Origin of the sequence: Thermogemmatispora tikiterensis (assembly GCF_003268475.1) — a bacterium.
Taxonomy (GTDB): Bacteria; Chloroflexota; Ktedonobacteria; order Ktedonobacterales; family Ktedonobacteraceae; genus Thermogemmatispora; species Thermogemmatispora tikiterensis.
In genome coordinates this window covers 1062603-1119741 of the sequence record NZ_MCIF01000002.1, presented here as the reverse complement: position 1 = coordinate 1119741, position 57139 = coordinate 1062603, and the positions used below count along the sequence as shown (strand labels likewise).

General features: G+C 61.5%; 47 protein-coding genes and 2 pseudogenes. 11 read left to right on the top strand and 38 right to left on the bottom strand.

The window, feature by feature from the left end:
• Positions 1-101 precede the first annotated feature (101 nt).
• Positions 102-2246 (top strand): heavy metal translocating P-type ATPase, encoded by a 2145-nt coding sequence (locus A4R35_RS04630; RefSeq protein ID WP_112426991.1) that lies wholly within the window; start codon positions 102-104, stop codon positions 2244-2246.
• Here A4R35_RS04630 and A4R35_RS04625 read toward each other — a convergent pair.
• The 16 genes from A4R35_RS04625 to A4R35_RS04545 form a co-directional block, all read right to left on the bottom strand.
• A complete protein-coding gene (locus A4R35_RS04625; protein ID WP_189361331.1) occupies positions 2187-3461 on the bottom strand; it encodes an amidohydrolase family protein in 1275 nt (424 codons plus the stop codon). The genes A4R35_RS04630 and A4R35_RS04625 overlap by 60 nt on opposite strands.
• Positions 3451-4467, bottom strand: a complete 1017-nt coding sequence (dpsA, locus tag A4R35_RS04620) for a dipicolinate synthase subunit DpsA (protein WP_189361329.1) — start codon at positions 4465-4467, stop codon at positions 3451-3453. The genes A4R35_RS04625 and dpsA overlap by 11 nt, the downstream gene beginning before the upstream one ends.
• A 108-nt stretch (positions 4468-4575) precedes the next feature.
• Positions 4576-5670: an NAD/NADP octopine/nopaline dehydrogenase family protein gene (locus tag A4R35_RS04615; protein WP_189361327.1), complete on the bottom strand. Its 1095-nt coding sequence runs from the start codon at positions 5668-5670 to the stop codon at positions 4576-4578.
• A 138-nt stretch (positions 5671-5808) separates the two neighbouring features.
• Entirely contained in the window at positions 5809-6969 is a 1161-nt protein-coding gene (locus tag A4R35_RS04610) for a mandelate racemase/muconate lactonizing enzyme family protein (protein WP_223258198.1), read from the bottom strand.
• Positions 6970-6985: 16 nt separating this feature from the next.
• On the bottom strand, positions 6986-8101 hold the full coding sequence (locus tag A4R35_RS04605; RefSeq protein ID WP_112426982.1) for a M24 family metallopeptidase: 1116 nt from the start codon (positions 8099-8101) through the stop codon (positions 6986-6988).
• Positions 8102-8440: 339 nt separating this feature from the next.
• A complete protein-coding gene (locus A4R35_RS04600; protein ID WP_112426980.1) occupies positions 8441-8809 on the bottom strand; it encodes a VOC family protein in 369 nt (122 codons plus the stop codon).
• A complete protein-coding gene (locus A4R35_RS04595) occupies positions 8809-9060 on the bottom strand; it encodes a 2-hydroxymuconate tautomerase (RefSeq protein ID WP_112426978.1) in 252 nt (83 codons plus the stop codon). The genes A4R35_RS04600 and A4R35_RS04595 overlap by 1 nt, the downstream gene beginning before the upstream one ends.
• Complete coding sequence (locus tag A4R35_RS04590; RefSeq protein ID WP_112426976.1) at positions 9048-9887, bottom strand: FadR/GntR family transcriptional regulator; 840 nt, start codon at positions 9885-9887, stop codon at positions 9048-9050. Before A4R35_RS04590 ends, A4R35_RS04595 begins: the two co-directional genes overlap by 13 nt.
• 178 nt (positions 9888-10065) lie before the next feature.
• Positions 10066-10329 (bottom strand): DUF2118 domain-containing protein, encoded by a 264-nt coding sequence (locus A4R35_RS04580; protein WP_112426972.1) that lies wholly within the window; start codon positions 10327-10329, stop codon positions 10066-10068.
• Positions 10330-10404: 75 nt separating this feature from the next.
• A complete protein-coding gene (locus tag A4R35_RS04575; protein WP_112426970.1) occupies positions 10405-11433 on the bottom strand; it encodes an alpha-ketoacid dehydrogenase subunit beta in 1029 nt (342 codons plus the stop codon).
• Positions 11430-12416, bottom strand: coding sequence for a thiamine pyrophosphate-dependent dehydrogenase E1 component subunit alpha (locus A4R35_RS04570; RefSeq protein WP_112434002.1), 987 nt, complete (start codon positions 12414-12416; stop codon positions 11430-11432). The genes A4R35_RS04575 and A4R35_RS04570 overlap by 4 nt, the downstream gene beginning before the upstream one ends.
• Positions 12417-12521: 105 nt before the next feature.
• On the bottom strand, positions 12522-13304 hold the full coding sequence (locus A4R35_RS04565; RefSeq protein WP_112426968.1) for an SDR family NAD(P)-dependent oxidoreductase: 783 nt from the start codon (positions 13302-13304) through the stop codon (positions 12522-12524).
• A 124-nt stretch (positions 13305-13428) separates the two neighbouring features.
• A complete protein-coding gene (locus tag A4R35_RS04560) occupies positions 13429-16125 on the bottom strand; it encodes an ATP-binding cassette domain-containing protein (protein ID WP_189361325.1) in 2697 nt (898 codons plus the stop codon).
• 10 nt (positions 16126-16135) lie between these two features.
• The gene (locus A4R35_RS04555) at positions 16136-17329 is read right to left on the bottom strand and encodes an ABC transporter permease (RefSeq protein ID WP_112426964.1); all 1194 of its coding nucleotides are present in this window, start codon (positions 17327-17329) and stop codon (positions 16136-16138) included.
• A 147-nt stretch (positions 17330-17476) separates the two neighbouring features.
• The gene (locus A4R35_RS04550) at positions 17477-18496 is read right to left on the bottom strand and encodes a BMP family protein (protein WP_112426962.1); all 1020 of its coding nucleotides are present in this window, start codon (positions 18494-18496) and stop codon (positions 17477-17479) included.
• A gap of 116 nt (positions 18497-18612) precedes the next feature.
• Positions 18613-19464: a TIM barrel protein gene (locus tag A4R35_RS04545; RefSeq protein ID WP_112426960.1), complete on the bottom strand. Its 852-nt coding sequence runs from the start codon at positions 19462-19464 to the stop codon at positions 18613-18615.
• Between the two features lie 381 nt (positions 19465-19845).
• Here A4R35_RS04545 and A4R35_RS04540 point away from each other — a divergent pair, with 381 nt between their 5' ends.
• The 3 genes from A4R35_RS04540 (at position 19846) to A4R35_RS04530 (ending at position 23532) form a co-directional block, all read left to right on the top strand.
• Positions 19846-20490 carry a cysteine hydrolase family protein gene (locus tag A4R35_RS04540; RefSeq protein WP_112426958.1) on the top strand — a complete coding sequence of 215 codons (645 nt, stop codon included), beginning with the start codon at positions 19846-19848 and terminating at the stop codon, positions 20488-20490.
• A 119-nt stretch (positions 20491-20609) separates the two neighbouring features.
• A complete protein-coding gene (locus A4R35_RS04535; protein ID WP_112426956.1) occupies positions 20610-21965 on the top strand; it encodes a dihydroorotase in 1356 nt (451 codons plus the stop codon).
• A 133-nt stretch (positions 21966-22098) separates the two neighbouring features.
• Complete coding sequence (locus tag A4R35_RS04530) at positions 22099-23532, top strand: amidohydrolase family protein (protein WP_112426954.1); 1434 nt, start codon at positions 22099-22101, stop codon at positions 23530-23532.
• Here the strand turns inward: A4R35_RS04530 and A4R35_RS04525 are convergent.
• The 13 genes from A4R35_RS04525 to A4R35_RS04465 form a co-directional block, all read right to left on the bottom strand.
• On the bottom strand, positions 23523-24701 hold the full coding sequence (locus A4R35_RS04525) for an ABC transporter ATP-binding protein (RefSeq protein WP_112426951.1): 1179 nt from the start codon (positions 24699-24701) through the stop codon (positions 23523-23525). The two genes, A4R35_RS04530 and A4R35_RS04525, sit on opposite strands and share 10 nt — an antisense overlap.
• Positions 24698-25915, bottom strand: coding sequence for an ABC transporter ATP-binding protein (locus A4R35_RS04520; RefSeq protein WP_317615964.1), 1218 nt, complete (start codon positions 25913-25915; stop codon positions 24698-24700). The genes A4R35_RS04525 and A4R35_RS04520 overlap by 4 nt, the downstream gene beginning before the upstream one ends.
• Positions 25915-26913, bottom strand: coding sequence for an ABC transporter permease (locus A4R35_RS04515; RefSeq protein WP_112426949.1), 999 nt, complete (start codon positions 26911-26913; stop codon positions 25915-25917). Before A4R35_RS04515 ends, A4R35_RS04520 begins: the two co-directional genes overlap by 1 nt.
• Before the next feature lie 5 nt (positions 26914-26918).
• Positions 26919-27920, bottom strand: coding sequence for an ABC transporter permease (locus tag A4R35_RS04510; protein WP_112426947.1), 1002 nt, complete (start codon positions 27918-27920; stop codon positions 26919-26921).
• A gap of 281 nt (positions 27921-28201) precedes the next feature.
• The gene (locus tag A4R35_RS04505; RefSeq protein ID WP_112426945.1) at positions 28202-29884 is read right to left on the bottom strand and encodes an ABC transporter substrate-binding protein; all 1683 of its coding nucleotides are present in this window, start codon (positions 29882-29884) and stop codon (positions 28202-28204) included.
• Positions 29885-31085: 1201 nt separating this feature from the next.
• Positions 31086-31256 carry a hypothetical protein gene (locus A4R35_RS24170; RefSeq protein WP_170293441.1) on the bottom strand — a complete coding sequence of 57 codons (171 nt, stop codon included), beginning with the start codon at positions 31254-31256 and terminating at the stop codon, positions 31086-31088.
• A gap of 248 nt (positions 31257-31504) precedes the next feature.
• Entirely contained in the window at positions 31505-31819 is a 315-nt protein-coding gene (locus A4R35_RS04495; protein WP_112426941.1) for an L-rhamnose mutarotase, read from the bottom strand.
• A 108-nt stretch (positions 31820-31927) separates the two neighbouring features.
• Entirely contained in the window at positions 31928-33490 is a 1563-nt protein-coding gene (locus tag A4R35_RS04490; protein WP_112426939.1) for an o-succinylbenzoate--CoA ligase, read from the bottom strand.
• A gap of 38 nt (positions 33491-33528) precedes the next feature.
• Positions 33529-34635: an o-succinylbenzoate synthase gene (gene menC, locus A4R35_RS04485; RefSeq protein ID WP_112426937.1), complete on the bottom strand. Its 1107-nt coding sequence runs from the start codon at positions 34633-34635 to the stop codon at positions 33529-33531.
• A 33-nt stretch (positions 34636-34668) separates the two neighbouring features.
• Positions 34669-35487: a 1,4-dihydroxy-2-naphthoyl-CoA synthase gene (gene menB / locus A4R35_RS04480; RefSeq protein WP_112426935.1), complete on the bottom strand. Its 819-nt coding sequence runs from the start codon at positions 35485-35487 to the stop codon at positions 34669-34671.
• A gap of 36 nt (positions 35488-35523) precedes the next feature.
• Positions 35524-36414, bottom strand: a complete 891-nt coding sequence (gene menH, locus A4R35_RS04475) for a 2-succinyl-6-hydroxy-2,4-cyclohexadiene-1-carboxylate synthase (RefSeq protein WP_112426933.1) — start codon at positions 36412-36414, stop codon at positions 35524-35526.
• On the bottom strand, positions 36414-38255 hold the full coding sequence (gene menD, locus A4R35_RS04470; protein ID WP_112426931.1) for a 2-succinyl-5-enolpyruvyl-6-hydroxy-3-cyclohexene-1-carboxylic-acid synthase: 1842 nt from the start codon (positions 38253-38255) through the stop codon (positions 36414-36416). The genes menH and menD overlap by 1 nt, the downstream gene beginning before the upstream one ends.
• A complete protein-coding gene (locus tag A4R35_RS04465; protein ID WP_189361323.1) occupies positions 38236-39492 on the bottom strand; it encodes an isochorismate synthase in 1257 nt (418 codons plus the stop codon). The genes menD and A4R35_RS04465 overlap by 20 nt, the downstream gene beginning before the upstream one ends.
• A gap of 807 nt (positions 39493-40299) precedes the next feature.
• Between A4R35_RS04465 and A4R35_RS04460 the strand changes: the two genes are divergently transcribed.
• Complete coding sequence (locus tag A4R35_RS04460) at positions 40300-41115, top strand: class I SAM-dependent methyltransferase (protein WP_189361321.1); 816 nt, start codon at positions 40300-40302, stop codon at positions 41113-41115.
• 190 nt (positions 41116-41305) lie between these two features.
• Entirely contained in the window at positions 41306-42733 is a 1428-nt protein-coding gene (locus A4R35_RS04455) for a mercuric reductase (RefSeq protein WP_112426925.1), read from the top strand.
• Positions 42734-42828: 95 nt separating this feature from the next.
• Here the strand turns inward: A4R35_RS04455 and A4R35_RS04450 are convergent.
• Positions 42829-43323: pseudogene (locus A4R35_RS04450) on the bottom strand (VWA domain-containing protein); the annotation flags it as partial.
• Between the two features lie 94 nt (positions 43324-43417).
• Here A4R35_RS04450 and A4R35_RS04445 point away from each other — a divergent pair.
• Entirely contained in the window at positions 43418-43972 is a 555-nt protein-coding gene (locus A4R35_RS04445; protein ID WP_223258195.1) for a hypothetical protein, read from the top strand.
• A gap of 216 nt (positions 43973-44188) precedes the next feature.
• Here the strand turns inward: A4R35_RS04445 and A4R35_RS25235 are convergent, their stop codons facing one another.
• Positions 44189-44446, bottom strand: a complete 258-nt coding sequence (locus A4R35_RS25235) for an SWIM zinc finger family protein (RefSeq protein ID WP_112426919.1) — start codon at positions 44444-44446, stop codon at positions 44189-44191.
• Positions 44447-44757: 311 nt separating this feature from the next.
• On the opposite strand from A4R35_RS25235, the gene A4R35_RS04435 reads away from it, so the two are divergent.
• A complete protein-coding gene (locus A4R35_RS04435) occupies positions 44758-45159 on the top strand; it encodes an Hsp20/alpha crystallin family protein (protein WP_189361319.1) in 402 nt (133 codons plus the stop codon).
• A 235-nt stretch (positions 45160-45394) separates the two neighbouring features.
• The gene (locus A4R35_RS04430) at positions 45395-46276 is read left to right on the top strand and encodes a class I SAM-dependent methyltransferase (RefSeq protein WP_112426915.1); all 882 of its coding nucleotides are present in this window, start codon (positions 45395-45397) and stop codon (positions 46274-46276) included.
• Between the two features lie 136 nt (positions 46277-46412).
• Here the strand turns inward: A4R35_RS04430 and A4R35_RS04425 are convergent, their stop codons facing one another.
• From A4R35_RS04425 to A4R35_RS04400, 7 genes and pseudogenes are all read right to left on the bottom strand, one after another.
• The gene (locus A4R35_RS04425; protein ID WP_112426913.1) at positions 46413-46958 is read right to left on the bottom strand and encodes a phosphoribosyltransferase; all 546 of its coding nucleotides are present in this window, start codon (positions 46956-46958) and stop codon (positions 46413-46415) included.
• A 239-nt stretch (positions 46959-47197) separates the two neighbouring features.
• On the bottom strand, positions 47198-47917 hold the full coding sequence (locus tag A4R35_RS04420; RefSeq protein ID WP_189361317.1) for an ABC transporter ATP-binding protein: 720 nt from the start codon (positions 47915-47917) through the stop codon (positions 47198-47200).
• A gap of 72 nt (positions 47918-47989) precedes the next feature.
• Positions 47990-48181 (bottom strand): ABC transporter ATP-binding protein C-terminal domain-containing protein, encoded by a 192-nt coding sequence (locus A4R35_RS25450; RefSeq protein ID WP_449649512.1) that lies wholly within the window; start codon positions 48179-48181, stop codon positions 47990-47992.
• 108 nt (positions 48182-48289) lie between these two features.
• A pseudogene (locus A4R35_RS04415) lies at positions 48290-48871 on the bottom strand (ABC transporter ATP-binding protein); the annotation flags it as partial.
• Between the two features lie 88 nt (positions 48872-48959).
• On the bottom strand, positions 48960-50957 hold the full coding sequence (locus A4R35_RS04410) for an ABC transporter permease subunit (protein WP_112426909.1): 1998 nt from the start codon (positions 50955-50957) through the stop codon (positions 48960-48962).
• 46 nt (positions 50958-51003) lie between these two features.
• Positions 51004-51957, bottom strand: a complete 954-nt coding sequence (locus A4R35_RS04405) for a branched-chain amino acid ABC transporter permease (RefSeq protein WP_112426907.1) — start codon at positions 51955-51957, stop codon at positions 51004-51006.
• Between the two features lie 360 nt (positions 51958-52317).
• A complete protein-coding gene (locus tag A4R35_RS04400) occupies positions 52318-53640 on the bottom strand; it encodes a branched-chain amino acid ABC transporter substrate-binding protein (protein ID WP_112426905.1) in 1323 nt (440 codons plus the stop codon).
• Between the two features lie 562 nt (positions 53641-54202).
• Here A4R35_RS04400 and A4R35_RS04395 point away from each other — a divergent pair.
• On the top strand, positions 54203-55267 hold the full coding sequence (locus A4R35_RS04395) for a sugar phosphate isomerase/epimerase family protein (RefSeq protein WP_223258194.1): 1065 nt from the start codon (positions 54203-54205) through the stop codon (positions 55265-55267).
• A gap of 201 nt (positions 55268-55468) precedes the next feature.
• Positions 55469-57016, top strand: a complete 1548-nt coding sequence (gene xylB, locus A4R35_RS04390; protein ID WP_112426903.1) for a xylulokinase — start codon at positions 55469-55471, stop codon at positions 57014-57016.
• Positions 57017-57139 lie beyond the last annotated feature (123 nt).

Below are 57139 nucleotides of genomic sequence, written 5' to 3'. Positions count from 1 at the left end.
GGAACCCTGCAGCAAGCCTTGCATAGCTTGCTCAGACTGTGCTTCTATAGAAGAAAAGACGAACGAGAGAGCAGCTCTCAAAGGACGGGAGGAGACAGACGATGGAACCATCAGGACAGCACCGGCTTGAACTCCTGGTGACAGGCATGGATTGCCCCGAGTGCGCCGGACATGTGCGCCAGGCGCTGGAGGCACTGCCGGGAGTGCGCGAGGTAACCGTCCTGCTGACCGCCGAAAAAGCGCTGCTGACGATCGACCCCAAGCGCGTGGATCTGCCCACCCTCTGTCGGGCTGTTAAGCAGGCCGGCTACCAGGCCAGTCCCCTGGTTCAGCAGCAGCAGCGGCAAGAACGTCTCGCCTCCGACCGATCTCAGCGACGCCTGACACGCACCCTCTTCACGCTCTACGGTCTCCTCTTCGGGGCTGTCCTCTTGTTGATCATCGCTGGCGAGTGGCTGGGCCTGCTAGAGCGGATCACCGATCGCCTGCCCTGGCCTCTTGGAGTCGGCCTGACCCTGCTCGCCGGTGCCCCTATCTTCTGGGACGTCCTGCAGGCGGCCCGGCGCGGGCGCGTCATCTCGCACACGCTGATGTCGCTCGGCGTCGTCGCAGCCCTGCTCATCGGCCAATGGCCAACGGCTGCCGTCGTTATCTTCTTCATGCACGTCGGCAGATATAGCGAGCGCCTGACCAGCGAGCGCTCACGCCAGGCCCTGAAACAACTGGCCGCCCTGGCTCCCCAGAGCGCGCGCGTCCTCCGTGGAGAGGAAGAAAAAGAGGTCCCCATCGAAGAGGTAGCGCCGGGTGAGATCGTCGTTGTCCGACCCGGGGAGGCCATACCTGTCGACGGCCAGGTCGTTGCTGGCCATGCCACGGTCAACCAGGCCGCCATCACGGGCGAAGCCCTCCCACTGGAAGCCGCCCCGGGCAGCCAGGTCTTTGCCGCGACCCTGGTCCAAGGGGGGAGCCTGCGCATTCGGGCCGCGCGCGCTGGCAGCAATACCACCTTTGCACGCATCGTGGCGCTGGTCGAGGAGGCCGAGGCCCAACGCGCCCCCGTGCAGCGTCTGGCCGATCGCTTCTCGACCTGGCTCCTGCCGATAGTGCTGGCCGTGGCCGTGCTCACCCTGCTGCTGAGGCGCGACCCGCTGGCCGCCGCAGCGGTGCTCGTCGTGGCCTGTTCCTGCTCGCTGGCGCTGGCGACCCCGATCGCCATGCTGGCCTCAATCGCCGCCGCCGCCTCGCACGGGCTGCTGATCAAAGGCGGCGCCCATCTGGAGCGCCTGGCTCGGGCAGACGTCCTGCTCATCGATAAGACGGGAACGATCACCAGCGGCCAGCTGCAGATCTGCGATGCCCTCCCGTTAGGCGAGGTAACGCGCCAGGAGCTGCTACGGCTGGCCGCCAGCGCCGAACGCTACTCGGAGCATCCGCTGGCCGAAGCCGTACGCCAGGCGGCACGCGCCGAAGGTCTGACTGTGAGCGATCCCGAGACCTTTGAGGTCCTGCCAGGACGGGGCATACGAGCCACGATCGAGGGCCGCAAGGTGAGCGTGGGCAATGCTTTCCTGCTGCCGGAGGGCCAGCAGCTTCCTCAAGCCCAGGCGCTGGCCGCGGCGGGCAAAAGCCTGCTCTTTGTGGCTTGCCAGGAGCAGCTGATTGGCCTCCTGGCCGCCAGCGATACGCTGCGTCCCGAGGTAGCGGAGGCCCTGGCCCAACTGCGCGCCCTCGGCTTCACCTCAATTGAACTGCTGACCGGCGATCATGAGGAGGCTGCCGCCAGCCTGGCGAAACCGCTGGGGATCAACTATCGGGCCCGCCTGCTGCCCGAGGACAAAATCGCCATCGTCAAAGCCTATCAGGCGCAAGGACACGGCGTCGTTATGGTGGGCGACGGCATCAATGATGCGCCAGCCCTGGCCCAGGCCGACGTGGGCATCGCCCTGGGCGTGGTAGGCACCGATGCCGCCCTGGAAGCGGCCCATGTGGCCCTGCTGCGCGAAGACTGGCGCCTGCTACCGGCGCTGATACAGATCGCCAGGCGCACCATGCGGGTCGTACGGCTCAACCTGGCCTTCACGCTGCTCTACAACCTGCTCGGTCTGAGCCTGGCCTCCTTGGGCCTGCTGCCGCCCGTCGTAGCCGCGGCGGCGCAGTCACTGCCTGATCTGGGCATCCTGGCTAACTCAACACGCCTCCTGCGTCAGCGGATTGTCGTCCATTCCCAGGCCAGCCCCGGAAGCTGACCAGACAAGGCGTCCGCGCTTGATGACGTAGAGACGTGCGGGCAGATCCGACAGAATATCCTCGCGGCGCTGGCAGTCGAGCACCACCAGATCAGCGGGTTGTCCGACACCCAACCCGGCGCGCCGGCCCAGGGCCGCCGCTGCCTGCGTCGTAATGCTTTCGAGCAGCCAGCGCTGTTCCTCGGGGCTGCCCATCTGAGCCACATAGCCAAGCAACTGCGCCATCTGAAGCAAATCGGGGGAACCAAAGGGGTTAAACATATCTTTAATGTTGTCCGAGCTGCAAAAGACCGTCACTCCCGCCGCCAGCAGCTCCTTCACACGCGTGATCCCGCGGCGAATCGGCTGACGATCGCGGCGGCCCTGGAGATAGAGATTGGTCGCCGGCAGAGTCGCCACCGCAATGCGGGCCTGTGCCACCCGCTCGATGGTGCGCGCCGCCGTCGCATCGTCAACCGCCGCCAACGAACAACAGTGGCCGGCGATCACCCGTCCCTCGTAGCCCTCCTGCAGCGTGCGCTCCGCCAGATAGGGCAGAACAAAATCGGCAGGCGACTCCGACTCATCGATATGCAGGTCCAGAGGGCGACCAGAGCGCAGCGCCAGGCGAAAGACCTCATCGATCAGCCCGCGCTGATCCTCTTCGACGAGCGGCGTTCCTCCAACGGCATCAGCCCCCTCCTCCAGGGCCGCCGCCAACAGCTCCCGCCCGCGTCGCCCCCGCTCTCCAAGCAGACGATTGGGCAAGGCCACAATCTCGATATCCAGCAGCGAGCGCAACTGCTCGCGCACCCGCAACAGCGCATGCAGGCCGCGCAGCTCGATCTGCGGATCGACATTCACATGCGTCCGCAGCGTCGTCGTCCCGCAGCGCAAGGCCCACAGCGCCGTTGCCGTCGCTCGCTCCACAATATCCTCCTCGCTGACGCTCGCCGACAGCTCCAGGTTACAGCGGATCGCCTCCGCCAGCGTCCCCGAGCGGTTGAGCAGGCGGTCGCGCGTCAGGGCCTTATCGAGATGAATATGGCCCTCGACCAGCCCCGGCAACACCAGGCGTCCAGCCACATCGAGGACAGGTATGCCGCTCTCGGCGACCGTCAGGTCGGGGGCCAGAGCCGCAATCTGACCGGAGCGGATCAAAATATCCACAGGGGCCGGCCAGGTAGTCTGGTCGAGAGCCAGCCGCGCCTGACGCAACAGCAGATCAGCAGTCATGGCCACCACCATTGTTACTGGCGGAGCGGCTACCAGTACCCTGACCGCTGCCGCCACTGGCCCCGGACTGCTCGCCGCGCAAGGTCGGCAGGGCCGCCAGAATCAGCTTGCGCAATCCTTGCCACTGACTACGCCCGGCGGTGCGTGGCGCCCGGCTGCCAAGACCACGCCCCAGCAGCGCCTTGATGCCTAACTCGCGCGCAGCCTCGAAATCAGTGCCGCCGGGGGCCGCAGCAATATCCAGCACAAAGACATCGCCTCGCATCTGCTCCAGCACCGCGCGCGTCAGCACCAAAGCCGGCACCGTGTTGAAGACCATATCGCAGTCGGCCACCGCCGTCGCCAGCTCCTCCAGCGAAAGAGGGCGCGCCCCCAGCTCCCAGGCCCGAGCGCGCTGCACCGGATTGCGCGCCGCCACCCGCACATGCGCCCCCATATTGAGCAAGAGCCGCGTCAAGGTAAAGCCGATGCGCCCGAAACCGACCACCAGCACCTGAGCATCGTGAATAGAGACCTCCGTATTGGCGATGGTCAGGCCGATCGCGCCCTCTGCGATCGTCGGCGCCCGCAGGATCATCAGCTCATCGTCATCGCCATACTCCTGGATGCGCAGGCCACGCTCTTGCGCCAACGTCCTCAACTGCGGTGTACTGGTGCCGATCAGCAAAAGCGCCCCCGGTTTGACCCCGGCCAGAGCCGCCGCATCCAGAAAAAGTGGCTCCGGCCACTGAGGTGCGTAGAGGCTGCCATCCGGGGCGATCACCGGCACCGGAGCGATGATGACATCACTCCCAGCAATGGCCTCCGCCAGCGTCTGGCATTGGGGCCGGCCCATAATCTCCGCCGCCGCCGGCGGACAGCCGCAGGCGCGCACCGCGGCCCCCTCGGCCAGCAATCCTTTCAACACTTCCAGCTCGCGCCCGTCGCCTCCAATCACAGCCACCTGCAGCCCGCTCAGCATAGCTTGCTCTCCGCGTCTCTCATCACCTGCTGCTGTTCCCATCATCAAATGCTCCATAATGAGACAATAACCCGTTCAGCTTCGCACTGGCTCAAAATCCGGGAACCCGGGGCTGGGACCAATCCCACTCTGATCCCCGTCTGTCCTACCTCCTCAACGCAGCACAGCGAGCGCCGCCTCGCGCTCGGGCGGCAAACCCAGACGCGCCAGCGTCCAGCCCTCGGCCCGGTAATCGCGACGGCTGATGCAAGAGGCCAGCGTAATCAAGGCATCCATCACTGGAGTCGCTACTCCCAGGGCCCGGCCCAGCTCACTCATCGGCACCAGACCAAAGGGAATATCCTCGTGCAGATAGCGGCTGTCCAGATTGGCGGGCGCCTTGATAAATTGATTCGGAGCGCTTTCGCGCAACATCCGCAGGAAGGAGCCGCTCGCCCCAGCCTCCGGCGAGGTCGAGCCTAGATCGGCAAAAAGCTGGGGAAAAGGCTCCAGGCTCAAGCCCCAGGCCGCCGCCACAGCCAGACGCTCTCTGTCAAGATCGGCCATCACCTGAGCCACCGCCGGCGTCCCGGCGTCATAGTAGTAACGGAAATCCCCGCCGCTATGCTCGATCCAGGCGGCGCTCAGCACCATACCCGGCGGATGCAGCACCGCGTTGACATTGCTCAGAGCCGTCACCAGCACATGCTCCACCGGTCGCAGCGACGGATAGAAACGACTAAGCAATGGCCAGAGCCTCTCAGCAGCCGAAGCCGGCAGGACGGCCAGACGCACATGCTGCACCAGCGACGAAATGTAGACCTCTCCCTCGCCCTGCTTCCGGCAGATATAGGTCAGCGTGTTGGTCTCAGCGATAGGCGGCGGAGAGGCGCAGCCGGCCTCGATCAGCAGCCGACGGAAAGCCAGGCTGCCCCCCGTGTTGCCAGGATTGAGCAGCACGGGCGGCCCGCTAGGCTGGGCCAACAGCGGAGCGAGCGCCCGCGCCAGATCGGCGAAGGCCGTGGCCGGCACGCAGAGCATCACCAGCTCAGCCCCTGCCAGCGCCTCGGCCAGATCGTTGGTCAGACACGCCACCGCAGCCAGACCCTCACCAGCAACACCGCTGTAAGCAATACCGCCGCGCTCGCGCGCTATCCGCAGCGTCGCCGGTGAGCGGCTGTAAAGATGGACCTGCTCACCAAGAGCGCTGAGATGAGCGGCGGCGGCGAAGCCCCCATTGCCCCCTCCGAGCACTGCAATCGTTGCCATCCTCAACGCGCTCCTTTCTGATCGATCGTCCCCCTCCATATCTCCAACTGGGCCGGTGCGCTCCAGAGGCAACCGGCCCAGCCTGGCGATCACGCACAGCCTTGGGTCCGGCCTGACAACTCTGCCAAGCAAAGAAGCTCAGAGCGCCACAGCATATTTGGCCAGCTTACGCTCATCAACCTGCACGCCCAGCCCCGGCCTCTGCGGAACCAGCACCGCGCCGTTCTCGTACGCAAACGGCTCGCTGATAATATCGTCGAGATAGTAGACGCCGGCGATCTGCCCCTCCAGGGCCTCCGCCGGACGGCTCACCGGGCAGACGCTGGCCAGCTCGGCGATGCGCGTCGCCGCGCCCAGGTGCAGATTGGCGGCGTTGCCTACGCCCATCTCAATCGAGCCACCGATATCGCAGCGCAGGCCAACCGCCTCAGCGACCGTCGCCACCTCGCGCGCGCGGAAGAGGCCGCCCGGCTTGGTAACGTAGAGCGAGATCAGCTCAGCAGCCTGCAGTGCATGGATGTGCAGAATGTCCTGCGGCGTCCAGGCGCTCTCATCGGCCATCACCGGCACCGCCACCTGACGCGCAATCAACGCCAGCGCCTCGACATCGGCCACCGGCTGCTCGGTGAAAGCCAGATCGTAGGACTGCATCGCGCGCGTCACCCGGACCGCCTCGCTGACCGAGCGGTAGCCCTCGTTGGCATCGACACGAATCTGAACCCCAGGTCCCAGGGCCTCGCGCAGCAGGCGCACCAGCTCGATATCGCGCTCGGGATCAAGACCCGTCTTGGCCTTAATGGTACCCGCACCCTCGGCCACCGCGCGCTCGGCCTCGGCTACCGCCTGACGGTTCTCCATAATCCCCAGACTGTGAGCAATCGGCAGACGATCGCGATAGGCCCCGCCGAGCAACTGGTAGACCGGCACTCCCAGCGCCTGGCCGGCCAGATCATAGAGCGCCATATCGACCGCCGCCTTCGCATAGGGATGCCCCTTGACCACTCGATCCATCGCCGCATGCAACGGGCCGATCTCTAGCGGTGAGTGGCCGACGATGACCGGAAACAGGTAGTCGGCGATCATGTGGTGCACCGTCCGCGGTGTCTCGCCGAAGTAGCTCATATGAGCGCCGCCCCAGGTAGCAATAGCTGGCGCCTCACCCCAGCCGATCAGGCCCTCGTCGGTCTCCAGGCGCAGCAGCAGATGGCTCCCGATCGGCGTCTCCATCTTGCTCGCCCAGTTATGAACCCGGCGCGGCGGCAAGGTCACCAGATAACAGCGATAACCTGTAATCTTCACCGGCCTGCTCGTCCTTTCAAGCGGGGATTACGAACAGCTCCGAAGCGTCATACTGATCCGTAATCAGCTCGTAGCCGTCCTCGGTCACGATCAGCTCATCCTCGTACTGCACGCCCCAACGGTCGGGATACCAGCAGAGCGGCTCGATACAGAGCACCATGCCCGGCTGCAAGGTGATATCGGTATAGGGGCCAAGATACGGCTCCTCGTGGAGGGTCAGGCCCAGGCCATGCCCGAGAAACTTGATCGGGGGCAGCCCCCAGCGCTCCATCTGGGCCGCGTAGCGCTGGTAGAGGGCGCGCGTACTCTGGCCGGGACGAATACCATCAAGGGCGGCCTTGCGCGCCTCCACCATGTGGGACCAGGTGCGCAGCTGCTCCTCGCTGGCCTTCCCGACGACGGCGGTCCGCGCCACATCCGAATAGTAGAGCTGGCCGGTGCCGATCACATCGATGCGCACCAGATCGCCATAGCGCAGAGGACGGCGCGTCGGGGCCGCATTGGCCAGGCCGCTGCGCTCTCCAGCGCCAACCACCAGCATCGTCAGACGATCGCCGCCGTTGGCCAGATAGGCATCGGTAATCAGCTGGCCTAGCTCCATCTCAGTCATACCCGCGCGGACTTGCTCGAAAGCCTGACGAGCCGCCCGCTCCGCCGCCTTCCCAACGGCGCGCAACTTTGCCAGCTCCCCCGGCGTCTTGATCATGCGCAGCTCGCTCAGCAGCATATCACAGGCCACGAAGGTCGCTCGTGGCAGGGCCTCGCGCAGCGTCTCGTAGCTCTTCTGCGAAATGGCGGTGTATTCAAGACCGATGCGCCCCTGGGCCAGACCAGCGGCACGCAGGCGCTCAGCTAACAGGCGCGTCGGATCTTCGGTAAATTCGTTATAAGCAATGACCGAAGGAATCGAGGCCGTGCCCCTGACGAAACTCTCCTCGATGTCGACCACAATGATTTCAGCTTCGCCCTGCAGCGGTACCAGGCAATAGACCAGGCGATGGCGTACGATGGTCTGTGATGGAACCACCACATCAGCGGTGTAGGCGATGTTCTCGGGCGAGGCGATGACCAGCGCGTCTAGCCCCCGTTCCTGCATGGCGACGCGCTGTCTGGCAATAATCTCGCTGGACATAAAGCTGTTCCTCAATAGGCTGCACCTCGCTGTTTCCCTTGCGTAGAGGCGACACTGCCCCCCAGGATCGGCGACGTGCGTGGTTGTGCAGTTTGCCTGTTTCTTATCTTAAAACCTGTTATGTTGCTGATATGCTACAGCAACTCATTGGTTGCTCTCCCGGCAGCCAGCGGCCCGGCCTGGGAACGGAAAAGCCTCCCGGGCCAGGAAGCCAATTGTCTGCCCATCAGGTTGCCCGCCAGTACAGGCTGACCGAATGATAGGAGCCATGCCACACACCGCCGCTAGCGTCGGGCGTCGCGGTCGGCGTGTAGTCTGGTCGAGTCTGCTGATAGCGGCCTAATCGTGACACTCAATCCGCACACCGTCGGGATCGAGAAAATAGAGCGAAGTCCCGTAAGCGGTTGGCTTCGGCCCATCGACAATCGTCACCCCGGCGATACGCAGGTCTCGCTCAAGCTGAGCGATATTCTCGACACGAAAGGCCACATGCTCCAGGCTTTGGCCTGCCTTCTGGCGGAGGCGCTTCCCTTCCTCGGTCAGCTCGGTCAGGCCCAGGCCCTCGTGCATGACCACCAGTGGGCGCCCATCGCGGAAAGTCGTGCGCTCGCGTACATGGAAGCCAAGCACCTCCACATAGAAGCGCTCAGCGCGGGCCAGATCGTTGGTCTGTAACAAGAGATGGGAGACCCCGCGGATCGTCGCCATTAGCCTCCTCCTTCCTCCTGCGTAGATGGCGCGTTGCCACCACCGCCAGGAAGATCGCTGACCGAGTCGCGTTCAGTCCCCAGGCGCCCAGCCAGGGCCCAGTTTTCCGGTGCGACCTCGTGCAAAATGACATGCAGATGATCAGGGCGTGCCCCAGCATACTCGACCATTGCTTCCGTGACCGCCTTCACCAAGGCCCGCTTCTGCTCAGGCGTGCGCCCAGGGTACATCTCGATGATCACGACTGGCATGGCTCTCGCCCCCCTGTGGTCGGAACAGGCTCAGGCACCGTCGACTTCGACTGAGGCCGAGGCCCTTCCCGGTCCTGATGATGCGCGCTACCAGCCTGAGTCTGCCGTCGCGGTGACTCGACATCCTTCAGAACGCTCTCAAAGTGCTCGTGGAGCGCAGCCTGAGCCGCCAGAGGATCGCGCTCCTCGATGGCCCGAATGATGCACTCGTGGTCGTGCAGCGAGCGTTGAAGACGATCGGGCAGACTGAAGACGACCAGCCGATCGTTATCGAGCACAGCGTTGAGCGACAGTAGCAGCTGAATGAGGATCGGATTCTCGCTTGCCTTGACAATGGCGCTGTGAAACTCGCTATCGAGAGCTGAAACCTCATCGATCTGGCCATGCTCGCCGGCGCTGCGCATCCTCTCCAGAATTTTGCGTAATCGCATTACCAGCATCGGACGAGACCGCTGCGCGGCCAGAGCGGCGGCTTTGCTCTCCAGTGCCTCACGTACCTGGAGCAGATGAATCAGGTCCTGACGATGGGCAATGTACCAGGCACTCCACATGGCGGACACGCTGTGTTGAGGCACCTCCGCGGTCACGTAGCTGCCACTGCCGTGGCGCACCTCGATAAGACCGATGGCCTCCAGGGTGCTGATAGCTTCGCGCACCATTGTGCGACTGACCCCGAGCAACTCGGCCAGCTTGCGCTCACTGGGCAGGCGGTCGCCAGGGGCAAAGTGACCGCTCTCAATCAATTGTCGTAGCTGCTCTGCTGCACTGCTACGCGCAGTGGAAAGATGAAGTGGCCTGATAGCCGCTTCCGCTTCAGTTTTGCTCATCTCTGAGATTCCTCTATCTGTGTAGTCTCATATGCGGTTATACTCCTTAGCAGATATATCTTAATATGCTTCCCCGCAACACGTACAGACTCTGGCGGGCGCTCCTTGCTCCCCATCTCGAAGCGCTCGCCGGCAGTGGCCTCTCCCCCGAGAGCGGGCCGAGCGGACTCGCGCGCCATCAGCGGAGCTGAGCGGCCTCCTCTGGACTACTGGCCAGAAGCAGCAGCGGCGTGCCCACCGGGACCGTCTCCCCATCGGCCACCAGGACGCGGGCCACGACGCCACTAAAAGGCGACGTCAGCTCGACAGAGGTCTTTTCCGTCTCCACGATTGCCAGCACATCCCCTTTCTGTACCGTATCGCCCTCGCCGACCATCCACTCGACAATGGTCCCCTCTTCCATCGTCAGGCCCCACTTCGGCATGGCAATGGTTTCTGCCATAGCGGCTGACTCCTTTCTGCCTTGCCCATCCATCGCGGTCCCCGGGGCCGCCAGGCACGGGGACCACACCGGTCATCAGCCACCTGGTGCGGCGCGCACTGCGTTGTACAGCACCTCGCGCACCCCGGCGGCGATGCGCTCCTCATCGGGAATGACAAACTGCTCCAGCTCAGGAGCGTAGGGCATGGGTGTATTCGTACCACAGACGCGCTTGATCGGCGCCTTCAGCAGCGGGAAAAACTCCTCAGCTGCGATAGCGGCGATCTCCGCGCAGAAGCCGTTGCGGCGTGGGGCCTCCTGAGCGATCACCAGGCGCCCAGTCTTCTCCAGAGAACGACGCAGACCATCGCGGTCGAAAGGCACCAGCGTGCGCGGGTCCCATACCTCGACTGAGATGCCCTCGCGGGCCAGCATCTCAGCCGCCTTCAGCGCGCGCGGCAGCATATACAGATAAGCCACGAGCGTCACATCGCTTCCCTCGCGAGCCACGCGGCCCTCCCCCAGCGGAATGCAGTAGTCATCTGCCGGTACCGCGCCACGGCTGTTGTAGAGCAGCTTATGCTCGAAAAAGAGCACTGGATCGGGGTCGCGGATGGCGCTCTTGAGCAAGCCCTTGGCATCGGCGGGCGTTGAGGCAGTCACGACCTTCAGTCCTGGTGTGGCCGTGAACCAGGCTTCCAGGCTCTGCGAGTGCTGGGCTGCTGTTGCGCCCGCTGTACCTGTCACCATACGGATCACCAGCGGCGCGCTGGTGCGTCCGCCGGTCATGTAGCGAAACTTGGCGGCCTGGTTGACAATCTGATCCATTGCCAGCGTGGCGAAATCGCTGAACATGATTTCCGCCACCGTTGGCACGCCGAGGAGCGCCGCGCCGAGCGCTGCCCCGATGACGGCCTCCTCGGAGATCGGCGTATCGAGTACACGCTCCTCCCCAAAGCGCTGGAGCAGACCCTGGGTCACGCCGAAGACACCTCCTGGCTCGCCGATATCCTCGCCGAGCAGCAGCAGCGACGGATCGCGCTCCATCTCCTCGGCCAGCGCCTCGCGGATGGCCTGCGCGTAGGTCAGACGGCGCTCCTTCTCGGCCCTGGACGTCGCAGTCATAGTAAGGCCCTCCCCCCATAGCTTTCAACAAAGACATCCTCCAGCGCCTCCTCGGGCGCCGGATGCGGCGAGGCCTTGGCGAAGGCCACGGCCTCCTCTAGCTCCTGCTCAACTGCCTCATCAAGCGCCTGCAGCTCCTCCTCGGTGCAGATTGCCCCGGCCAGCAGCAAGCGGCGATAGTTCTTGATGGGATCGGCCTCCAGCCAGAAAGCCACCTCCTCAGCAGGGCGGTACTGGCCCATGTCCCCTTCGTAGTGACCACGGTGGCGATAGGTCTTGCACTCGACCAGGGTTGGCCCATGCCCCTTGCGCGCCTCCTCGGCGGCCTTGCTGACCACGCGATAGACATCCAGCACATCGTTGCCATCGGCGATCAGACCGGGGACAGCGTAGGAGCTGGCGCGCGTGGCGATATCACGGATCGTCTGATGCTTGTGCTGTGGTGTAAACTCGCCGTAGAGGTTGTTCTCGCAGATGAAGATCACCGGTAGGCGCCAGAGAGCGGCCAGGTTGAGCGACTCATGAAAGGCTCCTTGATTGGAAGCCCCATCGCCAAAGAAGGTCACCGCTACCCCATCGGCGCGCCGCGCCCGCGGATCGTCGGGATGGTGAACGGCGATCTGGCGCGCCTGCTTGAGGGCCAGCCCGGCCCCCACGGCGATCGGAATGCCGCCCCCGACGATGCCATTAGCGCCGATGATCCCCAGCTCGATATTGGCGATATGCAACGAGCCGCCTTTCGCACGGTTGTATCCATCGCGACGGGCGAACAACTCGGCGTACATGTAGCGTGGATCGCCCCCACGTGCCAAAATATGGCCATGTCCACGGTGAGTGCTGGTAATGTAGTCGTGCGGACCAAGAGCCGCGCAGGCCCCCACAGCTACCGCTTCCTGGCCAATGTAGGGGTGCAGGAAGCCGGGGATGTAGCCCAGGCTACGCAGCTCTGCCGCCCGCTCCTCAAAGCGGCGGATCAGCACCATCTTGCGATACAGTTCCTTGAGAAAAGCAGGCGTATAGCTGGCCAACGATTGCACGCTCTCTGCTCCTTCCTTACCTGGCCCGAGACAGACGGGATCAGGCCGCTGTCAGGCCATATAGAGGCCGCCATCGACATGGATCGCCTGACCGGTGATGTAGCTGCCGTCGGGTCCACACAGAAACGCTACTACGCCGGCGATATCCTCCGGCCTGCCCAGCCGCCCCAAAGGAATGTCTCGCGGGCGCTCGCTCAGAAACTGGCCTGGCTCTTTCCCTTCGCGCACCGCCACCGCCCGATCGACCTCCTCCAGCATGGCGGTCATAATATTGCCCGGGCAGAGGGCATTGACGCAGATGTTGTAGCCAGCCAGCTCTACTGCTAATGAGCGTGTCAAGCCCAGCACGCCCGTCTTAGAGGCACAGTAGGCATAGTCGCGCCCAAAAGCCACCTTGCTCATCATCGAAGCCTGGTTCACAATACGCCCCCAGCGCTGGGCAATCATATCGGGTACCACTGCCCGAGCGCAGAGCAACTGACCAGTCAGATTGACAGCCAGGCTCAGATACCAATCCTGCAAGGAAGACTCCAGGAGAGGAGTATCGCGGAAGATCCCGGCGTTATTGATGAGGATCGTGATCGGTCCCAGCCGCGCGCGGACCTGCTGCACTCCCTCATTCACGCTCTCCTCCCGGCTCACATCCAGCCGTATCGGCAGCGCCTCGCCGCCAGCGGCCCGAATCTCCTCTGCCACAGCGGCGGTACCCTGCTCATCGATATCAGCCACGGCCACTCGTGCCCCCTCACGGGCCAGGCGCAGCGCGATCGCGCGTCCCATCCCGCGCCCGGCGCCCGTCACCAAAGCGGTATGTCCCTCCAGCGTCAACGTCATTGTTTTCCCCCTTTGCGAATGTATCCCGCAGCGCTACGTACAGTCTACTCAGCCAGAGAGTTCTGTGGTCCAGGCCAGTGTCTCGTGGCCAGACCGAAAGCCTGGCCCTGGCCTCCAATGCCGGCTAAGTCACCGGCCAGTCGCCGCTGACCAGCCGCTGCGATTGTGGCTGTAGCTGCGGCACCTGCTCTGGGCGTGTGCCCGCCATCAGCAGACCTAGATGCGTCAGATCGACTGCTGCTGCTGGCAGTGTTTCCAGAATACGCCCCTCGTAGATCACACTGATGCGGTCACTCAGAGCCAGAATCTCGTCGAGATCAGAGGAGATCAGCAGCACCGCGCAGCCGCGATCGCGGGCCTCAACAATGCGCCGATGGACATAGGCGATGGCGCCTACGTCCAGGCCGCGCGTTGGCTGCATGGCGATCAGTAAGCGTGGCTCGCGGCCCAAGGCGCGGGCCAGCACGGCCTTCTGCTGATTGCCACCTGACAGATGGCGCATGGGGATCAGCGGACCCGGCGCCCGCACATCGAAAGCCGCCATCAGCTGCCGTGCCCGAGATACTACTGCCCTGAAACGACGCCAGCCGTAGCGAGCGTAGGGCGGGTGGTCAAAGACATCCAGCACCATATTCTCGGCCACCGTCAAATCCAGAATCAGACCCTGCCGATGGCGATCCTCGGGAATATGGGCCAGGGCCAGATCCAGACGCGCCGCCGTATCGAGCATCGTAATATCGCGCCCCTCGAAAAGGATACGGCCCGCCTCAACGCGGAGCAGGCCCATCAGGACCTCCAGTAGCTCGCTCTGCCCATTGCCATCAACGCCAGCCAGACCGTGGATCTCTCCGGAACGTAACTCCAGCGAAATGCCACGCAAGGCCGCCTGCCCGTTGGCTCCACGCGCCTGCACCTGCTCCAGGCGCAAGCAGACCTCACCTGGCCTGGCCGCCTCCTTCATCACCGTTAGTGCGACTGCCCGCCCCACCATCAGACGGGCCAGCTCGGCTGGCGTCGCCTGCCGCGTCTCCAGCGTGCGCACCACACGCCCCAGGCGCATCACCGTCACCCGATCGCTGATGGCCATCACCTCTTTCAGCTTGTGGCTGATAAAGATGATGGTCACGCCCTCGGCGCGCAACCGGCGCAAGAGGGCAAACAATTCCTCGCTCTCCTGGGGCGTCAGCACCGCCGTAGGCTCATCGAGGATCAGCAGACGCGCCCCCCGATAGAGCGCCTTCATGATCTCGACCTTCTGCTGCTGCCCGAGCGTCAGATTCTGCACGCGCTCATAGGGTGAGGCTTCCAGCCCGAGACTCTGAGCGAGCTGAGCAATACGCTGCTCGGCCTGGCGCAGGTCAAGCAAGGGCGCCCGCTCCGGCCTCGTGCCCAACACAATGTTTTCCAGGATTGAAAGCGCGGGAATCAGCATGAAATGCTGATGCACCATGCCGATACCAAGCTGCATGGCCTCGCGCGGCGTCCTGATCTGCGCGCGCCTCCCCTCAACCAGGATCTGGCCCTCATCAGGGCGATAGAGGCCGTAGACAATATTCATCAGCGTCGTCTTACCAGCGCCGTTCTCCCCAAGCAGGGCATGGATCTCTCCCCGGCGAATGGCCAGCGTCACATGATCGTTTGCCACTACTCCCGGAAAGCGCTTCACAATCTGACGCAGCTCCAGCACCGTTCCCGCTGTTGCTGGAGTCGTCTCCTCTGTCGCCTTCTCTTCGCTGGCAGTGGCATCCTTGAGAAAGGAGCGCGCCCCCTCGTTCCCATAGGGCTGGCCACTGGCCGCCGGGCCGTGTGCATTGCGCATCAGCAACATCAGCGCCAGGAGCGTGATCACGTAAGGAAGCGTCTCCAGCAGTTGGTAAGGCACATTGACACCGTAGGCTTGCAGGCGAATCTGCAAGGCATCGCCAAAGCCGAAGAGCAGCACCCCCAACAGAATGCCCAGAGGATGCCAGCGCCCGAAGACGATCGCCGCAAAGGCCACATAGCCGCGCCCGGCAGTCATATTCTCCTGAAAAGCATTGACACCGCTGGCACTCACCAGGGCCGCGCCGCCAGCGCCAGCCAAAGCCCCGCAGACCAGCAAGGCCAGATAGCGTACGCGCTGTACCTCGATGCCGACCGTGGTCGCCGCCAGCGGCTTCTCGCCGACTGCGCGCAGGGCCAGGCCCCAGGTGGTGCGATACAGAACAAACCAGGTCACCGGCACCAGGGCCAGGGCGATATAGACCAGGGCATTCAACTGAAAGAAGGCTGGCCCGATGTAGGGAAGCGAGCTGAGCAGCGGAAATGAAAGCGTCCCAAACCCGGGAGCTGAAGGGAACTGCGACACGTTGCCGAAGCGCAGGCGAAACACATAGGCCGTAGCCGCCATTGCGAAGAGATTGAGACCGACCGCGCTCACGATCTGATCGACGCGGAGCGTCACCGAGAACCAGGCATGCACCAGAGCGATCAGCATCCCAACCACCATTGCCAGCAGCAGGCCGACCCAGGGACTATGCCCGGCCAGCGCACCCATATAGGCCGCCAGGGCCCCGCAGAGCATGATAGCCTCCAGTGCCAGATTCAGCACTCCCGCCAGCTCGTTGAACAGCCCGCCCAGCGCAGCCAGCAACAGCGGTGTCATAGCCACCAGCGAAGCCACCACGAAATCAGGCGAAGTGAGGAGCGCAATCAGACCACTGACTCCCTGGCCATTGCCGGATCGACGGCCCGTCGCCAGATTGAGAATCATCAGACAGACCAGCAGCAGCACGATGGCCAGGACGACCCAGAGCCACTGTCGCGACTGTTGCTTGCGCATAGGCACTCCCTCACTCTGCAACAAAGGTCTCAGGCTCAAGACCACTCGTCGGCGGCTGCCCACCCGCTCCCGCTCCAGTGGCCCTGGCAGATGGGCCGCTCCCATCGGTCTCCTGGCCACCGCTCTGGCGCCGGCGCACCAGGTCGAGAATGACCGGCGACGAAACGGCCAGTACAGCCAGAATCGCCAGGGTCCGGACAATGTCCGCTAGCTGTGATGGCAGCTGGGCGATGGCCTCCATAGCCGAAGCACCGTTGGCTAAAGCTCCGAAAAAGAGGGCTGCCAGCCCCACGCCACCGGGGCTCAAGCCACCGAGCAGCGCGACAGCGATGGCGTCGTAGCCCGTATTAGGAGCGAAGCCAGTGATCAGCTGGTAGCGATAGCCCAGGATCTCGATTGCCCCGGCCAGGCCGGCCAGCGCCCCGCTGATGAAGAAGGAGAGCAGGTAGACGCGATCAACATGCACCCCAGCGTGACGGGCCGCCTCGCGGTTCAGACCCACCAGTCGCATGCGGTAGCCCCAGGTCGTGTAGCGCAGCAAGACAAAGATCACCACCAGAGCCAGCAGCGCCAGGAAGAAGCCGGCGTTTAGATCGCTGCCTTGCACCAGAATGGGGAAGGTGGCATTCTGCTGGACCGGGAATGAGGTCGGAGCAGCCGTGAAACCCGGAGCGTGGATTGGGCCGGAGATCATATAGTCAATGAAATAGATCGCAATGTAGTTGAGCAGGATGCTCGTAATGACCTCATTGATGCCGAGGCGGATCTTCAGCAAGGCCGCGGGCGCAGCCCACAGCCCTCCAGCCACGAATCCGGCGGCGGTCGCCAATACCAGATGTAACCAACCTGGCAGACCAGTGAACTTGCCGCCAACAATCACTGCCGCCAGCGCGCCCAGGTATTCCTGACCCACGCCGCCGATATTGAAGGCCCCGGCTCGGAAAGCTACCGCGATCCCCAGGCCAATCAGCAGCAGCGGCGTGGCCTCATTGAGCGTCTCAGCGAACTGGGGCAGCGTCCCGAAAGCCCCTTGAAAGAGACCCGAGTAGGCATCAAGCGGACTGAAGCCGCTGATGAGCATCACCACCGCCCCGAGCAGCAGCGCCAGGCCAATGGCCAGCAGCGGTAGCACGAGCGAGAGCCACCAGCGCCTCAAGCGTCCGAAGCCGAAGCGCGCACCTGTCACAACACGCATCATAGCCATAGCCAATTGCTCCAGAAGAGCGAGAGGGGCGAGGAAGGGAACAAACTGGTGCCCGTAAGAGCCGCAGCCCTGGCCTCCCTCGTTCTCTCGCTCCGCTGCTCATACTGGAGGAGCGTCGAAAGTGCGAGACACGTCAGACAGCCCGGCCTAGGCAGAGGCTGGCAAACCGATATTCAACTTCCCGGCCAGATACTGCTGAACCGCTGCCTCCACGCGGGTGCGTACATCCTGGGGCACCCAGTCGCCCCACTGTCCCAGATGCTGCACCTGCTCCTTGAAGCCGAATTGATAGGTTGTATTGCCCTTCAGCTGACCCTCCTTAAAGAGCTTGGCGATCTGCAGATAAAGGCCCGGCACCTCCTGCACGCCACTCGTCACAATCGTATTGGGGGCCAGCGAATAGGCGTCCGTCGACCAGCCGGCGATGACCTTCACACCCTTTTGCTGAGCCAGCTTGATGGCCGGCCCATCAAAAGCATTGCCCATAATCGTGAGTACATCCACGCCACGATCAAGCTGAGCCTGTGTCACCTGCTGACCCTTGACCACATCATCGTAAGAGCCAACAAAGGCCACACTGACGCTGGCCTGCGGGTTAACCGCAGCCACGCCCTTCTTAAAGGTGTCGATATCGGCAGTCACCTGGGGCGCATCGACTGCGGCCACAATGCCAATCTTATTGTTCTTTGTCACCAGACCGGCGGCCATGCCAGTAAAATAGCCCAGCTCGCCATAGCGGAATTCCGTTCCGCTCAGATTAGCCAGCGACCCCTGACCGTTGATGATCACAAAATGTGTATTGGGGAACTCCGGAGCCACGGCCTTCACCGAGTCAGCGTACTCGAAGCCGTGAGCGAAGATCAGATTATAGCCCTGGCGCGCGTACTGACGCAGCACGTTCGCCTGTTCTGCCTGTGAGACGTTCTCAGAATAGGCGAACGACCAGCCAAGCTGCTCCTTAATCAGCTGCACACCTTTGAGCGCGTCCTCATTCCAGCTGTGATCATTGACCGGACCACTGGTGACCATCGCCACCCGGATCGGCTGCGAACTACCAGAGCTGCCCGAAGAAGAGGAAGTTCCCTGGTTGCCACAGGCGCTGAGCAGAAGCAAGAAGAGGAGAAATAAAGGTATCCCGAAGAGCCGAAGCCGAGAGCCTTTCAGCATAGCCAGCCAACCTTTCGCTCCATGAGCTGGAGCCAGCGACTTCTGACAGGACGAACCGAACGGAACGGAATGCACGGACAACAACAGCAGGCGAGAGCGCACGATGACCGTGCCAGCTAGCGCCGCTCAGCGTCAGAATCAGGATCGGGGAAGGGGAAAATAGCGCGAATGGCTGCCAATACCTCCGCGGTTGAACTGTGCCCCGGCACGCACTCGAAACCGACCTGGCCATCATAGCCAAGAGCGAGCATCTCATGGTAGATCCTGGCGATATTGATCTCTCCCGTCCCTGGGGCACCACGCTCGGGAACATCGGCGATGTGGATCGCGCCGACCAGATCAATCGTCGCTCGCAGGTTATTGATCAGGTTCCCTTCGTTGATCTGCTGGTGGAAAAGGTCAAAAACCAGCCTCAGCCGGGGTGAATTGAGACGCTGGACCAGACGAGCAGCATCGAGGACACTGCGCAGCAAATAGCCGTGAACGTGCAGCTTGCTGAGCGGCTCGATCAAGAGCGTCACCTCCAGCCCCGAGCTATCGACCAGCTCCACCAGGCGCCAGAGTCCTTCCTCTAGTGCCTGCCAGCGCTCAGCCTCGCTCAAAGGCCGAGCCGGAGGCACCACCTGCCCCCCAGGACCGACCTCATCGCTCTGAACAAAGAGGGCTCGAATGCCGCACCGCGCAGCCATCTCCAGCGATTCGCGGAACTGGTCGAGGACGCGGGCATGGTCGGCAACGTTGCTGAGTGAGCCGCGTCGCGAGCCGAAGACCGAGTTGATAAAGATCCCCTGGTCGGCAGCCACCTGGGCCAGATGGTCAATATCCTTGTCGATCCAGTCCCAGAAATCAACACCAGCAAAACCCGCACGCGCCGCCTCTTTGAGGCGCTCCTCAATCGGTAACTCTCGCCAGAGAAACTGATACTGCGGCGCATCCGCTATCGCTTCGATCATGGCAATATACTGCATCGTGCCATCCTCTCGCTGGCGACCCTTGCTTGCGCCGGGCTTCCATCGATGTGGTATAGTGATTATACCACTCCTGGCAGCGATCAACCCGGCCCCCAACTGGGGAGGACAGAGGTGGGCGCTCTCTTCTCCGCTGCCAATGTGGTATAATCACTATACCACTTTTTGCGGAACCCGTCAAGCCTCTCGCCGCTCCCGTGGTCGGGGGGACCCTGGGAGAGAAGGAAGCAGAGCGGCTTGTCGTAGAGCAAGGTCGGTCTGTGCCAGCCGCTTGCCCTGGCCAGCCCAACTGATCAGATCAGCAGAGGGAGCGGCCCGGTCCTCGGACAGGTGGATCTGGCGCAGTGCAGTCACAAGCAACCAGGAAAGAGAGGGAGCGAGATGAACTTCCAGATCGACCCTCGCGAAACTGCCCTACTCGTCATTGACGTCCAAAACGCCTTCTGTCATCCACAGGGAACACTGGGTCTCAGCGGGGTTGACACCAGGCCGCTGGCGGCCATTATCCCTCACATTCGCCGTCTGGTGGAGATGTGCAAAGCCTGTGGCATCCCCGACATCTGGACCATCCAGCATCACTTCCCCGAGGATCACACGCGGGCGCTGCATCGTATCACTCCGCACACCCAGAAGCGGGCCCGCATCGCCTGCCAGCCCGGTACCTGGGATGCCGAGATCGTCGCCGAACTGCAGCCCCTCATCGACGAGCGTAGCCATCTCATCGAAAAGCACAAATTCAGCGCCTTTTACGGCACGCGGCTAGAGGTCCTCCTGCGTATCCTTGGGCGGCGGCTGCTGCTCATCACTGGCACCACCACCAACGCCTGTATTGACACCACTGTCCGTGAGGCTTACATGCGCGACTACGACATCGTCGTTGTACGCGAATGCGTTGGAGGCATTGACCCGGCCTGGCACGACATGGCCCTAGCCGTCTGGGAGCGCTACATTGGCGCCGTTGTCTCCCTGAACGAGTTGCTACCTGTCCTCGAGCAAGCAACCACTCAGGTCAAGCCAACGAGCTGAGCCACAGTGGCGAGCGGTCCATCCACACCGAACGATTCGATTCACCAAGAGCAGGACCGACAAAGCCGTCAAGCGATGAGGCGAGAACAGAGAATCAGAAGCGAGGAGCGAGCAACATCATGGCAAAAGCGGATCTGGTTATTAAGAATTGTCACATCGTTACGCCCACCACCACTTTCTCCGGCTGGCTCGCTGTGCGTGATAGCAAGATCAGCGCGCTCGGCGATGACGACAGCCCACCGGTGGCCCAGGAGACCATCGACGGACGCGGTCACTATTTACTCCCCGGGCGAGTTGAGCCCCACATTCATCTTGGCGTGCACTATCCTTTTGATCAAGATGTCGAGCAGACCAGCGCCGCCGCCATTGCCGGGGGAACCACCGTCATGATGCCGCACAACCGGGCCAAAGCCTCCTATCTAGAGGTCTACCCGCGCTGGGAGCGTAGCATCGCCGAGCACTCCTACTGCGACGTGGTGATTCACCTGCAGATCCAGAACCGGCAGCACATCGACGAAATCCCTCTCTATCACGAGCGCTTTGGCGTCCTCTGTTACAAGCTTCACCTCGACTACCGTGCGCCTGCAGTGGCCGAGCTAGACATCGAACCGCTGGACGACGGCGATGCCTACCTCACTATGAAGCAATGCGCGCCCTTTAATGGGCTGGTCGCTCTGCACTGCGAGGATGTCGAAATCGTGCGCTACACCCTGCCAGCTATCCAAGCCACCGGGCGCAAAGACCTGCAAGCCTGGAGCGATGGGCGGCCCGCCTTCTGCGAGGTTGCCGACATTCACACGATGGCCTACCTCAGCGAGCTGACCGGCTGCCGCATCGTTGTCCTGCACCTCAGTACCGCTGACGGCGTCGATGCTGCCGCCCGCTGGAGCAAAGTCCCGCCCGTGCTCGAAACGCTGGTCCAATTCCTGACGGTCTTCCCCGAGGAGGCTGGGACACGCATCGGAGCCATCGGCAAAATGAATCCGCCTCTGCGCGACCGTGCCAACGGCGAACGGCTCTGGGAGGCCATTCGCCGTGGAGCCATTGCCACCGTTGGCACCGACCATATTGCCTGCGAAAAGCACGAAACCGACGATCTCTGGAGCGTCACCGCCGGCATGCCAGGTATCGAAGTTGCCCTCCCGCTGCTCCTCTCCGAAGGCGTTCACAAAGGGCGTATCAGCCTGCAACAACTGGTTCAGGTGGCGGCCCTCAATCCTGCCCGTCTCTACCACATTGACGACCGCAAAGGCTCTATCGCCATCGGCAAAGACGCCGATCTCGTCCTTGTCGACATGGAGGCCGAGCGCGTCGTCAGTCCCGAGACCACCTTCTCCAAGCTCAAGACGCCAGCCAACGGCATGACCGTCAAAGGCTGGCCGGTCCTCACCATCAAAGGGGGCCAGCTTGTCTATCGCGAGGGTCAACTACTCGTCAAGCCGGGGATCGGGCGCGTCCTGCGCTCCTATCCTTAAGCGCAGCTATGGAGGAGGCCGGCCAGGCCAGCCGGCAGCCGAATTGTGACAGTTTGTCTGTCTGCTCGCCCGCCATCTCTTCTACCAATCACACGAGAGAGCAAGAGACAAGAGAACAGCGAGGAACGAAGCGATGACACGCATCCTCATCGACAACGTCGACTATCTTCTGACCGTTGACCAGCATGATAGTGTCCTGGAGCATGCCTCGGTCGTCATCGAAGACACCCGCATCGCCGCCGTAGGCCGGGCCGACGACATCGCCGCCCGTTACAGCGGCAGCCACTTCGACCGCATCATTGATGGGCGGCGCACCCTCCTCATGCCCGGTCTCGTTGAAGCCCATGTTCACCTCTCCGAGCAGCTCAGTCGTGGCCTCTTTCCCGACAGTCTCACCACGCGGCCCTGGGTCTTCAACTGGGCCAAACCCTTCTACGCTGCCGTCGACGAAGAGGCTGAGCACTGGAGCGTTCTCTTAGCCTGTCTCGAAATGATCAAGACAGGCACCACCTGCTTCCTGGACATGGGTTCCCAGAACGACGCCGGCATCACCGTTCAGGCGGCGGCCCAGGCTGGCATGCGCGGCATCACGGGCCGTCACGCCGCCGACGTCAAGCCGGAGGTCATCCCATCCTACTGGACCCCTGAGATGGTGGCTCATCACTTCTTCCGCGACGCCGACGAAGCCCTGGCCGCCCTCGAAGTCTGTGTCAAGCGCTGGAACGGCTATGCCGAAGGGCGGATTCGCTGCTGGGTCAACATCGAAGGCAAGGAGCCATGTAGCCCCGAGCTGCACCGTGGTGCCCGCCAGCTAGCCGAGCAGCTCGGCGTGGGCACCACCTACCATATTGCCTCCTCCATCGAAGAAGCGCGTGTCAGCGAACAAAAATATGGTCTCTGGCCGGTCGAGCGGCTGGAGCGCATTGGCGCCTTGGGGCCGAATCTCGTCCTGGCCCATGTCGTAGCCATCAAAGACCACGAGATTGACCTCCTGGCTCGGTGGGGCACCAAAGTCGCCTTCTGTCCCGGCACCTCACTCAAGATTGCCAAGGGGGCCACGCGTATTGGCAAATATCCCGAAATGCTGGCTGCCGGCGTCACCGTCGCCCTTGGCTGCGACGGCGTCTCCGCCGCGGGCGCCCTCGACATGACGCGCCAGCTCTACCTGGCGGCGGGTCTCTTCAAAGACGCGCGCATGGACGCCGCCATGATCCCGGCCCGGCAGGCCATTCGTATGGCCACCATCGACGGAGCGCGCGCCTTGCTCTGGGACGATGAAATCGGCTCCGTCGAAGTTGGCAAGCGGGCTGATCTCATCTTCTTCGACCTCAACCAGGTCGAATGGGTGCCTTGCAATGATCCCGTGCAGACCCTGGTCTACGCCGCCAGCGGCAGCAGCGTCAAACACAGCATCATCAATGGCACCCTGGTCATGGAGAATCGCCGCGTCCTCACCTTTGACGAAAGCGAAGTCATCGAACAAGCGCGACGACTCACAGAGCGAGTCGTCGCGCGTTCGGGCCTCAAACGCAGTCAGATTCCCATTACCACCAGCCTCTACGACTGAGAAGAGGGGCTGGCACCACTTGAGGGGGGGGTCAGAGAGGAAGTGCCGAGGCCAGCGCCGCCTGTTGCCGTCGACTCTGCTGCCCCAGTGCTGCTTGCGGTCTTCAGGCGTGCGCTGACCACTGGCTCCCCGTCGCCATCGCCATAGAGGAAACAATGGGCCCAGTGGCCGTTGCCCAGCTGAGTGCGGCGCGGGAAACGCTGACGGCAGACTTCCATCGCATGAGGGCAGCGCGGATGGAAGCGGCAGCCGCTGGGCGGATTGATCAGACTGGGGATCTCGCCGCGCGCTGGCAGCTGCAGCTTCTGGCCGGCCATCATGCGATCAGGATCGGGAGCCGCGGACAGCAGCAGCTGGGTGTAGGGGTGCTTCGGGCGCTGCGTTACTTCCTCACTTGGGCCGCCCTCCACCATCTGCCCGGCGTACATCACCAGCGTCTCCTCTGCGAAGTAGCGAGCGCTGGCGATATCGTGCGTAATATAGAGCAGCGCAAGCTGTTCCTCATCCTTGAGGCGTAGGAGCAGATTCAGAATATCGAGGCGGATGGAGACATCCAACATCGAGACCGGCTCATCAGCCAGCAAGACCTCCGGGCGCACGGCCAGGGCGCGGGCGATAGCGATGCGCTGACGCTGACCACCGCTAAGCTGGTAAGGATATTTCTCGATAAACTGCTCGGCGGGCGTCAAGCTCACGCGGCGTAGCAGGGCCAAGATCTGCTCGGTCTCCTCCTGGCGGTTATGAGCGTGGCCATGCACTCGCAAGGGGCGACTGAGGTGGTAGCGGACACTATGGATAGGATTCAAAGAAGCGAAGGGATCCTGAAAAATCAGCTGTACATGGCGCCGATAAGTGCGCAGGGCCTGACCACGCGCCTTGAGATCGACTGGCTGGCCGTGGAAGCGAATGACCCCCGAGGTCGGGTCATAGAGGCGGGCCAGCATGCGGGCCACCGTTGTCTTACCACTGCCGCTCTCACCCACCACTGCCGTGGCGCGCCCGGGGTAGAGGGCCAGCGAAGCATCTTCCACGGCGTGGACAGCGCGCGGGGGACCGAAGAGGCGAACTGTGCGCAGCGGAAAATCCTTGCGCAAATGCTCCGCTTCCAGCACGGGTTCCAATACCTTCTCTGGAGTCTGTTGCACCGTCAGCTGCTCGGAAACGCTCATACGATTGCACTCCCTTCAGCCAGAGCCTCGTAGCGTGCCGCGAACTCGGCGCTGCTCGGCGGCCCTTCTGGACGTTGATGGGCATCATAGAGATGGCAAGCCACCAGTTGGCGAGGTGTCTCAGCGGTCGAGGGCAGCAACTGGGGCTCAAGCCGCTGGCAAGGCTGCCAGGCAAAGGGGCAGCGAGGATGGAAAGCACACCCGGCGGGGACGGAACGCAGGTCGGGAGGAGAGCCAGGAATCCCGGCCATGCGGCGAATGGGACCGTGCAACTTGGGGAAGGAATTCAGCAGACCGTAGCTGTATGGATGGCGCGGGTGAGCGTAGAACTCCCGACTGCTGGCCTTCTCCACCATCTTGCCAGCATACATTACCGCAATCGTATCGGCCAGTTCCAGCAGCAGCGACAGATCGTGTGTAATAAAGATCAGCGCCGTAGAGAACTCGCGGCAGAGCGAGCTGATCAGATCGAGAATCTCACGCTGAACCACGACATCGAGAGCCGTCGTCGGCTCATCCATAATGATCAGCTCTGGCGTCAGAGCCAGAGCGATGGCGATCACCGCGCGCTGGCGCATACCGCCGCTCAGCTCATGAGGATAGCTGCGGAGACGATCGGGAGCGATACCAACCAGCTTCAGAAGCTCGGCAGCGCGCTCTTTGCGCTGCGCGGTGCTCATTTCTGGACAGTGCGTTTTCAGCACATCCATAATCTGAGTGCCGATTGTCATCACCGGATTGAGAGCATTCATAGCGCTCTGGAAGACAATGGCCATCTCATTCCAACGAAAGGCTCGCAGCTGAGCTGGCGAGAGCCGCAGCACGTCGATGGTCTCCGGTGAAGGAAGAGGCGAAGCTGCTGCAGTCCCGTTGTGAGCCGACTGACCGCTGCTCAGATCACTGACTGCCACAATGTGAGAGGTTGCTTCGCGCTTCTCGGGCTTGCGTGGATGATAGAGCACCTGGCCGCCCGTGATATAGGCCGGCGGACGCAAGAGGCGTGAGATTGCGTAAGCGAGAGTCGACTTACCACAGCCACTCTCGCCCGCCAACCCCAGAATCTCGCCCCGCCGCAGCTCGAAGCTCACCTCTTTGACCGCGTGCACGATGCCGTTGACCGCGTAGTAGTCAACGCTCAGATCGCGGACCTCCAGAAGGACGCCATTGCTCTGATTGTTGGGGGTATGGAGAGACTGGTTGTCCGTCATAGGCATTACGTTACCGCCTTCTCTTTGAGTTCCTTCGGCACATGCTCGCTGATCTCGCTGCGTAGACGCGGATCGGCGATCTCATCGATACCGAAGTTAATCAGCGCCAGGGCGGCACCAAGCAAGGCGATGCAGCAGCCTGGGGGAGCGAACCACCACCAGAGGCCAGAGAAGATCGAATCGGACTGCTGAGCCCAATAGAGCATACTTCCCCAGCTTACGGTATTGATATCACCCAGACCCAGGAATTCCAGTGCCGTCCAGGCCAACAGCACAAAAATCACTGTGCTCACAAAAGCCGCCGCCACAATGCCGATCTCGTTGGGGAAAATTTCGAAGAAAATGATGCGCCACGCACTTTCACCGCTGGCCCGCGCCGCGGTCACAAACTCCCGGCTGCGCATCGAGAGCGTCTGTGCTCGCAGCAACCGGGCGTTGAACGACCAGTTAGTGAGGATAATCACCAGGGCGATCGTCAACGGTCCCTTGGGGAAGTAGCCGACCGCCACAATGGCCAGTGGGAGCGCAGGGATCACCAGGAAGACGTTGGTCACCAGCGAGAGAATCTCGTCGATGATCCCGCCGAAGTAACCGCTCACCAGGCCGACCACGACCGAGACCAGTGTCACCAGGAGGCCGGTCAGGAAACCCCAAAACACACTGCTGCGCGTGCCATAGAGCAGCTGCGAGAAAATGTCCTGACCCGTGGCCGTCGTGCCCAGCCAGTGGGCTGCCGAGGGCGGCGTTTCCGAGAGCCTGGAGGTCGCGGTGGGATCATAAGGGGCCAGCAGTGGCCCGAAGATGGCCACCAACAAGAAGAAGGCGACAATGCTGCTGCCAATCGCCACCTTGCGATTGCTCGTCAGAACCCGCCAGACGAGCCGGAGGTTCTCACCCAGGCGGGCCAGCCGCGAATCCCTGCGTGGAAACTTTTTTGGAAACGTTGACGGGATCGTTTCCGGCTCCAGAGTAGCTACGTGCTTAAGATCCTTGCCCAGGCTCATGGTTGTCAGGCGCTCCTTTCGAGGCGGACGCGGGGATCGAGGAAGGCATAGCTCAGCTCGGCGAGGAAATTAGCGCCGAGCACGCCGAGGGCGACGACCAGGAAAATGCCCTGCATCAGGGAATAGTCCTGGTTTTGGACCGCCTGCAGCAGGGAATAGCCGATGCCGGGGTAGGAGAAGACCATCTCCGTCAGCAACTGGCCGCCGACAATGAAGCCCAGCGAGATGGCGAAGCCGGCCACATTGGGCAGAATCGCATTACGAGCCGCGTAGGCGAACATGATGCGACTGGTACGCAAGCCCTTGGCCTTGGCCATCAGCACGTAGTCCTCTGAGAGCGTAGTAATCATCGAGTTGCGCATGGTGAGCATCCAGCCGGCGACGGAAGCGATAACAATCGTCAGGGCTGGCAAGATCCCATGATATATCACGCTCGCGATGAAATCAAGCGTCCATCCGGGGTCGACGTTCAGCTCATCGTAGCCGCCGGTCAGAGGGAACCAGCGCAGCTCGAAGCCGAAGATGTAGAGGATCAGGAGGGCCATCCAGAAGTAAGGGATTGCCGACAGAAAATTCAGCAGCGGTGACAGGATCGTATCGAGCAACGAGCCGCGTTTCCAGGCCATGACGATGCCCAGGAGGCAACCGAGGGCAAAGCTGAGGATGACTGAGACCAGGCCCAGGCCCAGCGACCAGAAGATATCGCGCCCGATAACGTTTGTCACCGGCTCGAACGAGGAGGTCACGGCCACGCCAAGGTTGCCGTGCAACAAGCTATTGAGGTAGTCGAGGTACTGGATGGGGAGCGGATCACCGGTATTGTAGCCCAGCTCCGCCTGGATAGCCTTCAGATAGGCGGCGCCCACATGAATACCGCGACTCTGTAGATTGCCCAACAGCACGGCTGCCGGGTCGCCTGGAGCCAGGCGTGGAATCACGAAATTCAAGGTAATTGCCGCCCAGGCGGCGAACAGATAGAACAGAATGCGACGAAGCAAGTGGCGCATTCAGGGACTCCTTCATACCTTCCGTGATCTGCGCTGCACCAGGGCCGTCAGCGGGCCTGGAGAACAGAGCAGATAGGTAAGGTGCGCTCCTAAGAGATTCTCCCCATCTGGGGGGAGTATACCATCAAGATCGAAGCAGAACAACGGTCAAGGTAGTGATCAATTACATTGGCCTGCCGTCTCTCTGGCCTAGACTGGCCCAGACAAGGGGAATGGCCTCTCAGGCCAGGGCCAAGAGGCCATTCCCCTGCTCGGCAGGTCCCGGAAGTAGGGAAAGGAGCCTACGAAACGGGCTGCAGGTGCATCACGATAATCTCATTATCGGGGTAGGAGTAGGGTGAGCCGACGGCATACTGGTTCTGCTGATCGGGCCAGCCAGTGAAGCGCATGGTATTGTACTCGAACCAGCGAGCGCCGGCCACCACCGGAATCCAGGGCACCTGCTCAACCATGATGCGTTCCAGACCCTGGATCGCCTGCTTCTGGAGCGCGGGGTCCATCGTCGAGGCGAACTGCTGGAGGAGCTGATCGGTCTGGGCATCCTTCCAGTAGCTGCTGTTGCGCCCATTGGGCGGGAGGCTCTGGCTGCTCAGGGTGCCGTTGTAAATGAAGTAAGGAGTTGGGCCACCACCCACACCGCTGATCATCAGCTGGTAGGGCTTCGCTTCTGCGCGGAAGGTCAGATACTGCGCCTCCGGCATGAGTTTGATGTGGATATCAATGCCAGCGGCCTTGAGGTTGCTCTGCACTACCTGGGCCCACTTGTTCCAGTCAGAGTACTCGGCGACCGAGATCAGTTCAAAGGAGAGGCGCTGACCATTCTTGGTGAAGATGCCATCGCTTCCCTGGGTATAGCCGGCACTCTTGAGGATCTGCTGGGCCTGGCTGGCATTGGGTGCGGTAGACAGATTGGCATATTCCGGCAAGATATATTGCTGATTGCCTGGCGTGGGGAGAAGGCCAGTTTGCGGTACAGGGGGCACGAGGCCCGACTCGCCCTGCTGGGCCGCCGCTTGTCGGTCAATGGCCACGCTGATCGCCTTACGTACTGCCACGTCGCTCAGCAGCGGATCGTGCACGTCGATAAAGATGCCAAACTCGTCAACGGGGGCCATGAAGTAGTGGAAGTGCTGCGGGTCCCTGGCCACAAAGTTCTGCTGCAGGTTGTCTGCATAGTAGCCCGACCAGTCGACCTGCCCGCTGGGCATGACCAGCTTGAAGGCATCGTTGTCTTTGTAGCGTGGCTCCTTGATTTCGTCGACCTTGACCAGGTTGGCCTGGTAGTAGTTGGGGTTCTTGTCAAGTACCAGAAGATCAGACGTGTATTTGGCTACAACAAAGGGGCCTGTCCCGACTGGCTTGCTGCTGTAATATTTGGTGATATCGCCGACCGATTCGAAGATGTGCTTGGGAATGATGACCGTCAGGCCGGCAATGTAATAGATCGCCCCGGGGAAGGGCTTCTGGAAGGTCATGACGACTGTGTTGGCATCGGGCGCCGTGACACTCTTGAGATAGCCCCAGTCTCCGTTGAGGTCCGCGGCAGGATATTGCTTAAGAGCGTTGAAGGTGAAGACAACATCATCGGCGCTGAAGGGCTGGCCATCGTTCCATTTGACGCCCTGCCGCAGGTGGAAGGTAACCTGGGTGTAATCGCTGTTAAATTGGTGGCTGAGCGCCAGCAGAGGATGATAGGTGTTGTCGTTAACGTTACAGAATTCAAGTGTCTCGTAGACAAAGCCATTGATGCCAATATTCGGTGTGGGGGCGTAGGGGTTAAAGCCCTGGTCAGTGAAGGCGCTGGCTTGCGCAGCCAGGGTGAGGACCTTTTTGCCGGACTGGCTGCTCTGCGAGCTGCTCCCACCGCAGGCTGTGAGCAGCAGCGCAAGGATGGCCAGGAGGCTGAGACACAGGGTGCCGGCCTTGCGCTTCATGCCTGTTTTGCGCTCTGAATTGCCAAACACAAAGAACCTCCTGTAACGGCTCTTGAAATACGGTGAGTATCGACCGCTTGTTGATGCTCCGCGTGGGCCTGATCAGCGCAGGCTGGAGAACGCTCTCTGGGAGTACCGTACCAGCCTGCCCCTGGCCAGCAAGGAATTTGTTACCCATGCTCTCTGGCTTCTGCCGCGCCCGAGTTCGAGTTACACCTCGTCTGACAATTCGCCTGGGGCGCGGCCCAAGCTGAGCCGCTCTGGTCGTTGTCGATTATGCTGAGGTAATGATTGCCCCTCTCGTCTCGTGTCTCTGCGGATCGGTGTCACGAACACACGCTTGCTTGCCCGCTCCCCGCTGCGGGCGCCACCGCGAGGCCGTGCCCGGCTCTCGTCACTCCTTTCCCGGTCGGCGCAGCTCTTCTGCCTCCGACCCCTCTTTTGAGAAATATGACAGATCGTCTAGACCAGTTCTCTAGAAACTATACCCCCTTTACGGCAATCTGTCAAGACATCTAGACCACTAGACCAAAAATTGACAGCGCCCCCGCAACCAGGGGGACGAGTGCCGGCACTTCGTTGATGGGGGAGTTGCACACTTCAGAGGGTCGCTGGCATCTGTCCGGCACCAGGTACCGCCGATATAGTTGCGCAGAACCGGTGGCTGGGTTATCGGTGAGACCACCGCTCTCTACTCCTGTCGCTTGTGTGTCTGGCTTGAGCTGTCTGTCTCTGGGTGTTGTTGCGGGTTGCGACTCTCCTGCGAGTGTAGAGGACGCTCATCGGCGGGTCTGCGATGGCCCACTGTTCGCTGGCGTTGCGTGATGTGACCTGGCTGCGCTGCCTTGACTGCTCGTGGGTTGTGGCTGCCCTCCTGGTTTGGTCCCAGCCCTGCCAGGCGGGGGACTATGGGGGCTGGGCTGGCTCTCCTCCCGCCCGGACTGGCTGCCCAGGAATGGACTGGGAAACTTCCACCTTTCTTGTTGGTTTAGTTATAGGCAATGGCGGCGGGAGTGTCAAGGCCGAATGGCTTCAGAGGCTGTCTTGCTTGTGGTAAGTCCTGAGAAATGAGGAAGACAGGGCAAAGCAGGGACCCTCCTGGCACCCGGCTCCTTTGAGCCTGTCCAGATCACCAGGCGCTGGCAGAGGAGAAGGCTGCTCTTCCCTGGCCTCGAGCGAGCACCCCCTCTCTGCAGCCGAGTGGACGGTGGGACGGTGAAGAGGCGAGAGGCTACTCGCCTGGCTTGTGCCCTTTCTCGTGGTGTTGCTTCATAACGGTGCGGGCCGCTACCTCACGTGCTCGCTTGCCGTAGCGACCGCGCTTCTCGGCCTCTTCTTTGATGTGTTCGTACTGCCGCTCTTCTTTTTCTCCTACCCCTTTGAGGGGCTTTTTGTCGGGCATGGTGACCTCCATGATGTGCTGTGGCAATGGTCGAGTTTCTCATCTCAAGCGATGCATCACCTCTCTCAACACGAATGTGGGCGGTAACAGGGAGACAGGGGAGAACTGAACCGCTGCCTTGATCACCTGATCTGGCAAAAAACGTCTGGAGCGGCCAGCCCATAAGAAGACGAGGCCGCGCAAGACCACGAGGGCCTGGGCGACCCCGCTCCCAGAGAGTAGCTTAAATAAGGAGGTCGGCTACAAGATTAATCCATGTGAAACATTTCGGGTAGTAGCGGCGGCCACTGGGTCTGTGGATCGATCTCCTGGGTCATGATTTCGGCCATCCACTGCTGCCAGCGCTGGTTAACCGGGTCCGCTGCCAGGGTTTTGGCCATGCGCTCGAAGTCATCGGTTTCCAGATAGGCGAAGAGCTGGGTCCCGTGGCGAAAGATACTATAGTTGCGGGCGCCGGCGCGCTGCAGCGCCTCCAGCATCTCTGGCCAGATTTCGTCGTGACGGCGCTTATATTCCTCCTCGTAGCCGGGCTTCACGCTCATCAAGAAGGCGACACGTTGCACTGGTGTGGCTCCTTTCTCCTTCCTTCGCGTCTTTGCTCTGCAAGCTGGGCGTACTGAGGTCGCAGTCGCTGGTGAGCTTCCTAAGTGCTGCCGGGGCGACCCTGCCTCTCAGTTTAGCGCATGATCGAGCAGAGAGGGAAGCTGACGACGCAATAATTTGCCGGAGGAGTTGCGCGGCAGCTCGCCCACAAAGTAGATAGCGCGTGGCAGCTTATAGCGTGCCAGACGTGTTTGCAGGTGGGAGAGCAGCGACTCAGTGCTCGTTGACTGGCCCGGGTGCAGGCGCACGAAAGCGATCGGCACCTGGCCCCAGCGCGGGTCGGGCTGGCCGCAGACGCCGGCCTCCGCAACGGCGGGATGGCTCAACAAGGCGGCTTCAATTTCAGCAGGATAGATGTTCTCTCCGCCCGAGATAATCAGATCGGAGCGGCGATCAAGCACGTAGAGATAGCCCTCTTCATCGAGATAGCCAATATCGCCGGTTGCCAGCCAGCCATCCTGCAGTGCCTCGCGTGTTGCCGCGGGACGATCGAGGTAGCCCGGCGTGATAGTCGGCCCTTTGAGATAAATCATCCCGGCCTCTCCGGGAGCGGCTCGCCGGCCATCCTGGCGGATCTCCAGCTGCACTGGCGGGAGCGGGCGCCCGGCAGAACCAAGCTTGCGCAGGGCATCGGCGGGCGAAAGCGTGGCCGCCTGTGAGCAGGCTTCAGTCAGGCCATAGGTCTGGACGACGGGAATGCCGCGCGCTGCGCAGGCTTCGAGCAAGGGGCGCGGCGCCGGCCCTCCACCGAGGAGAACACAGCGCAGGTGTGCTGGATAGCCTGCTCCTGGTTGTTCGCTCTCCAGTGCCTCCAGCATGCGCTGCAACATGACAGCCACGACTGAGATGATCGTGACGCCCTCGCTGAAGATAGAGGAATTGACGGCTCCGGCGTCGAATTTCTCATGCACATTGATGCTGATGCCGTAGATGGCACTGCGCATGATGATGGTCAGGCCACCGATATGGAAGAAAGGCAGGCATGCCAACCAGCAGTCGTCGAGGTGGAGGCCCAGGTTCAGCGCCGAGCCGATAGCGTTCCACCAGTGCATCCCATAGGTAATGAGCACGCCCTTTGGCTGGCCCGTGGTGCCGGAGGTATACATGATCGCCTGCACGGCGTTGAGATCGATCAGTGGGGCGGGCGTAAAGGTTGTGGTGTGCGTCTGTGGAGGAGACGGATCAAGTTCGACGCTACCATCGGGTCGCAGCTGCAGGATAGCTGAGGCCAGCTGTGGCCGGACAGTGAGCAGACGGCGGGCCCGGTCCGCCTGGCCTGGATCGCTGAGGAGCAGATTGACGCGGGCATCCTGCAGCTGCCAGCCAAGTTCGGTCTCACTTAGACGCGTGTTGAGCGGGACGAGTATGGCACGCAGGCGGGTCAGAGCGTGGACGCAGGCAACGTAAGCCGGGCTGTTGGCGGCCAGCAAGGCGACTCGGCTGCCGCTACGGACGCCGAGCGCAGCGAGCTGCTGAGCCAGGTTGGTGGCCTGCTGCGCCAACTCGGCGAAGCTCCAGCGCAAGGCTCCGCTCTGGACGGCCAGATGCTGGGGACGATTTTCTGCGCAGCGCTGCAGCCAGTCGGGCAAGAGGACGGAACCCGCTGCGGTCTGGGGAGAGTCCGTATCCATGCTTCTCTCTCTTCTCCCTCCTTTCATGACGCCTTTTCTTATAGTGCTGAAGAAGAATAGCGGGCCAGAGCTGCCCGGTCTGGTCGGACGCCCAGGCCCGGCCCTGGCGGTAGCTGGAGCTGGCCATCGTTGTAGGTGAGCGGCTCTGAGAGCAGGTCTGCTCTCAGCAGCGAAAGGGTGGCCAGGCCAGCGGCCTGAGTCAGGGCGGGATGAGCGGCGGCCAGGTGAAGGGTGGCGCAGATGCCAATACCAGTCTCCAGAGCGCTGGTGAGAACGCAGGTTACCCCGCGCGTAGCGGCTTCCTCGATGATCTGCAAGGTTGGTCGAAGGCCGCCGAGAAACTGCGGCTTCAGGATGAGCACATCGGCGGCCTCCAGCTGCAGCAGCTGGCGAGCGCTTTCCAGACCGCTCAGGCTCTCGTCGGCTGCGATGGGAATGGGAGAGCGACGGCGCAGCTGACGCAGTTCCTCCAGGTCATCGGCAGCGAGCGGCTGCTCGACGTAGGCGATGTCATAGGGGGCGTAGGCCCGTAGCAGGCGCTCGGCCTGTGCCAGGCTCCAACTGGCATTAGCATCCAGGCGCAGCGCGATAGCTCCTCCCACGCTGGCGCGCACCGCTGCCAGGCGCTCGCCGTCCTGCTGCTCATCGCCGCTTAGCTTGAGCTTGAGGCAGCGAAAGCCGGCGGCCACGGCCTGGCGAGCGGCCTCCGCTGCCTCATCGGGCTTGGAGGCGCCAATGACCGCATTAACGGGTACGGCCTGGCGGGCATAGGGAGCGAGCAATCCCTGCCCAAGCGCGCGAGCGCGCAGATCGAGCAGAGCCACCTCCAGCGCGAAGGTCGCGGGAGCCGGCAGGCAGCCTGCTTCTTGCTGCTCCTGGAGCAGGGCCAGGGCCTCGCCCAGTGAGGTCCTTTCCAGGCTCTTTACCAGGGCAGGTAGGGCCGCCAGGACGCTGCTCAGCGCCGGGCTGAAGGGTGGTAGCGGTGCCAGCTCGCCATAGCCCTGGAGACTACCGCCAGCGCTGCTCACCTCGACAATTGCTCCCCAGCGTGTGCTCAGCAGCCCGTGGGCCGTGCGGAAGGGCGCGCGTAGCGGCAGGCAATAGACCTGCCAGTGGATACGCTCAAGCGTGAGATCGGCAGCCATCGCGACTACGTCCTTGATCCCCTGAATGGCCGGCTAGGGGAGGCGTGGGAACTTGGAGAAATTCGGCTTGCGCTTCTCCAGGAAGGCGTTGCGTCCCTCTTTGCCCTCCTCAGTCATATAGAAGAGCATGGTCGCATTGCCTGCCAGGTCCTGCAGACCAGCCAGGCCGTCGGTATCGGCGTTGAAAGCTGCCTTGAGGAAGCGCAGCGCTGTGGGACTCTTCTCCAGCAGCTCTTTTGCCCACTTAATGGTCTCCTCCTCCAGCTGTTCCAGCGGCACTACCTTATTGACCAGTCCCATCTCGTAGGCTTCCTGGGCTGTATACTGGCGGCACAGATACCAGATCTCGCGTGCCTTCTTATGGCCGACGATCCGCGCCAGCATGGTCGCACCCCAACCGGCATCGAAGCTGCCCACGCGCGGCCCTGCCTGACCAAAGCGCGCATTGTCGGCGGCGATTGTCAGATCGCAGAGCACATGCAGCACATGGCCGCCACCGATGGCGTAGCCGGCCACCATTGCAATGACGGGCTTGGGTAGATACTTGATTACCTTCTGGAGATCGAGGGCGTTGAGGCGGGGTACGCCGGTCTGATCAACATAGCCACCCTCGCCGCGCACGCGCTGGTCGCCGCCGGAGCAGAAGGCCTTTGTACCAGCGCCCGTCAGAATCACCACCCCAATCTCGGGGTCCTCGCGGCAGCGATTAAAGGCGTCGATCAATTCGCTCAGGGTTTCCGGGCGAAAAGCGTTATGCACTTCCGGGCGATTGATTGTGATCTTGCCGATACCCTCGGCCTTCTCGAAAATAATATCTTGATAATCGCAGACCTTTTGCCAGTTGACAGGCATAGCTTGGTAGTATTCCCCTTTCTCCGTTGATCATAATTACTGCCCTGATGTGGCGTCAGGACTCTGCCCGCGCAAGGGCACCAGATTGGCACAAAACGAGAGAACCAGCCCGGCGAAGCGCGCTGGTTGCTCCAGATGGACCGTGTGACCGGCGTCTGGCACGATAGCTAAGGTGGCTCTGGGCAGAAGGCGAGCCATCTCCTTGCCGATGGCGCAAAACTTCTTGTCCAGGGCCCCGCAGATCAGCAAGACCGGCAGCGATAGCTCCGGCAGCCGTGCATGCAGCGGGGGCTGCACTCCCGTGCCTACGCCGCGCAGGCTGCCAGCCAGACCCTGCGGGCGATTGGTCAAGCGCTGGGCGCGCAGAGCAGCCCGGCGTTCCTCCGGCAACCGCTGGTGGCTGGCAAAGAGCGGCAGCTGCTCCCAGCGTGCGACAAAGGCAGCTATCCCTTCGCGCTCGATGCTGGCGGCCAGCTCCTCGTCCTGGCGTTGGCGGGCTGCGCGCTCCCGCGGGTCGGCGATGCCGGGGGAGGCGCTTTCCAGGATGAGGGCGCGGAAGAAGCCGGAGAAGGCACAGTAGAGCGCGATGCGTCCACCCAGCGAGTAGCCGAGGAGAATGGCCTCGGCGGGGGCAATCCCGAGCTGCCGCAAAGCTGCCAGCAGATCGGCCTGGCAGTGCTCCATGCTGTAGCGCTCGGGAGCCGCGGGGGCCTCTGAGAGGCCGTGGCCATGTAGGTCAAAAGCGATGACCCTGAGACCCGCACTGGCAAACTCCTCAAGTAAAGAGCCCCAGCTAAGGGCGCTGCCGGTGAAACCGTGTAGCAGGATCAACGTCGGCTGATCTCGCCGGTCCGTCGGGCAAGCCTGGAGCAGACTGAGCTGCAGCCCGTTGACCTGGAGAAGAAGACGCTCAACCTGTACCTTCATTATACTTCCTCGCTGGCCTCTCGATGCAATGCCTGATCCACTGCTCGCCAGAGCTGGCGATGAAGCTCTACATTGCTCGCTCGCTCTGTGACGACCTCGATCACCTGGAGTCCGCCCTGACTCAGCCCTTCCCGGCAGGCGCTGCGAAACTCCTCCCAGGAGCTGATGCGACGGAATCGCCCTCTGTACATCTCTACGGCGGGAGCGAAGTTTAAGCCGGTGGGCGTTCCAAAAAGCTGCTCGAAGTGCTCCGGGTAGGCTGCCTGGGGGAGGAACGAGAAGATCCCGCCGCCATCGTTATTGATCAGAATGACCAGCAAGGGCAACTGATGCAGATGGGCGGCTATCAGGCCGTTGAGATCGTGGAGAAAAGCCAGGTCGCCGATGACCAGCACCACGGGCGCCGGGTCAGCCAGGGCCTGCTGAGCGGCGCTAACCCCGAGGGCACTGGAGAGGACGCCATCGATCCCATTGGCCCCGCGGTTGCCCAGGCAGCGAATGGGGCGTTCGCTCCAGAAGAAGGTATCCAGGTCACGAACGGGCATGCTATTGCCCACATAGAGCGTGCTGCCGTCGGGCAGCAGTTCGGCCAGCTCGCTAAAGACCCGCCCCTCGAACAGTTGACTGAATGTCTCCATTGTACGGCGCAGGGCCTGCTGCGTCAGCCGCTCGGCCTGCTGCCAGCGCTCCAGCCAAGGCTCGTGATGCTCCTCAGCGTCGCTAGTCTCAGCCAGAGCCTCGATCAGCTGCTCGCAGACGGCCACAGGATCGGCATGGAGCATTTCGCTGGCGAGCTGCGTCGGCTCCTCCCAGCCGCCAGCGCCATCGACCACCAGCAGAGGCCGATCGCCATAGCGCTGCAGATAGAGCAAGAGCGGCTTAGAGGTAGGTATTGCGCCGAAGCGCAGCACCAGATCGGGGGCGGCACTGGCGACAAAGCGCTCGCTGCGCAGGAAAGCGTCGTAGCTGCGCAGAACTGGGCCAGGGGACTGCCCACTGCTGCGTACCTGCGAGAGCGGATCAGCCAGCAACGGGTAGCCGCAGCGCTCGGCTAGTCGTTGCAGTACCGGGGCCAGACGCGGCTCGCTCTGCGGTCCGACGATAATCAGGCCGCGACGATACTGGCGCAGCAGGGCTGCCAGACGGGCCACCGTTGCCACGGGCAGGCCGGCACCTTCTGCCTCTGTGACCCGCACATAGGGAGCCTGCTCGGCCCGTCCCGCCCAGGCGAGCGGCTCGCGCTCGGTGGCTGGAGGGAGCAGCTGCGGCTGTGGCTCGGGCGTCAGTGGCTCGCGGAAAGGCAGGTTGAGATGGACCGGACCGGCAGGTCTGGCGCGCGCCAGGGCCACGGCGCGATTGGCCAGCGTGCGGATATAGCGCAGGGCTGTCGTTGTGGCCTCGGGCAGGGCCACGTCCATAAACCATTTCACATAGACGCCATAGAGGCGGTTCTGATCGATGGTCTGGGGGGCCCCGCAGTCGCGCAGCTCGTGAGGGCGATCAGCGGTCAGGACGATCAGTGGCACGCGCGTCAGCTTGGCCTCGATAATGGCCGGAAAAAAGTTTGCTGCCGCTGTGCCCGAGGTACACAGCAAGGCTACGGGTGAGGCCAGCCGCTTGGCCATGCCGAGGGCAAAGAAGGCTGCTGCGCGCTCATCGAGGTGCATCCAGACGCGCAGGCCCTTTTCCTCTGCGCAGGCCAGCGCGAGCGGTGTTGAGCGCGAGCCAGGGCAGATTACCACATGGGCAATACCTGCCCGCCGCAGCTCGGAGACAAAGGCCCCAACATAAGCGTAGAGTGGATTGGGTGGTGTCGATCTATCAGAAGCTGTTCTCGTCATCGTCTTCTTCCACTCCCAGCGCCCCTAGCATGGCGCGAAATTTCCAGCGGGTCTCAGCATACTCGCTGGCCGGATCAGAATCGGCTACAATCCCGCCGCCGGCGAAGAGCGTCGCCTCATGGCCCCGAAGGAGGGCTGAGCGCAGGGCCACAGCGAAGGACCCGTTACCGGCGGCATCCACCCAACCAATAGGAGCCGCATACCAGCCGCGGTCAAGCTGCTCACCGGCGCGAATCGCTGCCAGTGCAGCGGCACGCGGAAAGCCGCCGACCGCCGGCGTGGGGTGTAGCTCTTCCAGTGCCTCCAATATGGACCGGCCAGGCTGCAATCTGCCGGTAATGCGCGTCTCCAGATGCTGAATATTCTTCAGACGACGCAGGTGCGGCTCGGGATCGCTGTGAATCTCTGTACACAGGCTGGCGAGAGCTTGTCGGAGCACCTCCACTACGATCTGATGTTCGCGCTGGTTCTTGCTGCTGCCCAGCAACTCGCAGGCTCGCTGCTCATCCTCGTGGAGGGTGCGACCACGGGGTGCGGAACCAGCCAGGGCCATAGTCTCTAGCGCCCCTCCCTGAGCCTGCACGAGACGTTCGGGCGTCGCTCCCAGAAAGCAGCTTCCGGCGCGGCTGAAGGCGAAGAGGTAGGCCTCCTGGTACCCCTCGCGTAGACGCCAGAGAGCTGGCTCTGGCTCAAAGCTCCTATCCTGGCGGAGCAGACGGACTGCCCGGGCGAGCACCACCTTTTCGTAGGCGCCACGGCGGATCTGACGGACGGCCTGAGCAACCTGTTCCATCCAGGCTGCTGGCGGCAGCAACGACTCAAGGTGCAGAGAGGACGGCGTTGTGACAGCAGGCATAGCAGGAGGGACATCAGGGGGACTGCTCAGTGCCTGGGCCAGGACTTCCAATTGCGCGACGATATCGTCTCCTAGCTGGAGTGGGTCCCTGTCTGCTGCGACCAGTACGTTGAGCGTTAAGGTAGGTTCAGGGGCCGCAAAGGTAAACAGGAAAGCGGGAAGCATCAGTAGCCCATCGGGGAATCCCTCCCAGAGCGCTGAGCGCGGCTGCTCTGGATCGAAAGCGAAGCCGCCGAACAGCAGGGGCGGCTTGTGAGCTGCGAGGGCTGGCCTCGCCGCAACCAGGGCCTCTGCGATCAGGTGTTGCCAGGCCCCTGCCAACTGGCGGAAGCGTTCCGGCCCCTGGGCCTCCAGCGTGGCTACGCTACCTAGACCAACCATAATCCGTTGCCCTCCTGGCTCTTGCCAGTAGAAACGTTCTGTGAAACCAAGCGATGGCCCAATGGCGAAGCAAAGCAGAGGATCAAACCCGGCTGAAGCTGCTGCGGTTGATTGCTCTATCCCGTTGGCGTCCTCACCCGCTGGGAGCTGATGGGCTATGGAAAAAGACCAAAGGTGCCTGGCAAGCGTAAGAGGGCCGCTAACGCTCACAAGTGTGGGGCGCCTGGTGCGCAGAGCGCGCTCGCGGGCCTCCGTCAGCAGAGGAAGCAAGTGCTGTCGCTGCCAAGGGAAAAATGCAGGCTCTGACTCTGTACTCTTGCCCAGAGTGCTGCTAAAGGCATTCCTCATCAATTCAGAATCATTCCTATCCAGCAGAAGTAGTGGCGTAGTCGCCCGCTTCATGACTTGGGAGCACAGGAGGCTGATCACGGCGCGAAGGCCGGAGCGACAAGCTAAAGGCCGCCCTGCTGAAGCGAGCGGCCCTCGATCTGAAAGCACTGCCTTGTAGTATTATAGTGCGCGCTGGCTATCCTGACCAGGAGAGAACCCACGGCATGCCGCGAGTTTCCCCGCGCTGAGGTGAGGCCACTGGCTGATGCTGACGGGAGCCAGCCAGCATCAATGCTCTTGACGCCCTTCCTTTATTGGGCTACCCTTGAGCGCGAAGATGTGCGAGCAGCTACCTCAAGCCAGGCAGCTATCAAGGCCCCTGGCCGTATGATGCGCACACATCAGACGTGGGCCTATATTGCTCAGGAATCCTCATCTGGTTGTTGCTTTCATCACCGTGTAGAGGCAGGTTCGGCCATGCTCAATGATTCTCACCGGGGCCAGCAGGCCCGACCTGATGTAGATGATGTCTATCTGTTGCCTCGTACAGCCAGCGAGCAGGATCGCCTGGAATTTCAGCACTATATCCTCTACCGCCTCCTGGGTACCCATTTCCTGGCTCCGGTCGAGCGTCCGCGCGTCATTCTGGATGTAGGGACGGGCACCGGGATCTGGGCGAAAGAGGCAGCACGGCGCTGGAGGGAGGCCGCTGTCCTGACGATTGACAGCAACCTGACCCTCTTGCGCCGGCTGCCGCCCAATTGCCAGGTGATGCGGGCCAGCCTGCTTGAAGGGCTACCGCTGGACGATGGCGTGAGCGACTATACCCACCAGCGTTTTCTGGCAGAGGCCATTCCTCTGGGGGCCTGGGACCAGGTACTCAAAGAATTGAGGCGCGTGACGGCCATTGCCGGCTGGATCGAATTTGTCGAACTGAGCGATCACTGTTTGAACCCCGGTCCCCGAACCTTACTGATGCTGCACTGGCTGAATCGACTCTTCCTCTGCCGGGACATTCAGCTCGCGCTGGCCCTGGAGCTGCCTGAACGCCTTAAGAGGCTTGGCCTGGTGCCACAGGTGCGAGAAATTGTAGTACCCCTCTGGGGACCACACATCGGGAAACTCTGCTGCTGCGATGTGCTTCAGGCCCTGCGCCATCTGCTGCCGGCGCTTGTAGACCATCTTGGATTGACTCCCCAGGAAATAACGCAGCTCCTCAGCGAGCTGCCGACGGAATGGAAACGTTACAAAACAAGCTGGCTCTGCATAGCTATCTGGACGCAGGTGCTCTAAGTCTATCTCGCTGATCCCGCCTGTGCTGCTCCTGTTAAGGCGGGCTGGTTTCCTGCTGAGGGAGATACATCAGCTGACACGATGTTCCGTCGCCATGCGTGTTGGCTGTAGTATCGGGGCACAGCAGAGGAAACAGGGCGAGCTGACTAATGGACAGGCTTGCAAAAGCAAAAGAAAGAGAGCAGCAGCAATGACCAGCACTGAAGCGTCTCTGGCAGTCTATGATGCCATCATTATCGGCGCCGGGCAGGGAGGTGGCCCCCTGGCCACAGCCCTGGCCCAGGCCGGGCGCAAGACGGCCCTGATCGAGCGTGAGCACGTTGGCGGCACCTGTATCAACACGGGCTGCACTCCCACCAAAACCATGATAGCCAGTGCACGCGTCGCCTATCTGGTTCGTCGGGCCGCCAGCTATGGGGTGCGCCTTCCTGGAGGCGAGGCGCCGGTAGAGATGGGGGTGGTGCGTCAGCGCAAGCGGGCCATTGTTGAGAGTTTCCGTCAGGGAAGCGAGCGTCGGCTCAAAGAAGTAGAGGGTCTCGACCTGCTCAGGGGCGAAGCCCGCTTCGTCTCACCCAAGGAGCTAGAAGTGAGGCTGGCCGATGGCGCGCTCCGCCATCTGCGCGCTGAAGTCATTGTCATCGACGTCGGAGCCAGACCAGCCCGACCAAAGCTGGCGGGCTTGGAGACGGTGCCCGCCTTAGACTCGACCTCCATTATGGAGCTGGATAGCCTCCCGCCTCATCTCCTCGTCATCGGCGGGGGCTATGTGGGCCTCGAATTTGGCCAGATGTTTCGTCGCTTTGGCAGCCGTGTCACGCTTGTCCATCGTGGCAAGCGCCTGCTGGCTCATGAGGATGACGATGTAGCCGAGGCAGTAGCTCATATTCTGCGCGAAGATGGCATCGAGCTGCTGATGGAGAGCCTTCCCCAGCAGATAGAGCAGCTCCCCGATGGTCAGCTTCGCCTGAGCGTGACTACTCCCCAGGGCGAGCGCCAGGTCAGCGCCTCTCATCTCCTGCTGGCGGCTGGGCGCCAACCCAATACCGACACCCTGAATCTGGAAGCCTGCGGCGTGCGTACCGACGAGCGCGGGCGCATCCTGGTCAACGAACACCTCGAAACTGATGTAGCAGGCATCTATGCCATCGGCGACGCCCGTGTTGGCCCTGCCTTTACCCACATCTCTTACGATGACTTCCGCCTCCTGCGCACCAATCTGCTGGAAGGGGGCCGGGCGAGCACCCGCGACCGTCTGGTACCCTACACCATCTTCATTGATCCCCAGCTCGGGCGCATTGGCCTGACAGAAGCCGAGGCGCGAGCAGATGGGCGGCGCATTCGCGTGGCCCGCTTGCCTATGAGCGCAGTTGCGCGCGCGCTCGAAGTGGATGAGGCCCGTGGCTTCATGAAAGCTATCGTCGATGCCGACAACGGGCGGATTCTAGGGGCGGCTATTCTCGGCATAGAGGGCGGCGAAATCATGGCCATGCTAGAGATCGCCATGCTCGGCAAACTGCCCTACACGGTCCTGCGCGATGCTATCTTTGCTCATCCTACTTTAGCCGAAGCTCTCAACAATCTCTTTAGCTCCTTGGCCGATGAAACAGGGACTCTGTAATGGTTCCCCGCTCCCGGATAGGGCAAGCGGCATGGCGAGCAGAAGATAGTCGTCCCTTGCTCGCCATGCGGGAGTCCGGTGCCGCCTGAGCGTTCTCAGGACTGGCTGGGACGGGCAGCGACAATGTCGTGCTGGGCGGCCCACATGTTCAGGTCACGACGCTGCAGGGCGGCGGCCATCAGCTCGGGAAAGAGCTCTGGCGTGCAGGAGAAGATGGGGAGGCCCAGGGCGGCCAGACGCCCCGCCAGCAAGCAGACGAACTGGACGCCGCTGTCTACCAGTGCCGCAGCGCGCCTGAGCATCTGCTCGGTGTTCCCCCCTTCGTAGAGATCCGTGATCAGTACCAGGACCGTCTCACGTGGACGCGTGATAATCTGCTGGCAATAGGCCAGGGCGCGGTTGATGTCAGTGCCGCCACCGAGCTGAGCACCGAAAAGCAGAGCGACCGCATCTTGCAGGTGCTCACTGAGGTCGACCATCGCGGTATCGAAGACAACCATGCGTGTCGAAATGGCTCGCAGCGAGGCCAGGACTGCCCCGAAGATCGAAGCGTAGACGACTGAGGAGGCCATCGAGCCACTCTGGTCGACTCTGTCCTGTCCGTCGGACGACTGGCACAGAAGGAGGAAGACCATCATAGCCAAGCTGTCTTGTTCCACAGGGTCCCCTGATCCCCAACAGCCCTTGAATGCTCTCCTGTTTGCCGACCGCGCGGGGTCCCCGTACGCCGTCGATCCGACTGCCGTAGCCGCGTCTGCCCCTGCTGTCGGGACGGCGGCGGTCTCTCCCGTCCCCTCCCCGCATTGGGCGATGACGCTGCCCGCCTCCTGGACGGCTCCACTGGAAGTGGTGCATGTCCCCTTCATCGAGGTGCATCATCCCGTCTTCGTGGACGGCTATCGCACCGGCATCCGGGCGTACTTCGAACTGGTCTGGGATGAGCAGCAGGATCGCCTGGGACGGCAGCTCTCCGATGAGGACGTCATGGCCGAAGTGGAACAGACCCTTCGCGAGGCTGAATGGAAGGCTGCGGCGCAGACCCCTGCCGCCGAGCGGGCCCGGTGGCTGGCCTGGGCCGCGGGCTATCTGGCGGGTTTCCTCTCGGCGCGCCTTCCCTCGACCCTGCCACTCTACGGCAATTGTTACCGCTGCTATCAGCCTCTGCGTGCCTGTGGCCATTGCCCCCGCTGTGAAACCTGTCCCTGTCCACACCCGGACAGCACCCAGGCGGCCCACTAGTCAGTGAGGCGGCGCTGCCTGCTTCCAAGACCCGGCACAGCGCCTGCCCTGGGTCTGGGAAGCAGGCACCTGCCCCCAGCATATCCAGCCAGGAGGAGCCTGACACGACGATGGAGGTGCAGCGCACGATCCCGCTGGTATTGCCAGCCGGTGAGGACCTGCGTCAGACCCTGGCGGTCTTCCAGGCAGTGCAGCAGCAGCTCTCGGCCCCCTGCTTCAACGGAGGCCGGCCCCTCTCCGCGGTGGCGCGGCGACTGGCACAGTATCCGCGCTGGACGTTGCCAGATAGAGGAGCCCGATGCTATGCTTACAGGGGATCTTGCGACTGGGGCAGCTACAGGAGGTCTTCAGCGAGAGCTTATCGATGCAGACACGATAGAGAGCACTGCCTTGGTATTCTCCCCAGAAGGCCCGCTCATCCTGACCCAGAGTCTGCCAGTGCTTCTGGTTGGCCAGTTCCTGCCCCGCCTTCATCACCTGTCCGTCGAGAGCAGGATTTGCAAGAAACGCAGGTATTAATACTATCACCACTGTCTTGCCTCTCTGCTATCTTCATCTTCCTATGGAGGATATGAGAGAGATCCTGCTCTGTAGAAGGGTTCTTTTCGTTCTGCGTCAACATAGAAACAGACCAATGAGTGGGTGGTACGCCCGGCTTTCAGCAGAGCCTGACACTCTTGCTGGCTGCGTGTCGTGCCTCTTCTTAGAAGCAGAGAGAGTCAACCAGTAAAGCGATCGAACGGACTCAGCTGAGCATGTTTCTGAGCTTGGCAGGAGGATTGACTATGCAAGAGCGACGGAAGATCCACCACGTACCAGTTAAGATGTACAGGAGTAACGAGCGTCTAGTGGTAGCGGCTCCCATGCCAGGCATGGAGCCAGAAGACATTCACATTGAGTTACAAGAAGACGGGCGTCTGATCCTGCACGGAGATATGCGTGCTCTGCTTAAAGACGTCAAAGAGCTGCTGATCGATGAATGGAGCATCGGGGCCTATCATCGTGAGCTGCAGCTAGTGCAACCAGTCGATGGCGAGCGCGCTACCGTCACCTATGGAAACGGTGTTCTGGTCGTAGCCTTACCGCTGAGCGTCACCATGCGCCCGGCTCATCTCACCCTCTTGGCTCATGGTCAGGCACGTGGCCTGCATCAGGGCGGGGCTGGCCATCCCTCCGCCTGGACCTGAAGAACGCTGCCTCAGCGCAGGCGGCTCATGTCTGTCCTGGCCTTTTTTTCCCCCTGAGCGCTTCTGGCGGCGCTTGCCTTCGCTGCGGTAACATAGAGGAAGATCATTATTGGCTGTCTGTGGTCACCTTCCCGGAGATGGCTGATGGGCGATCTCTCTGGCGATCGTGCGCCGGCCTGGCTCCTGGAGAGTTACCGGTAAGTAGAGCAGCAAAGGACAAGGAGGAAGAAGCACCGTGGCTGCCGATTTCACCTCTTCCGCGGGGGAGAACCGCTATTTCATCGATATCGAGCAAGGAGCGGAGACTGCCCGGCTGCTTGAGCAGGAGCGGCTCTTTAGCGAAGCGATGGGGGGCTTATTACCCGAGCTAGATGATCTCAGTCAACTTCGGCGTGTGCTCGACATTGCCTGTGGCCCTGGAGGCTGGGCCCTGGAGCTAGCGGCGCGCTATCCTCACCTGGAGGTGGTGGGGATCGATATCAACCCGACCATGATCGATTATGCCCTCGCTACTGCCCGTGTGCGTGCACTGCCCAATGTCACCTTCGAAGTAGCCGATGCTCGCCAGCGCCTTCCCTTTCACGATGCCTCTTTTGATCTGGTCAATGCCCGACTGATTATGGCCTTTATGGATCAGCGGACCTGTCCTGCCCTTCTTGCGGAATGCCGGCGCCTGCTCCATCCCGGTGGCATCATCCGTCTCACCGAGATAGAAACGCCAGTGAGCAATAGCCCTGCTTATCAGCGCCTTTACAACTGCCTCAATCGCGCGCTGGCCCAGCAGAAACGGACCTTTTCCGTCGACGGCAACTCTACAGGGATCGTCTACATGCTGGCGCGTCTCCTGCGTGAAGCTGGCTTTGTCGACATCCAGCGCCGGGCCTTCTATTATGATGGTTCCTATGGTATGCCCATGCACGACAGTGGCTACAGAGATATGCAGGCCCTTTTTTGTCTGACCAAGCCCTTCTTGCTAGCTAGCGGTGTCATTGACGAGGCCGAATTTGAGCAGGTCTATCGGCAAATGCTGCAAGAAATGGCGGCAGAAGACTACACTATCGTGGGCTTTGGACTAACGGCCTGGGCTATCAATCCTGACGAGCCAACGAGCCATTGAGCTTGTGCGCCATCCAACGCCCGGCTGCTGCCTGGGGGGCCTGGAGACGAGTGGGATCATGATCATGGCTGACGGCACGCCTGAAAACTTCCCCGGCCAGGTCTCCTGCCTGGCCGGGGAGGCCAATGCCTCATTCTTAGGAATCGGCCTCTTGCTGGGCCTCAATGGCGCTGGCCATCTCTGGGTGGAGCTGCCAGCGACCATCTATCAGCACCTGCTGGTCCCAGGGAAAAATCACCAGCTCATCTGTCTGCAGCGCCACACACGTGGGCTGTGGCTTCGCCCAGCTATGGCTGACCAGAGCGGCGGTCACAACATGAAGCGCTCCGAGCGCGCGCGCCTGCTCCGCTACCAGCGCCAAAGTCTCCCCGCTATCGGCGATCTCATCGACAACAGCGAGACGCTTGCCGGAGACATCCGGGACCAGCGGTACGTGCCAGACCGGTGAAGGGAAACGCACCTCATCCTGAAGGCGTCGACTCACGCGCACTGGATACAGGTCAAGCCGCAGTGCGCAGGCTACTAACGTGGCTGGAAAGAGGCCAGCGCGAGCAATACCAACAACAGCCTCGATCTGCTCTCTGGCCAGGCTCTCACACAGCTTGCGTCCTAATGAAGCGATCTCCTCCCAGGATAAAAAGCGCACCCCGCGTCGATGGACATAATCGTAACTACGGATCATGAAATCCGATGACCTCCTTTTCTTCCCTGCTGGCTAGATAATCCGCAGTGCTCTGCTCCAAAGCTAACCTGCTCTCCTGAACAGGGGGGTAAACCATCAAGAGAAAAAAGCCTGCCAAGGCCCACGAGCGAACCGGCTGCGAGCTATGCGGGCCTTGGCAAGTCTTGATCCTTGGCTTGGCTGGCCGAGGCGAAGCGACGCAGGAGCAGTACAGGGAGGCCGGGTGGAATGCCAGCGACTCAAGAGCCGCCGAGGTAAGCCTGCCGCACCAGATCGTTCTCCAGCAGATTAGCGGCCGTATCGCTCAACACAATCTTCCCGGTCTGCAGTACATAGCCGCGGTCGGCCAGGCTCAGCGCCATCGAGGCATTCTGCTCCACCAGAAAGATCGTGACGCCCTCTGAACGAATGCGCACGATCGTCTCAAAGACCGTCTCCACCAGAAGAGGAGAGAGGCCCATTGACGGTTCATCCATGCACATCATCCGTGGACGTGACATCAAGGCGCGGGCCATAGCCAGCATCTGCTGTTCGCCGCCTGAGAGAGTTCCCGCTATCTGCTTCAGGCGCTCCTTAATACGTGGAAAGATCTGGCAGACGTGGTCGAGATCCTGCTCGATCTCAGCCTTGTTTGTGCGGGTATAAGCGCCCATCTGCAAATTTTCCAATACTGTCATGCGCGGGAAAATGCGGCGCGCTTCAGGGACCAGAGCCAGGCCCAGGCGGACAATATCGCTGGCGGGCCGGTTATCGATACGCTGTCCGTCGAAAATGATCCTCCCCCGACGCGGGCGGACCAGGCCGAAAATTGTCTTCATCGTAGTCGTCTTGCCGGCAGCATTAGCCCCCAGCAGGCAGACGATTTCGCCGCGGCGCACCTCCAGATTGATATCGTGGAGCACCTGGATGGGACCGTAGAACGTATCGACGTGCTCCAATTGTAGCATCACCTCGTTCATCGATCCCCTCCCACATAAGCGGCAGTCTGGTAGTCAACGAACAGCAGCATAGCCTTTGGCACAATCAGCGTCTCACTCATGGTGATTATTTGCCTCCCCCTCCGGCTGGGGCCGGAGTGCCACCTGCCATGTCTGGCGATCGGCGGTAGCCGCCTTGCCGAGATAGGCCGTAATCACCCGCTCATCGCGGCGGATCTCATCGGGCAGCCCCTCAGCAATCTTGCGTCCGTAGTCGAGCACGGCAATGCGGTCGGAAATGCCCATTGTCACCATCAGCTTATGCTCGATCAGCAAGATGGTCAGATGCAGCTCGTCGCGTAGACGGCGGATATAATGCACGGCTTCCATTGTCTCTGCCTCATTCATGCCCGCGGTCGGCTCATCGAGTAGTAACAGTTTAGGTTCCGAGGCCAGAGCGCGGGCGATCTCCACGCGGCGGCGATCGGCGTAGGAGAGATTAATCACATACTCGTCCTGGCGATCGACCAGGTGCTGACCGAAGAAACTGAGCAGCTCAATCGCACGTCGGCGAGCCTCCTCCTCCTCCTGTTTGACCCACGGGGGGCGGAAGACCGCGTCCAGGATTGAAGCTTTCAGGCGCAGATGCTCGCCCACCAGCACATTTTCTAGCACCGTCATATTATTGAACAGGCGGATGTTCTGAAATGTGCGCGCGAGGCCGCGCTGCACTACCTGGTGAGGGGAGGCCTTCTTCAGGGGCTGGCCCTCAAAGATGATCTCACCCGAAGTGGCCAGATAGATGCCGGTAATCAGGTTGAAAACCGTTGTTTTGCCCGCGCCATTCGGTCCGATAATACTCACAATTTCCTGCGGGTAGATAGCCAGGTCCACGTCTTGGACTGCAGCGAGGCCGCCGAAGTGCTTGGTCACCTTCTTCAGCTCTAGCAAAGGTTGGCGCGTGGACTGAGGGGCCTGCTCGTGCTCAGCAGTCATGATTGCAGCCTCCAGCTAGGAACAACCTCGATATTCGGTAGCATGGGTCTTCGCTCCGTTGCACTTCGTCACACATGCTGGCAGCTCTTTACTCAACGCGCATCTCTGACTCGAAGCCTGGGGCGCCTGGTGGAGTATCCAGCGAAGTAATCTCTACCCCTTCGGCCTCAGTGTGGTGCAGCTCATGACGTCGGCGCGTACTGGGGATCAGCCCCTCTGGCCGGAAGATCATGAGCACCACCAGGATGATCCCGAAAATCAGGTTACGGATATTGCTAAACGAGAAATTGGGGATCACCTGCAGGATGTGCGTATAGATCGGGTAGATGATGCTGCTAGGATCGTTCCCCAGGGCGTCGAGCTGGGGCAAGACCAGGACGTTGACGGCATAGACAGCCAGGGCACCCACTACCACGCCGGGGATACTTCCCAGGCCGCCGAGGACCACCATTGCCAGATAGATGACCGAGTCGCTGAAGCTAAAGTTGCCGGATGTTACCGTACTGAGCTTCGCTGCATAGTAAGCGCCGGCGATTCCGGAGAAGAAGGCACCTGCCGCGAAGGCGAGGAGCTTTGTCCGCGTCAAATTGATGCCCGAGGCGGCAGCGGCGATCTCATCCTCTCGCATCGCTATCCAGGCACGTCCAATGCGCGAATCGCGCAGGCGCAGATTCGCCAGCAACACGATGGCGATCAGCACCAGGATCAAGTAGTAGTACGGCTCCGAAGTCGAGACATTCCAGTGTACCCCAAAGAAGGCTGGAGAGTAGATACCCGTCAGGCCGTTGGTGCCATTGGTGTACTTATCCAGGTTCTGGACCACGATGGGGATGATCTCGCCGAAGCCGAGCGTCACGATTGCCAGGTAGTCGCCGCGCAGGCGTAAGGTGGGAGCGCCCAGCAAGACGCCCCAGAGAGCTGCAATCAGAGCAGCGACAATCAGCATTGGCCAGAAGAGCCAGGGCCAGATATCGGGATTGATGTGAATGCCTGTCAGGACTGTCAACTGGGGTGAGCCAACCATTGCCCAGGTGTAGGCCCCGATCACAAAGAAGGCCACATAGCCCAGGTCCAGCAGGCCAGCGAAGCCCACGACGATGTTCAAACCCAGAGCCAGAATCACATAGTAGCCGGCGTTACCGTAGTTGTCCAGACGAGAGTCCGTGCCCGGGCCGAAGAGGAAGGGGTCGATCATGGGGTAGAACACGAGCAGGGCGAGAAGCAACAGGAGGTAGAAATTGCGGGCGCCTGTGCTGCGCAGAGGGAGATCATTGGGGACCAGGTCGCGCGCCTCCTCGCGAGCGCGGGTTGCTGAGAGCAGGCGCAGTCGGCGTGTACTGACTGGCGCTCCGGCACGATCGCCGTTGCTGCCGTTGCCGTTAGCCGGCACGGCGTGGCGGATCGCCACCAGCCCGCCCAGACTTCCTAACAGCCAGCCAGCGACAGGCAGCAACACACTGCGCAACAGGATCCAGACCAGGAACACCAGTGAAGCCTGGCCGTACTGGCCGGTAAAGTAGAAGAGCAGGTCGACCAATAACCAGATCAGGGAGAAGGAAAGTGCGAACCAGAAACTGCCGAGGCGTGCGCGTGTCAGCAAAGTCGCGCGCATCTCAGCATCAAGCACTTTCAGGCTTGGCAGGGGAGGAAGGGGAGCAGGGGGACGGAAACGTCGAACGAGACGGCGCCCATAATAGTAGAAGGCCCAGACTACTACTGAGGCGGCCAGGCCCACAAAGAGGTTGGCGGTGATGTAGATCAAAAGGATCGGCACCACCGTGAAGAAGAACATTGAGATCCACAGATCCAGCAGACTCTGACGACCACTGTCGGCTGCCACCAGATAGCCTGTCAGCCCCGTGATGATGCCGTAAAAGAGCAGCATAAAGAGGCCGGCGGCAATCGCCGCAATTGAGAAGCTACCGGGGAAGAAGATTGCCAGCAGGGCTGCATTCAGAATCGCCTCACCACTCCAGACGAGCGTAAAGACGAGGACCGGCACCAAAAAAGCGATGACCCATTTGAGAAGCAGCCGGCGGGTCTCACCTGTCTGTGGCAGGATTTGGGAAGGGACCAACATAGCCATCGTGTTGTACCTCTTATAGCAACGTGCGCGTGCTCACGCTTCGCAGCTAGACCTTCTCTGCCAGTTGCTGCCCGAGGAGGCCTGTCGGACGGAAGACCAGAATCAGGATCAGGATAGCGAAGACCACGGCATCCTGCCAGGCAACGCCGCCGTGTGGTAGGCCGAAGGGAAGATCGCGATCGGGGATGTAGGTCACCAGGGCGCGGATCAGACCAATCACCAGACCGCCGAGCATAGCACCAACCAGATTGCCAATGCCTCCTAACACTGCGGCAGTAAAGGCGAACAACCCCAGCTCAAAGCCAATGTTGAAGACAGTATTGTTAGTCGAGAGCAGGAAGACAAAGCCTCCGGCTCCAGCAATACCAGCGCCGATCAGGAAGGTGATCGCAATTACACGGTCCACATTGACTCCCATGAGGGCTGCGGCCTCGCGATCTTGTGCCACAGCGCGCATGGCGCGCCCGATGCGGGTGCTGGTGACCAGCCACTGCAGGCCCACCATCAGCACCAGGGCCACGACCAGCACAATGATATCAGTATTTGTGATGTCGACCGAGCCGATGCTATAGTGGACCAGGGGAACCAGGTATGGCGCCGCAACAGGATTAGGGCCAATGATGGCCTTCGCAATATCCTCTAGTGCCAGCGAGACGCCAATGGCCGAGATCAGTGGGGCCAGGCGAGGGGCGTTGCGCAGCGGACGATAGGCTATACGCTCAATGAGCACACCGAGCAGAGCGCAGATGACGATAGATGCCAGACAAGTTACAACCAGCATGACAAGCATGCCGCCCAGTGACATCTTGGAAACATCGGTCAGGTGAAAGACGTTCGTCACCATAAACAGGCTTACCAGTGTGCCCATCATGAAAATATCGCCGTGGGCGAAGTTGATCAGCTCGATGATCCCGTAGACCATCGTGTAGCCCAGGGCGACCAGAGAATAGATCGACCCGATGACAAGCCCTTCGACGAGCAGTTGCAAAAACAGGGTCATAGAACCTGCACCTCACCTTTTGCCAGTTTATGATACCAGCATCTGACGGGTAGGGGCAAGGCAGGAGAAAGCAACGGTCAATGCTTGGGGCTGATGGGCTGATGGGCTAACGAGCTGCCTGACTGACTGGCTCTCTCCTGCCTTATCCAGAAAGGTCGGCTGAAGTGGGCGATGAGGACTATAGAAACAGCAACCACTGCAAGAGCAACAGGAGTCGCAGGGACACCAGCCTGGGGAGAATCTTCAGCCAACCGAGGACTGCAACAGCTACAGCAAGTAGGAGTCTGAAAGGCAGGCCAGTGAGAATCAGGACCGGCTAGACGGTGTAAACCTGACTGGCCTGCCTGCTCTTGAGCTGTGTTACTGGACGGTAACGACTTCCTTTGCCTCCAGATCTGGCTGACCGTTCACGTTGGCGACCTGATAGACCGTGAAGATCTTGTTGGTCGTATCACCGTTCTGGTCGAAGGAAATCTTGCCAGTGATACCGTTATACGTAATCGTCTTCAGAGCGTCGATGACCGCCTGGCGGAAGACCTGAGCCTGAGCCGCGTCGCTTGAATCCTTGGGCGTATGGGTCTTGGTCAGAGCCGTCTTGATGGCCTGAATCAGGATATTCATGGCATCGTAGGCGGCAGCGCTATAAGGACCCACATCGCCGTACTTCGCCGTGTAGTCCTTGATGAACTGCTGCGCGGCGGGGATCTTCGACACATCGGGGGCGGCCACTGTCATGTAGGCCTTACCGCCCGAATCGACGATCTGCTTGTAGAAATCCGAGCTACCAGTCAGACCATCGCCGCCCGCGAAGACTGCGTTCTTCAACGAGGGGATAGTCATCATCTGCTGCTGGATCAACTGCCCTCCGGTCGAGTAGTTACCGCCGAAGTAGATCACGTCGGGCTTGGAGGCTGCTGCTGCCGTCAGCAGATTCAAATAGGAAGTAGTACTCTTGACGCTGTGGCTCTTGCCATCGACCACCGTGCCGCCCAGCTTTGTCCACTCCTGGACAAAGTACTTAGCGAGGCCGGCGCCATAGGTCTCCGTATCATCGATGACGTAGGCTGTGCGCAGATGCAGCGTATTATACAGGTAGTCCGCCATTGCGGGTCCCTGATGGTCATCGGTGGCTGCGACGCGGAAGTAGGTCACCTTGCCTGTGGGGCGCAGCTTGGGAACCAGGTCATTTGCTCCGGTGCAGCCCACGTCGGCCCCTTCCTTGGTCAGGCAGGGGTTGGTATTCGCCGGGCTGATCATTGCCAGCGGGGCCTGATTAGCGATCGGCATCTCCGCCTGGGCCACATTACTGTTGAGTGGGCCAACCACGCCTGCCACCAGAGCATCGCCGACCAGGGCCTTCATGTTATTCGCGCCTTTCGTCGGATCGTGGACGCCCGAGGCACCAACATCGTCCTGGGGATCGAACTGCAGTGTATAGCCGGGGATCACATGGTTAGCATTGGCCTCATCAACGGCCAGGTGCGCTCCGTTCTCAGTCGATTTTCCAATACCAGCGTCCGCGCCGCTGACTGGAAAATCAGTGGCGACCTTGATGATGGTGGACCCCTGTGTTGTGCTGGTGCTCGTGCCTGTTGTCGTGCCGGCTCCGCAGGCTACCAGCATTACTACAAGCAAAGGTATACCCATCGTCATCGCCATGAAGCGTAACCAGTTTCTCTTCATGTGAAGAACAGCCTCCTTCGCAAATACCAGGTCTGCACCGCGCAAAGCGGGTGAAAGCAGGGCGGTGAGCGCAACTTTTTGGGGAGCGCACAAATTCACCCCCTACGAGTCATTACGCTATGGTCCTGGTAAAACCTCACACGGCCTTGCTTTCACCGTCCCACCATCCTTCTGCTGACGTGACCTGGATTTGCCACCAGCAGGATATGTGGCTTGCAAGATCAACCAGGCTGGTAGATGGGCTGATTATAAAGAACCCCGGTTTTCTCTGTCAATACCTTCTTTATGCTTCTCTTCTGGAACTTCTGTTTCACTCTGCTCTATCCTTCCCCAGCGCGCTTCGCTTGGCCAGGTTGATTAGCGGCTCCTTCCCTGCGTGCTGCTCTCCTCCCGCTCGGGGACAGAGCGACTCGCCTTGAGCAAGCCTTCCCATCGCCTTTTCAGGCCCCTCGGGTGTATACTTAAAGGTGGATCGGCGATTGCTTCCTGGGCAACGGGGGGCCAGACAGACACAACCGTACCGGGAGACAGTCCACCGGAATCTCATTCTAAGGAGGGAGCAGTGGAACATCAAGCCATCAAAAACAGCGTTGGGATTTGGGCCTTTGGCCCCAACGTCACGCGCTTTGTCCCGCCTGGCTACCATCCCGAGGTGGCTAATGAGGACATGGTCACGCGCACGAAGCGCGTGGTTGATGGACTGGCCGATCTGGTCGATGGCCTCGAATACCATTATCCCGGCGAGATCAATGAGGACACCGTCGAGGCCATCAAGGCCGCTCTGGGCCCGATGGATATCTATTGCATCGCCGCCGGCCTCCACACCGACCCCACCTACAAACTCGGTGCTTTCATTAACCCCGACCCGGTCCTGCGTCGTCGCGGCATCGAAACCCTCAAGCGGGGTGTCGATCTGGCCGCCGCCCTGGGCGCCAATTTCATTATCTGGCCCGGGGCCGAGGGCTACAACTATAACTTTCAGCGCGACTACGCCCACACCTGGAATCTCTTTGTCGAAGGGGTGGCCGAAGTTGTCGCTCATGCCGCTTCCAAGGGCGTCAAAGTCTTCCTGGAGCATAAGAATAGTGAACCAGCTATGAATATCCTGATGCGCAATATCGCTGCCTGCCTCTATACTATCGAGCGCATCGGGCGTCTGGGCGTCGATACTTCGCGGCTGCTGGTCAATATGGACTGGCAGCACCTGATCATGAACGGGGAAAACCTGGCGGAGTACGCCGCCCTCCTGCATGCTGAGGGGCGTCTGGGCCATCAGCATGCCAACTCTGGCTGGGGCACCTTTGACGACGATAACATGGTCGGCGCTTCTTTCTTTATGCAGACCCTGGAGCTGGCCATGACGCTACAGGATGTTGGCTATGGCCAGAATGGCGAGCGCATTGGCTATGATCTCTACCCCTATACCGAGGACCAGATCGCAGCGGTGCGTCGCTCAGTCCTCCAGTGGACCTTTATCAATGACCTGGCTCGCAGGATCGATCGTCAGGCTCTCGCCGAGGCGCGGGCACGGGCCGACGCTGTCGAGGGCTATCGCATCGTCTACGAGACGCTGGGTCTGGATCAGGCCTATATCGATGGCATTATTCAGCAGCGTAAGAAGCGCTGAGGACTACGAAACGGGCTGAAGCGTTACGGCAGAGGAGGGTCTTCGTCTTGTTGACCGCGCAGGGCAGGCCAGTCGTCAGGCAAGGCGCGGGCCTACTTGTGTCTGATTGCCTGTGATTGCCTGGCATGGGAGGCAGTCCCCGGTACGGCCAGCAGGCGCATGACCCTGCTCTGCTGATCTGTTTTTCCAGGATGCATGCCAATGGAAGCGCTACTTGGTATTGATCTGGGCACCACTGGCGTGAAAGCAGCTATCTTTGCTGCGGTGGATGGCCGTCCTCTGGCCTCGGCTTTTGTGGACTATCCGCTCTTTCATCCGCGTCCCGGTTGGGCCGAGCAGAATCCGGCTGACTGGTGGCAGGCAACGTTAAAAGCGATTCGCTCCTGTCTGGAGCAAGGGGCCAGGGTTGGGGTTCAGCCCTCTGCAGTGCGGGGGATTGGCCTCTCTGGCCAGATGCATGGCATCGTGCTGCTGGATGAAGCGGCCCAGGTAATTCGCCCTTGTATCATCTGGGCGGATCAGCGCAGCGAGCCGCAGTGTCGCTGGATGACCGGGCAAGTGGGGGCTGCGAGGCTGATCGAGCTGGTCTCTAATCCGGCGCTGCCGGGTTTCTCCGCGCCCAAGATTCTCTGGGTGCGCGAGCATGAGCCGGAACTGTTTGCGCGCGTTCGGACCGTGCTGCTGCCCAAGGACTATATCCGTTATCGCCTGACTGGAAGAATGGCGATGGAGATCTCCGATGCTGCCGGGACCTGTCTGCTGAATGTAGCTGAGGGCAACTGGTCGAGCGCCGTATTGGAAGCTATTGGGCTTGACCCTGCTCTGCTGCCGCCGGTGGTGCCAGCGGATGCCGTCGCCGGTACGATTACGGAGGAAGTGGCTGCTCTCACAGGTCTGCTCGCTGGTACTCCAGTAGCTGGCGGGGGAGCCGATAATGCCTGTGGGGCGGTAGGTAATGGCGTCGTGCGGCCTGGCCTTGCCCTGGTCTCGATCGGCACCAGTGGGGTGGTGCTAGCCCATGCTGAGGCCCCTCATGTCGATCGCTCAGGCCCGACACCTCGCATTCACACCTTTAATCATGCCGTGCCGCGAGCCTGGTATCTGATGGGGGTAACGCAGGGAGCGGGCCTCTCGTTGCGCTGGGTGCGCGACTATCTGGGACTGCCTGAGCGTGCTCTGGAGCGTTGGACTGATCTGGATGCCTATGAGCTGCTCACACGCGAAGCGGAGGGCGCTCCACCTGGCTGCGCGGGGCTACTTTTCCTGCCCTACCTGCAAGGGGAACGTACACCGCATCTGGATGCCTATGCCCGTGGCGGTTGGATCGGTCTGACTGCCGCTCATGATCGCCGCCATCTTATTCGAGCCGTCCTGGAGGGTGTGGCCTTTAGTCTCAAGGACTGCTTCACTATCATTACCGCTCAGGGATTGCAGCTAGAGCAGGTGCGGGCCACGGGTGGCGGAGCCAAGAGTCCTCTCTGGCGGCAAATCATTGCCGATATACTGGGTGTAGAGCTGGCCGTGACCAATGCCAGCGAGGGACCAGCCTTTGGAGCGGCCTTACTGGCGGGAGTGGCGGCTGGCCTCTATCCCTCGGTTGAGGCAGCCTGCGAGGCCACTGTCAGAGTGGTCGAAAACACAGCGCCCCGGCCCGAGCTGGTCACGCTCTATGCTCGCTTCTATGAGCAATATCGCGCTCTCTATCCTGCTCTCAGGACCGTCTTCCATGCCCTGGCTGGTCTCAGCTAGGTCCTGCCCTTCTAGCCCCTGCTCAAAGGCAGGCTGAACCTGGTCAGGCTGGCCGTGGGAGCAAGCATACAGGGAGCAAAAGGGAGGGGCGCGCCGGTGTCAAGGTCGGCAGTCGGGCCGTGA

What these genes read in the sequence shown, in the direction of transcription:
- A4R35_RS04580 (WP_112426972.1), bottom strand. Translation starts at nt 10,329, where the DNA reads ATGGCAGAAACCATTGCCATGCCGAAGTGGGGCCTGACGATGGAAGAG.
- A4R35_RS04625 (WP_189361331.1), bottom strand. Translation starts at nt 3,461, where the DNA reads ATGACTGCTGATCTGCTGTTGCGTCAGGCGCGGCTGGCTCTCGACCAG.
- A4R35_RS04515 (WP_112426949.1), bottom strand. Translation starts at nt 26,913, where the DNA reads ATGAGCCTGGGCAAGGATCTTAAGCACGTAGCTACTCTGGAGCCGGAA.
- A4R35_RS04465 (WP_189361323.1), bottom strand. Translation starts at nt 39,492, where the DNA reads ATGGTTGGTCTAGGTAGCGTAGCCACGCTGGAGGCCCAGGGGCCGGAA.
- A4R35_RS04425 (WP_112426913.1), bottom strand. Translation starts at nt 46,958, where the DNA reads ATGATCCGTAGTTACGATTATGTCCATCGACGCGGGGTGCGCTTTTTA.
- A4R35_RS04535 (WP_112426956.1), top strand. Translation starts at nt 20,610, where the DNA reads ATGGCAAAAGCGGATCTGGTTATTAAGAATTGTCACATCGTTACGCCC.
- A4R35_RS04570 (WP_112434002.1), bottom strand. Translation starts at nt 12,416, where the DNA reads ATGGTGCTGATCCGCCGCTTTGAGGAGCGGGCGGCAGAGCTGCGTAGC.
- A4R35_RS04630 (WP_112426991.1), top strand. Translation starts at nt 102, where the DNA reads ATGGAACCATCAGGACAGCACCGGCTTGAACTCCTGGTGACAGGCATG.
- menB (WP_112426935.1), bottom strand. Translation starts at nt 35,487, where the DNA reads ATGCCTGTCAACTGGCAAAAGGTCTGCGATTATCAAGATATTATTTTC.
- A4R35_RS04455 (WP_112426925.1), top strand. Translation starts at nt 41,306, where the DNA reads ATGACCAGCACTGAAGCGTCTCTGGCAGTCTATGATGCCATCATTATC.
- menC (WP_112426937.1), bottom strand. Translation starts at nt 34,635, where the DNA reads ATGGCTGCCGATCTCACGCTTGAGCGTATCCACTGGCAGGTCTATTGC.
- A4R35_RS04520 (WP_317615964.1), bottom strand. Translation starts at nt 25,915, where the DNA reads ATGCCTATGACGGACAACCAGTCTCTCCATACCCCCAACAATCAGAGC.
- A4R35_RS25235 (WP_112426919.1), bottom strand. Translation starts at nt 44,446, where the DNA reads ATGAAGGCGGGGCAGGAACTGGCCAACCAGAAGCACTGGCAGACTCTG.
- A4R35_RS04405 (WP_112426907.1), bottom strand. Translation starts at nt 51,957, where the DNA reads ATGACCCTGTTTTTGCAACTGCTCGTCGAAGGGCTTGTCATCGGGTCG.
- A4R35_RS04605 (WP_112426982.1), bottom strand. Translation starts at nt 8,101, where the DNA reads ATGTCCAGCGAGATTATTGCCAGACAGCGCGTCGCCATGCAGGAACGG.
- A4R35_RS04420 (WP_189361317.1), bottom strand. Translation starts at nt 47,917, where the DNA reads ATGAACGAGGTGATGCTACAATTGGAGCACGTCGATACGTTCTACGGT.
- A4R35_RS04540 (WP_112426958.1), top strand. Translation starts at nt 19,846, where the DNA reads ATGAACTTCCAGATCGACCCTCGCGAAACTGCCCTACTCGTCATTGAC.
- A4R35_RS04550 (WP_112426962.1), bottom strand. Translation starts at nt 18,496, where the DNA reads ATGCTGAAAGGCTCTCGGCTTCGGCTCTTCGGGATACCTTTATTTCTC.
- A4R35_RS04545 (WP_112426960.1), bottom strand. Translation starts at nt 19,464, where the DNA reads ATGCAGTATATTGCCATGATCGAAGCGATAGCGGATGCGCCGCAGTAT.
- menD (WP_112426931.1), bottom strand. Translation starts at nt 38,255, where the DNA reads ATGACGAGAACAGCTTCTGATAGATCGACACCACCCAATCCACTCTAC.
- A4R35_RS04575 (WP_112426970.1), bottom strand. Translation starts at nt 11,433, where the DNA reads ATGACTGCGACGTCCAGGGCCGAGAAGGAGCGCCGTCTGACCTACGCG.
- dpsA (WP_189361329.1), bottom strand. Translation starts at nt 4,467, where the DNA reads ATGATGGGAACAGCAGCAGGTGATGAGAGACGCGGAGAGCAAGCTATG.
- xylB (WP_112426903.1), top strand. Translation starts at nt 55,469, where the DNA reads ATGGAAGCGCTACTTGGTATTGATCTGGGCACCACTGGCGTGAAAGCA.
- A4R35_RS04600 (WP_112426980.1), bottom strand. Translation starts at nt 8,809, where the DNA reads ATGGCGACGATCCGCGGGGTCTCCCATCTCTTGTTACAGACCAACGAT.
- A4R35_RS25450 (WP_449649512.1), bottom strand. Translation starts at nt 48,181, where the DNA reads ATGGGCATTTCCGACCGCATTGCCGTGCTCGACTACGGACGCAAGATT.
- A4R35_RS24170 (WP_170293441.1), bottom strand. Translation starts at nt 31,256, where the DNA reads ATGCCCGACAAAAAGCCCCTCAAAGGGGTAGGAGAAAAAGAAGAGCGG.
- A4R35_RS04410 (WP_112426909.1), bottom strand. Translation starts at nt 50,957, where the DNA reads ATGGCTATGTTGGTCCCTTCCCAAATCCTGCCACAGACAGGTGAGACC.
- A4R35_RS04560 (WP_189361325.1), bottom strand. Translation starts at nt 16,125, where the DNA reads ATGCGCAAGCAACAGTCGCGACAGTGGCTCTGGGTCGTCCTGGCCATC.
- A4R35_RS04490 (WP_112426939.1), bottom strand. Translation starts at nt 33,490, where the DNA reads ATGGATACGGACTCTCCCCAGACCGCAGCGGGTTCCGTCCTCTTGCCC.
- A4R35_RS04435 (WP_189361319.1), top strand. Translation starts at nt 44,758, where the DNA reads ATGCAAGAGCGACGGAAGATCCACCACGTACCAGTTAAGATGTACAGG.
- A4R35_RS04595 (WP_112426978.1), bottom strand. Translation starts at nt 9,060, where the DNA reads ATGCCAGTCGTGATCATCGAGATGTACCCTGGGCGCACGCCTGAGCAG.
- A4R35_RS04555 (WP_112426964.1), bottom strand. Translation starts at nt 17,329, where the DNA reads ATGGCTATGATGCGTGTTGTGACAGGTGCGCGCTTCGGCTTCGGACGC.
- A4R35_RS04400 (WP_112426905.1), bottom strand. Translation starts at nt 53,640, where the DNA reads ATGAAGAGAAACTGGTTACGCTTCATGGCGATGACGATGGGTATACCT.
- A4R35_RS04525 (WP_112426951.1), bottom strand. Translation starts at nt 24,701, where the DNA reads ATGAGCGTTTCCGAGCAGCTGACGGTGCAACAGACTCCAGAGAAGGTA.
- A4R35_RS04510 (WP_112426947.1), bottom strand. Translation starts at nt 27,920, where the DNA reads ATGCGCCACTTGCTTCGTCGCATTCTGTTCTATCTGTTCGCCGCCTGG.
- A4R35_RS04615 (WP_189361327.1), bottom strand. Translation starts at nt 5,670, where the DNA reads ATGGCAACGATTGCAGTGCTCGGAGGGGGCAATGGGGGCTTCGCCGCC.
- A4R35_RS04565 (WP_112426968.1), bottom strand. Translation starts at nt 13,304, where the DNA reads ATGACGTTGACGCTGGAGGGACATACCGCTTTGGTGACGGGCGCCGGG.
- A4R35_RS04460 (WP_189361321.1), top strand. Translation starts at nt 40,300, where the DNA reads ATGCTCAATGATTCTCACCGGGGCCAGCAGGCCCGACCTGATGTAGAT.
- A4R35_RS04530 (WP_112426954.1), top strand. Translation starts at nt 22,099, where the DNA reads ATGACACGCATCCTCATCGACAACGTCGACTATCTTCTGACCGTTGAC.
- menH (WP_112426933.1), bottom strand. Translation starts at nt 36,414, where the DNA reads ATGAAGGTACAGGTTGAGCGTCTTCTTCTCCAGGTCAACGGGCTGCAG.
- A4R35_RS04590 (WP_112426976.1), bottom strand. Translation starts at nt 9,887, where the DNA reads ATGAGCAAAACTGAAGCGGAAGCGGCTATCAGGCCACTTCATCTTTCC.